Origin of the sequence: Leifsonia aquatica H1aii, assembly GCF_000633535.1 — a bacterium.
GTDB lineage: Bacteria > Actinomycetota > Actinomycetes > Actinomycetales > Microbacteriaceae > Leifsonia > Leifsonia aquatica_A.
The window spans coordinates 1-44,583 of the sequence record NZ_AYMR01000026.1; the positions used below are offsets into that span (position 1 = coordinate 1).

Consider the following 44,583-nt stretch of genomic DNA (forward strand, 5'->3'; position numbering starts at 1 on the left):
ACATTCGGTCCGAATCGTCAGAGGGCCGGGGTGCGGGGCGGCGGCGTCCGGCGCGGATGGGCCGCCTCGAAGGCGGCGCCCAGGGCGAGCAGCGCCGTGTCGTCCCAGGCGCGGCCCGCGAACGTCAGCCCCACGGGCATCCCGATGTCGGACATCGTGCCCATCGGGACGGTGACGGTCGGGATGCCGAGGTGCCGCGGCACGAGGTTGCCGTTGGCGACCCAGACCCCGTTGCGCCACCCGAGGTCGGCGGAGGCGGGATTCACGTCCATGTCGGCCGGCCCGACATCCGCGACCGCGGGGAAGACGATGGCGTCGAGGCCGAGTCCGTCCATCCACTCCTCGAGATCGACCCGACGGGTCTCCTCGAGACCGCGCACGCCGTCGGCCAGGTGCGGGATGCTCGCGAGTCTCGCGCCGGGGTGGGCGCGCACCCAGTCGGGGTACTCGGCGATGTCGTCGTCGAAGCCGTCGTAGCGGTCGGGCAGTGCTCCGGGCGGCTGCGGGAAGATCGTGGCGCCGTCGACATCGGCCAGAGTGCTCAGGGCCGGGTCGCCGTTGGCCTGGAGGAAGTCCTCCCACCCCCACGCCGACAGATCCACGATCTCGCTGTGCAGGTATTCGGGGGTGACGAGCCCGCGGGTGAAGACGGTCGGCGCCCCGGCGCGGTCGCCCTCGTAGTTCGAGACGACCGGGAAGTCGACCTCGACCACCTCGGCCCCGGTGGCCTCCAGCGCCCGGCGGGCCTCATCCCACAGGGCGAGCACGGAGCCGCGGGTCTCGATGCGCTGACCCGTGGAGCCGCCGATGCCGCCGCGGCCCGACGGGCCGCCCGTCCCGGTGCCGGCGTCGGGGTCGGCGCCGATGTACATCCGCGGGACGCCGAGGCGCTTGCCGGCGAGGGAGGCCTCCGCGGCGAGGGCGGAATACGACGCGGGACGCAGGTCCGACGCCCGCGGGATCGCCACCCACGGCTGCACACGCCAGAAGTCACCCCGGGTCTCGGCGTCGTCGGCGACGATCACCTCCAGGACCTCCAGCAGGTCGGCCATGGTGCGGGTGTGCGGCACGACGACGTCCATCGTGGGCACGAGGGGCCAGTTGCCACGGGTGGAGATCACGCCGCGCGACGGGGTGTACGCGCAGAGGGCGTTGTTGGAGGCGGGAGCGCGGCCCGACGACCAGGTCTCCTCGCCCAGGCCGAACGCGGCGAAGCTCGCGGCGGTCGCCGCTCCCGACCCGTTGGACGAGCCGGAGCCGAACGCCGCGGGAAGGAAGTCCGCGTTGTAGGGACTCTCGGCCCGGCCGTAGACGCCCCGCTGCATGCCGCCGTTCGCCATCGGCGGCATGTTGGTGAGCCCGAGCAGGACGGCCCCTCCCGCGCGCAGCCGCTCGATCGTGAACGCGTCCCGCTGGGCGACCAGCCGCTCGAACGCGGGTGAGCCGGCGGCCGCGGTCAGACCGCGCGCCAGGTAGCTGTCCTTGGCGGTGTACGGGATGCCGTCCAGTGGTCCGAGCGTCTCGCCGCGGGCGCGGCGGTCGTCCGAGGCGCGCGCGGCCGCGAGGGCCGCGGGGTCGCGGACGACGACCGCGTTGAGGCGCGGGCCGGTCGTGTCGTAGGCGTCCATCCGGGCGAGGTACGCCTCCACCAGCTCGACCGCGGTGGTCTCCCCGGTCTGCAGTGCCTCCCGGAGCCGGGCGATGTCGGCCTCGACGACGTCGAACCTCGCCGCGTCGCCGCTCATCGTGCCGCCGCCGCGGATGCGCCGGGCAGGGCGGGCTGCTGCTGGGTGATGCAGTGGATGCCGCCGCCGCGCTCGAAGATCGGACGCGAGTCGACCATGCTCACGCGACGACCCGGGTAGGCCGCCTGCAGGATCTCGGTCGCCTCCGCATCCGCGCGCTCCTCCCCGAAACCGCACGCGACGACGCCGCCGTTGACCACGAGGTGGTTCACATAGCTCCAGTCGACGAAGCCCTCGGCGTCGCGCAGCGTCGCGGGGGCCGGCAGCTCCACGATCTCCCACGGGCGTCCGGCGGCGTCGGTCGTGTCGGCGAGCACGGCGCGCAGCTCGCGCGAGACGGCGAAGTCGGGGTGCTCCTGGTCGCGCTGGGTGTGCAGCAGGAGGCGTCCGGGCGACGGGATGGTCGCCACGATGTCCACGTGCCCGTTCGTGCCGAAGTCGTCGTAGTCGCGGGTGAGCCCACGAGGCAGCCAGACCACGTGGGTCGCGCCGATCGTGCGGGCGAGTTCGGCCTCCACGCGGGCCTTGTCGGCATAGCGGTTGCGGCGCGGGTCGAGCTGCACGGTCTCCGTGACGAGCACGGTGCCGTCGCCGTCGACGTGGATGCCACCGCCCTCGTTGACCAGCAGCGAGCTGACCAGCTCGGCGCCGGTCCGCTCGGCGACGAAGCGTGCGATCCCGGCGGACTTCTCCCACTCCGACCAGGCCGGGTCGCCCCAGCCGTTGAAGACCCAGTCGACCGCGCCGAGCACGCCGGGTCGCTCGTCGTCGAGGACGAACGTCGGGCCGAAGTCGCGCATCCAGAACTCGTCGAGCGGCGCCTCCACCTGCTCGATGTGCGAGCCGAGCATGCGGGCCGCGCGCTCGCGCTCGGTCGGGTCGACCACCATGGTGACGGGCTCGAACTCGGCCGTCGCGTGCGCGACGGCCGTCCAGGCGGCATACGCCTCCTCCGCCGACGCGGCATCCTCGCCGAGGGTGATGCCGGCGCGCGGGAAGGCCATCCACGTGCGCTCGTGCGGGGCGGTCTCTGCGGGCATGCGCCAGCTCATGCGAACCTCCATGGGTCGTCGTGACGAAGCTTGTTGATCAAACGATCAATAGTTGTCCTCGACGGTACCTATACTGAACCCACCATGTCAAGAGCGCCCCGCAGACCGCCCGCCGAACGCCGCGCCGAGATCGCCGACGCGGCCCGCGACCTGGCGCTCGCCGACGGCCTCGCCGCCGTGACGCTGCGCGGGGTCGCCTCCCGGGTCGGAGTCACACCGGCGCTGGTGGCCCACTACCACCCGGCGATGGACGAGCTGGTCGCGGCGACGTTCGCGGCCGCGGTCTCGCCCGAGATCGCCGAAGTGGGCGACCTGCTGGCGGCCGAGGACGAGCCGGTCGAGCGCGTCGCGACCCTGCTGCGCACACTCCTCGACGGCACGCGCGACGACGTCACCACGGTGTGGGTGGAGGCGTTCGCCCTCGGCCGGCGCAGCGACCGCCTGGCAGAGGCGGTGCGCGAGCAGATGGACACCTGGCAGCGGCTCATCCAGGAGGTCGTCGAAGACGGCGTCGGCACCGGTGCGTTCGCCGTCGCCGACCCCGCGGCGGTCGCGTGGCAGCTGCTGGGCACGATCGACGGGTTGAACGCCCAGGGCCTCGTGCGCTGGGGAGCGGGCGGCGACCGCTACCCCCTGCTCGCGCACGCGGTCGAGGGCATGCTCGGCCTCGCCCGCGGTCAGCTGGCCGAGCGGCGCGTCCTCGAGACGTGAGTCGTTGCGGGTGACAGGCTCCTCGGACCCGCAACGACTCACGTCTCGCGGGGTGGTCAGCCCAGGTGCGCGAGCAGCTCGGCGAGGAACGCCTCCGGCTTCTCCAGGTGCGGGGAGTGTCCGCAGCCGTCGAAGACGACCTCGCGGGAGGTTCCTCCCGCCGCGGCGTAGCGGTCGAGCACGGCGCGGGTCTGGGCGAGCATCGACTGCGGCGGCGCCACCGCGTCGCCCGGCCAGCCGGGGATGATCCCCGCCGCCCCGAGCTGGTTGAGGTCGAAGAAGGAGGCGTCGCCGACGATCGCGTCGAGGGCGCCGTGGATCCACAGCACCGGCGGTTTCGCGGCCAGGTCGACGATCCCCGAGGTGTCGAAGTACGTGGGCGCCATCGTGTTGAGCACCCCGCGGCCGCCGGGTGCGAACCCGGGCCAGTTCTCGGAGCCGGATGCGTCGCCGGGATAGTTGTCCTCGCCGGTCGCGGTGCTGAGCATGGACTCCACCCAGAGGTCCTCGAGGTCGGAGACGAACCCGGGCGCCACGTACGACGAGCGGTAGACGGCCCGGGGCGAGGTCGGGGAGTCCTCGCCCGTGTCGCCGGCGGCGAGTCGGGCGACGAAGTCCGGGTTGGCGCCGCCGCCGCCCGTGCCGGACGCGTCGGCGTTCAGCAGGCTCCCGTCGGTGCCCGTGCCGCCGAACCCGTAGGGGGAGACCGTGGAGACGAGGGTCAGCGATCGCACGAGGTCGGGGCGGTCGAGCAGCAGCTGCATGGCGACACCGCCGCCCATACTCCAACCCACCAGGTGGACCGGCCCGAGTGCCAACGCGTCCGCCACCGCGGCGACGTCGTCCGAGAAGTCGCGGACGCCGCGCGTGGCATCCACCGGCAGGGTCTCCGAATCGCCGAAGCCGCGCAGATCGACCGCGAGCGCCCGCACGGTGTGCGGCAGGGCGAGCATCAGCGGCTGCCAGAAGAGCGAGGAGGAGACGTTGCCGTGCATGAAGAGCACGGTCGCTGCGGCGGCGCCCGACGACGGACGTTCGAGCACGTTCGCGGCGAGACGGTCGGTGGGGACGCGGCGGGCGGCGATGCCCGCGAGCAGGGTTCCGGTCATGGGGTCTCCTCGGGTCGAGTGGGCGGATCGGGGTGGACGGAGCGGTTCGGGCGGAGAGGGCGGTCGGGCGGTTCAGCCGGCCGGCGCGAGCAGGGGAAGCACCTGGCGCACGCCGTCCTCGGTCATCACGATCGTGTAATGGTTGACGTCGACGGCCTCGTGCGTCCGCAGCTGCGGGAGCCGGCCGGCCCAGTCCGCGACGACGGCGGGGTCGTAGAGCGGGTCGGCGTCGAGCAGGCCGCGCGGCGCGCGGAGGAACGAGATCGGGAGGGTGAGCACGGCCAGGGCGTCGGCGTATCCGGCGCTGCCGTCAAGCTCCAGGGCGTTGACCGCGACCGCGTCCTCGCTCGCGCTCGAGCGCAGCTCGGGAGGGACGCCGACCAGGTCGTAGTCGACGTACCGTTCGATCGCGTCGTTCCACCACGGTCCGATCGCGGGATGCGCGCGCCAGAAGGCCCGGTAGTCGTCCGCGGTGGCGAACCGCATCCGCAGCCGCTGCAGCGCGGGACCGAGCACGACGGCGGGGAGGTCCTCCGGCGGGATGCCCGCGGGAGGGGCGAGGGGGAGGCCGCCGTCGATCAGGACGAGCCGCTCGACCCGGTCGGGGTGCCGTTCGGCGAGCCGCACCGCCACGAACGCTCCCATCGAATGGCCGGCCACCGGCGCACGGTCGATGCCGAGCGCATCCATCGTCCGGGCGAGGTCGTCGGCATGGGCGGTGAGGCCGTATGGTCCGGGCAGCGCGGAGCTGCGGCCGCGCCCCCGCAGGTCGGGCGCGACCACCCGGGTGCCCGGCAGGGCCGCGGCGACCAGCTCCCACGCGAGGTGGCTGGCCGTGATCCCGTGGACGGCGACGAGCGTCGGACCGTCGGCGGGGAGGTCGGGGTTCCAGATGCCGCCGGCGAGCTCGCCGCCGGGCACGGGTACGTCGAACGCGCGGTACCCGCTCATCGCGCGCTCCACCCGCCGTCCATCGTGTAGCTCGCCCCGGTGACCATCCGTGAGTCCGGGCCGGCCAGCCAGAGGGCGAGACTCGCCACCTCGGTGGGCTCGACCAGCTCCTTGATCGCGGACTCCGTGAGCATGACCTTCTCCACCACCTCGGCCTCTGGGATGCCATGGAGCCGCGCCTGGTCGGCGATCTGCTTCTCCACCAGGGGTGTGCGGACGTAGCCGGGGTTGATGCAGTTCGAGGTGACGCCGTGCGGTCCGCCCTCCAGCGCCGTCACCTTCGACAGTCCCTCGAGGCCGTGCTTGGCGGCGACGTAGGCCGACTTGTACTCGGAGGCGCGCAATCCGTGCACGCTCGAGATGTTGACGATGCGGCCGAAGCCGCGTTCGTACATTCCGGGCAGCGCCGCACGCACGAGGAGGAACGGCGCCTCCAGCATGATCGTCAGCAGCAGCCGGAACCGCTCCGGTTCGAACTCCTCGATCGGGCGCACATGCTGGATGCCCGCGTTGTTGACCAGGATGTCGACGTCGAGGCGCAGATCGCCGAGCGGACCCGTCTGCGCGAGGTCGACCTCCCACGCCTCGCCGCCGATGCGATCGGCGACCGCGCGGGCGGCGTCGCCGTTCAGATCGGCGATGGTGACGTGCGCGCCGGCCGCGGCGAACGCCTCCGCGCAGGCCAGGCCGATGCCGCTGGCACCGCCGGTGACGAGGGCCCTTCGGCCCGAGAGATCGGTCACGACGGTGCTCCTCCCGGCGGGCGCGCACGGCCCTGGCCGCACTCTAACGCCGCGGGCGGCGCGAACGGAAGGGCGCGTGCGCGCGGCGATGCGGTCGCACGTCGCGTCGTCCGTCGGCGACGAGTCGAAGAGCCGATCCGCGCCTACGGAATTCGGGGTCTGGACTACGGGATTGATCTCCGAGACCGCGGAGACCCGAAATGCATGCATTCATTCTTGAAGTCCTGCCTGTGTCCCGTCACGGCAGCAGGACCCCATCCGTCGCCCGTCCGAACCCGACTTGGACCCGTCATGACCCGAATGCTCCCCCGTGCCGTTCTCCGGACCGTCGTCGTCGGCGCCGCTGTCGCCGTGGGCGTCGCGCTCGCCGTCCCGACCCCTGCGCTCGCCGCCCCTCGCGGCGAATCGACGCTGACCCTCATCAGCCCGACGAGCGGATCCACGATCGGTCCCGGCACGCACTTCGTCGGCGGTGACCTCGACGTGCTCCTTCCTGAGGGGACCGAGGTCCAGATCACGGCGCTCCTCCTCCCCGACGCGGACGACGAGCACCCGTGCGCGGGAACGGTCGTCGGGAGCGGCGCGCTCGACCCCGACAACATGTTCCACGTGGAGCTGGACGCACCGCTCCCGGACGGTACGTACGTCTTCGGTGTCTGCGCGGGCCCGCTGGCCACCACCGCCGTCGTGACCATGGACAACCCGTTCGAACTGGTCGCTCCGGCGGCGGGCAGCACCCTCGCCCCGGGAGAGGCGATCTCCTCCGGTGTCGGCAGCCCCGGTTCGACGGTCGACGCGCGCGACGCGTCCGGATCGGTGCTCGGCTCGAGCACGGTCGACGCGGACGGGGCGTGGACGATGCCGCTCACCGGTCTCGTCGCCGGTCCGCTGACGGTCGTGTTCACGCAGGATGCCAAGGTCGTCACCGCCGACTTCGTCGTCCGCGCTCCCGCGGGCGGTGACGGGGGAGAGGCCGTTCCCGAGGATGGCGGCGAGTCGAAGCCCGGACCCGGCGCGGAGGCTCCCATCGGCACGGAGCCGGAGATCGCAGCGCCGGACATCGCAGCGCCGGAAGGTGCAGCGTCGGAGGTCGCAGCGCCGGCCGCGCCCGTTCCCGCGTCGCGCGCCGCCGGCCCCTTCGTACGGCCGGATGCCCTGGCCGCCACGGGCAGCGACGCAGGAACGGGGGTCGCCGCCGCCGCGCTCCTCCTGTTGGCCGGCCTCGCGGCGATCGTCACCGTCGCGATGCGCCGTCAGCCGCATCCATTGGTCGCGACACGCCGCGCCGCGCGGCGCGGAGACGGCGTGTCGTGACCAATGGATCGACAGCGCGCGGGGTTACGGGTAGCGCAGGCCGATGCGCTCCCGGATGTCGTCCATGCTGCCCATGATCGCGACCGACTGCGACAGCGGCAGACGCGGATCCTCGCCGCCGCCCGCCGCGATCAGCCGCTCGATCGCCTGCGCCTGGTACTGCATCCCGCGCCCCGTGATCGTCGCCTCGAACCGCTCGATGAGCACGCTCTCCGAATCGAGCACGCGGAACGCGCCGGGGGCGAAGAAGAATTCGTCGAACTCGATGCGGCCGTCCGTGCCGATGACGGTCGCGGTGTTGCTGCCGCGCGCGTCCAGCTCGGTGGTGAGGACGGCCTGGGATCCGCTCTCGTACGAGAACAGGATCGCCGTCTGCCGGTCGACGCCGGTCGTGGTCGGTGTCGAGATGGCCTGCACGCCCGAGGGGGCGCCGAGGACGTCCCAGGCGAACGAGACCGGGTAGATCCCCAGGTCGAGCAGGGCGCCGCCGCCGAGGGCCGGGTTCAGCATGCGGCCGACCGGGTCGGCGTCGGCCTTCTGCGAGTGGTGGGCGATGACGGAGCGCACCTCGCCGATCGTGCCGTCCGCGATGACCTCGTGCATGCGCTCCATGTGCGGGAGCCAGCGGGTCCACATGGCCTCGAGCGCGACGAGGCCACGGGTGCGGGCGGCGTCGGCGATCGCCTCCGCCTCGGCGCGGTCCATCGTGAACGGCTTCTCGACGAGCACGTGCTTGCCCGCCTCGAGCGCGAGCAGCGCGTTCGGCGCGTGCTGCGGGTGCGGGGTGGCGACGTAGACGACGTCGACCTGGGGATCGGCGACCAGCTCCTCGTAGCTGCCGTGCGAGCGCGGGATGCCGTGCGCCGCGGCGAAGCGTGCCGCCGACGCGGACGTGCGCGACCCGACCGCGACCACTTCGTGGCCGTGCAGCTTCAGATCGGACGTCATGGCGGCGGCGATACCGCCGGTGCCGAGGATTCCCCAGGTCGTCATCGTGTTCCTCTCGCGGTTCTCAGGTCTGCGCCGTCATCGTATCGGCGCTGCCTAAACTCGTGCCGGGGCCGTGTCGATCCGCTGGCCCGCCGTTCGACCTCGGTGTGGAAGGCGCGAAGAGGTCTTCCCCGACACAAGGAGCACACGATGGCCAAGTACATGCTGATCATGCGATCGACCGACGAGGCGTTCGCCGCGTTCGCGAACCTGGAGTTCGCCGACATCCTGGACGCGATGGGCCGGTTCAACGACGAGCTCATCCGCGCGGGCGTGCTGCTCGCCGCGGAGGGCCTCGATCCCGCGCCCGGGATCGTCGTCGACTTCACCGGAGAGGAGCCGGTCGTCACCGACGGCCCCTACGGCGAGACCAAGGAGCTGTTCAACGGCTACTACATCCTCGACGTCGCCTCGGCCGAGGAGGCCGCCGAATGGGCGAAGCGCATGCCGTACATGACCGGCTCGAAGGCCGAGATCCGCCGGGTGACCACGATCGACGAGTTCCCGCAGGACAACGAGTGGGTCGCCAAGGAGCGCGCCTGGCGCGAGTCCACCGGGCAGCTCTGAGCCCGGGGACCCGTCGGTGACCGAGGCGAGGCGTGCCGTCGAGGCGGTGTGGCGGATGGAGTCCGCCCGCATCGTCGGCGCCCTCGCGCGGTACACCGGCGACTTCGCGCTGGCCGAGGACGTGGCGCAGGAGGCCCTGGCCGAGGCGCTCGTGGGGTGGGAGACCGGCGGGGTGCCGCACCAGCCGGTGAACTGGCTGCTGGCCGTCGGCCGCCGGCGCGCGATCGACGCGTTCCGCCGCCGGTCCGGTCGCGACGAGCGCTACGCGCTCCTCGCCCGGGAGCTGGACGAGGAGACGCCCGGCGCCGACGCCCTGTTCGATCCCGACGCCATCGACGACGACGTGCTCGCGCTGATGTTCACCGCGTGCCACCCCGTCGTGTCGAAGGAGGCGCGCGTCGCGCTCACCCTGCGGGTGGTCGGCGGCCTCACGACCGACGAGATCGCGAAGGCGTTCTTCGTGCCGGTCGCCACGGTGCAGGCGCGCATCACCCGCGCCAAGAAGACCATCGCGGCCGCGCACATCCCGTTCGCGGTGCCCGAGGTGCAGGAGCGCGGCGAACGCCTCGGCTCCGTGCTGAGCGTGATCTACCTGATCTTCACCGAGGGGTCGTCGGCGACCGGGGGCGACTCGTGGATGCGCACGGACCTCGCGGCCGAGGCGCTCCGCCTGGCCCGCGTGCTCACCCGGCTCGCGCCCGAACCGGAGGTCTACGGCCTCCTGGCGCTGCTGGAGCTGACGTCCGCGCGGTTCCCCGCCCGGGTCGACGCCGCAGGCCGGCCCGTCCTTCTGGAGGATCAGGATCGGCGCCGCTGGGATCACTCCGCGATCCGGCGCGGGCGGGCGGCGCTGGCGATGGCGGCGGCCGCCGGCCGGGGACTGGGCTCCTACGGGCTGCAGGCCGCGATCGCCGAATGCCACGCGGTGGCGCCGTCCGTGCCGGAGACGGACTGGGAGCGCATCGTCCTGCTGTACGAGGCGCTCGGCCGGCTGGCGCCGTCGCCGGTCGTCGACCTGAACCGGGCCGTCGCCGTCGCGATGGCGACGGGGCCCGCCGACGGGCTCGTCGCCGTCGACGAGCTCGTCGCCCGCGGTGAGCTGCCCGGCTCCCACCTGGTGCCGGCCGTGCGCGCCGAGCTGCTCGCCCGGATGGGGCGACCGAGCGAGGCCGCCGCGGAGTACCTCCGTGCCGCCTCCCTCTGCGCCAACGCCGCCGAGCGCGCCGTCCTCGAGGCGAAGGCCACCGCCCTCTCGTGACCGCCGAGAGGGCGGATGGTTCGCCGTCTCGCGTGATTCGCGTGCACGTCTCGCCGTGTCGCGACGTGACGTGGGGCTGGTGGAGGAGGCCTGCGGGTCACTAGCGTCGTGCCGGGAGGCGACGATGTTCGAGACCGACACCGACGGGATCCACCAGGAGGCGGCCACGGGCGCGCTTCCCGGCTGGGACCGCGTGGAGCAGCTGGTGCAGGCCGCGCACGACCGCTATCGCGGTACCGACGACGGGACGGTGGCCGACTACATCCCGGCGCTTGCCGAGGCGGACCCGGACTGGTTCGGGATCTGCGTCGCCGACGTCGCCGGCGGCCTGCATGAGGTCGGCGACTCCGCCGTGCCGTTCTCGATCCAGTCGATCTCGAAGGCCTTCGTCTACGCGCTGGTGTGCGAGGAGTTCGGGCACGAGCGGATCGGAGAGCTCGTCGGCGTCGACAACACCGGGCTGCCCTTCAACTCGGTGATCGCCCTCGAGCTGAACGGCGGCCACCCGATGAACCCGATGGTCAATGCCGGCGCGATCGCCTCGACCGCGCTGCTGGCCGGGGCGACGGCGGACGAGAAGTGGCGGTCGGTGCACGACGGCCTCTCGCGGTTCGCCGGGCGGGATCTCGTCGTGGACGAGCGCGTCTACACCTCCGAAGCGGAGACGAACTCGCGCAACCAGGCCATCGCGCGGCTGCTGCAGAGCTACGGACGGCTCGACGCCGATCCGGGCGAGACCGTCGACGTCTACACCCGCCAGTGCTCGCTGCTCGTCACCGCCCGCGACATCGCGGTCATGGGCGCCACCCTGGCCGACGGGGGCGTCAACCCGGTGACCGGTGAACGCGTCGTTTCCGCCGAGGTGAGCCGCGACACCCTCGCCGTCCTCGCCGCGAACGGGCTCTACGAACGATCCGGGGAATGGCTGTTCCAGATCGGGCTGCCGGGCAAGTCCGGTGTCTCCGGCGGCATCGTCTCCATCGCGCCCGGCAAGGGGGCGATCGGAACGTTCGCGCCTCCCCTCGACGCGGCCGGCAACAGCGTGCGCGGGGAGCGGTCGACGGCGTACCTGTCGAAGACGCTCGGGCTCAACCTGTTCGCGTCCGCCGAGCCGGCTCCGGCCGCCCGGGCCTCCACCTCCACCGCCCTCGACTCCAGGAGTGCACGATGACCGCGACCACCGGTGAGCAGACCGCAGCCAAAGCCTCCTGGGCGCCGATGGTGGGGCTGTTCCTCGCCCAGGTGCTGATGTCGTTCAACGTCGCAGCGCTGCCCGTCTCGCTGGGCGGGATGGTGCAGGACTTCGGTGTGCCCCCGACGTCGGTCAGCACGGCCATCGTGACCTACGGGCTCTCGGTGGCCGCCCTCGTCATGGTCGGCGCGAAGCTGGGCCAGCGCGTCGGGTGGGTGCTGATCTTCCGCATCGTCGTGGGGATCTTCGCCGTCTCGGCCCTCATGATGATCCTGTCCCCGACGGTCGGCTGGGCGATCGCGGCTCAGGCGCTCGCCGGGGCGTCCGCCGCGATCATCGTCCCCTCCCTCGTCGCCCTGATCGCGGAGAACTACCACGGTGCCCAGCAGGCGACGGCGGTCGGGTCGCTCGGCTCGGCGCGCGCCCTCTCCGGCGTCAGCGCCTTCCTCATCGGCGGCGCGCTCGGGACCTTCGTCGGGTGGCGCCCGGTCTTCGGCATCGTGCTGGTGCTCGCCGTGCTGGTGCTGATCTTCAGCGTGCGGCTGCGCAGCGACGGCGCCGACCGCAGCGTGAAGATCGACATCGTCGCCGCCCTCTTCATCGGCGCCGCGATCGTGCTGCTGACGCTCGGCTTCAACAACCTCAACGCCTGGGGCGTCCTGGTCGCCCGGGAGAGCGCACCGTTCGACATCCTGGGGCTGTCCCCGGCGCCGGTCTTCATCGTGGTCGGGCTCATCCTCGGCCAGGCGTTCTTCTTCTGGACCAGACGGCGCACCCGGCTCGGGCGCGTGCCGCTCGTCAGCCTCAGCGTGCTCGGCTCGTCGCGCGAGCGCGCCGCGGTCTACGCGATGTTCATCGTGGTGGCGCTGGAGGCCGCGCTGAACTTCTCCGTGCCGCTGTACATCCAGATCGTCCAGGGCCGCACCCCGTTCGACACGTCGCTCGCGATGATGCCGTTCAACCTCACCGTCTTCGTGGTCGCCACCCTCATCGTGCGGTTCTACGGCCGGTTCGCCCCGCGCACGATCGGCGTCTTCGGGTTCCTGCTCACCACGGTCGCTCTCGCCTGGCTGGCGTTCGTCGTGACCAACAACTGGGAGACACTGCCGACCATCCTGGGCCTGATCGTCTTCGGCGTCGGACAGGGCGCCCTCGTCACGCTGGTGTTCAACGTGCTCGTCACCGCGGCGCCGAAGAAGCTGGCGGGTGACGTCGGCTCGGTGCGCGGCACCACCCAGAACCTCGCCTCCGCCGTCGGGACGGCGCTCGCCGGGGCGATGCTGGTCACCATCCTCGGACTCAACGTCGGGCAGGCGGTCACCGATCATCCCGAGCTGCCGCCCTCGCTGGTGGCCCAGGTCGACCTCGACAACGTCAACTTCACCAACAACGACGATCTGCGCGAGGCGCTGTCGCGCACCGACGCGACCCCCGCCCAGGTGGATGCGGCCGTCGCGGTCAACGAGGAGGCCCGCCTGAGCGCGCTCAAGCTCGGCCTGCTCATCCTGGCCGGCATCTCCGCGCTCGCGATCGTCCCCGCGTCGCGACTGCCGAAGTACCGCCCCGGAGAGATCCCCGAACCCGACAACGTGAAGCACTCCTGACCTCCCGCTCCGGCGTCGAGCGGTCGAACGGTCCGCCCTCTCGACGGATCCGCGTGCACTGTGCGCCGCCTCGGCGATGGCCGAGGATGGAGGGGTGACCCTCTCCGCGACCGAACGCATCGTCCCCGTGACCGTGAACCGCGTCGAACTGGTGGCGGAGGCGCCGTTCGCCGCACTGCGCTCGGAGCTGGAGCGCGCGGTCCCGGCGCTCGACGAAGCCCGGCTGGCCGAGCTGCTCCGCTTGGGCGCATCCTGGGCGCAGCTCACGCGCGAGGTGTCGGGAGGCGGCGGCCTCGTCCGGTTCTGGACGTCCGACCCCACCCCGGTGATGCGCGTCGGCGGCGCCGACCTGCCCGCGGCCGGCTACCTCCTCGGCGACTATGTCACGGCGGCCCGGATGTTCCGGCACGACCCGGGCACGGCGCTGTACACGCCGGTGCGGCTGGAACTCCATGGTCGCGGCGCGGCCACCGTCCTCGCGTTCGACCAGCCCAGCTCCGCCCTGACGGCCTTCGGCAACAACAAGATCACCCAGGCCGCGTTCGAGCTCGACCGGCTGCTGGGCGACCTGCTCGAGGACCTCGGGCTTCCGCGGCCGTCGGTGCTGCGCCGCTGACCGGCGGTCGCCGACGGCGGTCGCCTCCGGCGGGCCGAGGCGAATTGCGACGCCGAGGTCGGCGGCCTCACGCCGGAAGAGCGCGCGGCCCCGCGATCAGCCGCACCGTCATGGCCACCGCGAAGACGAGCGAGAGCAGGATCGCCACCGTGGCGCCGAGCCAGGCGGCGCCGGCGAGGCGGAGGAACAGCAGCTCGCCCGGGCCGGCCTCCACGCTGGCGAAGTGCTGCCCCATCGCGAGGGCGCCGGCGATGCCGAACCACAGCGCGGTGGTCAGAGCGATCCACACCCGGCGGGGGAGGGCGCCCGAGCCGATGCGGCGGGTCGCCACGCGCGCCAGCAGGTGCAGGGCGATCGGAGCCGCTGCTCCGGCCGCGAGGAAGGCCACCGACGCGACGGTGCTGCCGCTGTTCACGGCGGCGAGTCCCGCGAGGGCGAGCAGAGGCACGGCGAGTGCGACGATGCGGACGACCTGACCGGCGGTGATGGCTGACTTCATGGTCCCAGTCCATCGCGTCGGCGGTGTCCGGCGCATCGACCGGCAGGACGAAACCCGGGCGCGGGAGGTCAGCCCAGGGGATGACACGGCCCGACCCGTGTCGCCCGATTTGGGGGACAAACTCGTGTCCTCCAAACAGCCCACAGACCTGTCCGTCTAGCTATGCTCGGTCTGGCGCGAGCGGCACCGGACCCGAAACCCGGATCGAGCGCGGCGCCACCACGCGGACCCGAACCGCGTGCACCGCATCCTGCACCACGCACACCCGCACCACCCCGACCCGATAGCAGTCACGTCTACCCGAAGGACACACTGTGAACATGCACGCCTACGACCGCGCCCACGACGCCGCCCAGCGTCTCAACCGTCGCCACGAGCGCGACCTCCACTGGGCGAAGGAGCGTCGCCGGCAGCAGGAGCGCGACATCGCCGAGGCGGTGGCGCTGCTGGAGACGAGCCGGTTCGCGCTCGTCCGCCGGACGGTCGTCGTGGACGTCGTGCTGCTCGTCGCGATCGGCGTCGGCCTCTGGGCCGCGGCGGCCGCGGCGCTGACCGAGCCGTGGTCGCTCGTCGTCGGGATCGCAGCGGGGATCGCGGCGGCCGGTGTCCTCACCGGCGCCGCGATCTCCCTCGCGCGCCTGCGCGCCCGGCGGGTCGCCGCCCGCGCGCTGCTCGACTCGCGGGAGGCGCGCCTCGCGCACACGCAGTTCCACATCCACGAGAGCGTGCACTCCTACATCGACTCGTACACCGACGTGGTCAACACGCGCCTCGCTTCCGCCTGAGCCGCGGCGCCGCAGTCGGCACCCGCACGGGGGATGCAACAGGACGGTTAGGGGATGGCAGGGTTGCCCGTGACGGCGTCTATGTTTCGTTGGACACCCAAGGGGGGTTTCGTGAGCTTTAACGCAACAAGACTGACTTGTTTTGCGCTGATTTCGTCGTTTGAAGGCGACTGCCGAGAACTGGTTTCCGAACTTGATTCAGACGCAAAGTGGCCCGGTGCGGTAACAGATGCCGCAACGGCGCGCCTGAAGCGCGCGCGTAGCAAGGCTGCACCCACGAGAGAGCTACTTGTTGAGTATCTCGACTTTGCTGACAGCTATCAGATCCTTCTAGCGAACAAACAACATCTTGACGCGAGCGCTCTCACGTCCTTGAGCGACGTTTCGCCGTATCTAGGAAAGCTGACCGCCGTGAGAAATCGCGTGGCTCACTCTCGGCCGATGGAAATTGACGATTTGGCGACGGTCCACGACATCGCGCGCAATCTGTCGCACTCGAATCCAGCCGGGTGGCCGACCCTCCAAACCACGTTGGACCATCTCGAAAACGACCCTGCGTTCGTCCTTGGCCTAACTGTCCAACTTCCAAGTGATCCGCTTGACACGCCGCTACATAACTTGCCCGTTCCGGATTTTGATGAAACGGGCTTCTTTGGCCGTTCTAAGGAACTCCGTGCGATCAAGCGCGCGCTGCTTGGGCCTTGGCCGGTTGTGTCGATCCTAGGTGACGGAGGAATCGGCAAAACGGCGATCGCGGTAAAGGCGGCATACGAGTTACTCGACGACAAGTCCGCAAACTTCGACGCCGTCGTTTGGGTGTCAGCCAAGGCGACGACGCTGACTTCCGGAGAGATCAAGAACATCGGAGGCGCGATTCAGGATTCTCTAGGAATGTTTGAGGCTGCAGCCGCAGGGTTGGGCGCGGACCTGGACGCAAACGACGTTGCCACGGAAGTGTTGTCCTACCTGGGCGCTTTTCGAATTCTCCTCATTCTGGACAACCTTGAGACCGTCACCGACCAGCGCCTTAGGAATTTCCTTCTTGATCTGCCGAATGGCAGCAAGGTCTTGGTCACCAGTCGGATCGGGCTTGGAATCGAGAATCCGATCAAACTTGAGCCTCTCAGCACGGAAGAATCTCGAGGCTTGTTGCGGTCCTTGTCCTCGATACGAAATGTGCAGGAGATAAAGTCCCTTGACGAGCGTAACCTCGATCGATTGGTCTCGAAGCTCAAGGGGCATCCGCTCTACATCAAGTGGCTTGTCGCCGGCGTACAGACAGGGCGACGACCATTTGAGCTCATCAATGACAACAGTCTTCTCCTGGATTTCTGCATGTCCAATGTTTACGACAAGCTCGGAGAAGGAGCGCGCCGGGTGCTGCAATCCATGCAGGTTGTACGCGGACCACGCGGACAGGGTGAACTTGCCTATCTAAACGACATGACGGCACAGCAAATCCAGGCATCGTTGCTTGAACTGATGACCACCAACTTCGTATCGATGCGACACTCGGGGGATGAGTCGCTCGACGGGAGTTATGAGACGGGCGATTTCGCAAGCCAGTACCTCGCACGTCATCAGCCGGTTAGCGCCAAGTTCCGCTCGACAGTATCCGCCAGGGCACAATCACTGACTGAGCTCGGCCAGCAACTCAGATCGCACGGGCGCTCGGACCGATTTGACTCCGCGTCAATCGACATCCGTGGGCCGCATGACGTTCCCGCGGCCCGACTATTGTTCGATGCTCAAAAACGCGCGAGTGATGGGCGATTTGACGACGCAGTCAACTTGTGCCACGAGGCGCAGACGTTGTCTCCGACATACTATGAGGCTTGGCGCATCGAGGCCTTTGTCCAAGACCAGCGCCAGGATCGATTTGCAACCATCTCTGCATTTGAGCGGGCATATGAGCTTGCAGAAGAATCGCCGATCGCTGGGTATCATTTCGGCGTTTATCTGACCGAAGTCGTCGGCGATCATGAGCGCGCTTTGGCTGTCCTACAGAAGGCGGCGCGTGACGAGCCCGCAACCCCGCCTATTATCATGCAGATTTCACGCACACACTTTTATCGGGAGGCATACCTAGAGTCGGTCGATTCGTGCAGAGCACTTGCCTCCCTTCAGCAGAACGCCTCATCTCACGCGGAGAACGTCGAGTTGGCGCTCCGCGCAGCGGTCTTTGGTGTCGAAAGGGCGCTTTGGGACGGCGAGCTTGCACATTCTGCCGACCTACTCGAATCGAGCTTGCAGGTATTGAGCGAGACGCGGATTGAGTACGTTCGGGCGGGCCTATGCGATTGGATTCTTCGCCTCGCGCATCTCGCCAGCACGATAGCGGCAGAGTCAGAAGGCGACCCCTTCATCGCCTCGAAGGTCGCGGCCTTTGCGCCCGCGTTTAGGGACAAGGTGAGGGTAATCGAGCCAGAGCTCCTGGACCGCAGGACCGGGCTGGTGGTTAGATTCGACAGCGAGAAGATGTATGCCTTCGTTCAATCCGGCGGTCTTGACTTCTTCTTTCACCGGAACGAGTTGGTCTACCGAAGCCATTGGCAATACGTGGACTCCAACGTCCTGGTTGGCTTCGAGCCGGACGACACCAATGCAAAAGGACCGCGAGCGCACCGCGTCCGACTACTCGTTTAGCGTATGCGTGGTTGTTTCCGTCCATTTTCGGAAACAGTCATGTGGCCTTCGCGTTGCATGTGACTGAAATGGACAGGTCGCTTTCGGCCTGAGCCAACCCGCTAGTGCTGCCCCAACGTGACCGTGGCGCCGTACGTTTGCGCCCGCGCGAACCGCCGCGGCCGTCTCGCGCCGGCGCGGTCGCGTCACTCCTCGTCGGCCAGCACCACCTGCACGCCGGCGGCGCGCAGCTTCTCGAGCTCGACGGGGTCGGCGGACCTGTCGGTGATGAGCATCTCGACCTGCTCGATCTCGGCCATCTGCGCCAGGGCGACGCCGCCGATCTTCGACCCGTCGGCCACGACCACCGTGCGCTGGGCCTTGGCGACCATGGCGCGGTTCGTGCGCGCCTCGGTCTCGTCGTGGGTGGTCACGCCGCTGGTCGCGCTGATGCCGTCGGCGCCGAGGATGGCGGTGCCGACGTTGACGGCGTTGAAGGTGCTCTCGGCGAGCGCGCCGACGAGCTCGAGCGACTGCGGGCGGAGGAATCCGCCGGTCATCACGACGCGGACGCCGGGGTAGCCGGAGAGCAGCCCGGCGATGCTGAGCGAATTGGTCACCACGGCGATGTCGCGGTGGTTCGCGAGCGCCCGCGCGACGCCCGCCGTCGTGGTGCCGCCGCTCAGGGCGACCACGTGCCGCTCGGCGGGCAGCCTCCGGACCATGGCCTTCGCGATGGCGCGTTTCGCATCCTGGAACCGCGTGTCGCGCAGAGCGACGGGGATCTCGCGCCCGCGCTCGAGAGCGGAGGCGCCGCCGTGGGTGCGCAGGATGAGGTTCTGATCGGCGAGGTCGGACAGGTCGCGGCGTGCGGTGGCCGCCGAGATGTCGAGCGTCTCGGAGAGCTCGGCGAGACTGATGCTCCCGCGCTCCGAGATCAGCTCGAGGATCGCGACCATCCGCTGGGCACGACGCCCCGAGGTGACGCGGGCGATCAGGGATTCGGCGGCGGGAGCGACCATGGGCCCATCCTTTCGAGGGGTCTGCGCTGCGTGTCGGTGAGACGGCGCGCACCGGCGAGCCGAACCAATCGATCACTCAATATGATCACTTTAGCTGCGAATCGCTCATTCTGTTGCGCGGAGAAGACACACTACCGCAGGATCGCAGCATGCCTCAGATTGTTTTCCTCGGAGCCGGGAGCGTGGTCTTCACCCGTCAGCTCCTCGCCGACCTGTTCCGTTTCGACGACCTGCCCCCGCTGCGCATCGTGCTGCACGACATCGACGCCGAGCGCCTCCACGTCGCGCAGGGGACGGCGGAGCAGGTGGCCGCGCGCTTCGGCCGCACGGCGGAGATCGTGGCGACGCTCGACCGCCGGGAGGCGCTGACCGGCGCCGACTTCGTGATCAACATGATCCAGGTCGGCGGCATCGACGCCACCCGGGTCGACCTGGAGGTGCCCGCCGCGGCCGGCCTGCTGCAGACGATCGGCGACACGACCGGTGTCGGCGGCGTGTTCCGCGCCCTCCGAACCTTTCCCGTGCTCTCCGGCATCGCCGCCGACATGCTCGACCTCTGCCCCGACGCCTGGTTCTTGAACTACACGAACCCGATGGCGATGAACGTGTGGTGGATGTCGGTCGTGGCGCCCTCCATCAAGACCGTCGGCCTCTGCCACAGCGTCTACTGGACGGTGCACGACCTCTGCGCGCTGATCGGCGTGCCGATGGAGGGGACGCACTACCGCGCCGCGGGTGTGAACCACCAGGCCTGGCTGGTGGAGTGGTCGCACGACGGGGAGGACCTCTACCCGAAGCTGCGGGAGGCGATCGAGCGCGACCCCGAGCTGCGCCGCCGTGTTCGGGTCGAGATCTTCCGCCGCATCGGCTTCTACCCGACCGAGACCAGCGAGCACTCGTCCGAATACCTGGACTGGTTCCTCCGCTCGCCCGAGCAGATCGAGCGCTTCCGCCTGAACCCGCTCGAGTACATCGGCATCTCGGAGGAGAACGTCGCCGAGTTCGAGCACGCACGGGCAGCCCTGGCGGCCGGCGAACCCCTCGAGCTGGAGGAGGGGGCCGCCGAGTACGCGCCCCAGGTCATCCACTCGGTGCTGACCGGAACGGAGCGGATCATCCACGCCAACGTGGTCAACCGCGGACTGATCGACAACCTGCCCGAGGGCGCCGTGGTGGAGGTGCCGAGCCGCGTCGACGCGGACGGCGTCCACCCGCTGCCCTTCGGGGCGATCCCGGTGCAGGGCGCCGCGCTCAACCGCACCTACCTCTCGGTCGCCGAGCTGACCATCGAGGCCGCCCGGACGGGTGACCCCGAGCTGGTGCGGCGAGCCGTGCTGACCGACCCGAACGCCTCGTCGTCGCTGACCCCGGAGCAGATCTGGGCGCTGTGCGACGAGCTGACCGCCCGCCACGCCCCGCTGCTGCCGGTCGCCCTGGGCGGCACTCTGGAGACGACCCCGTGAGTCTCGCACCGACCCGGGAGCTCGTCGACGCGGCGGTCGCGGCCGGGGGCGCGGTGCCCGCGTTCAACGTCCTCTCGCTCGACCACGTCGAGGCGGTGGCCGCGGGGGCGGCCGAGGCCGGCACACCCGCGCTGCTGCAGCTCAGCGAGAACGCGATCGCCTTCCGTGGAGCGCCCGAGCCGTTGCTCGCCGCGTGCCGCGAGGCCGCGGAGCTGGCGGAGGTGCCGCTCGGCGTCCACCTCGACCACATCGAGGACGTGTCGCTCGTCGCCCGCGTGCTCGCCCGGGCGCAGGACTTCGGCATCGGCTCGATCATGTTCGACGCCTCCACCCTCCCGTACGCCGACAACCTCGCAGCGACCCGGGAGGTCGTCGCCCGCGCGCACGACGTCGGCGTCTGGGTGGAGGCGGAGCTCGGCGAGATCGGCGGGAAGGACGGCGCGCACGCCCCCGGCGTCCGCACGGATCCGGAGGAGGCCGCGGCCTTCGTCGCGGCGACCGGCGTCGACGGCCTGGCCGTCGCGGTCGGCAGCTCGCACGCCATGCGCGACCGCTCGGCGCAGCTCGATCTCGAGCTGATCGCGCGGCTCACCGCCGCCGTCCCGGTGCCGCTGGTGCTGCACGGGTCGTCCGGCGTCGCCGACGCGGTCATCGCCGACGCGGTCGCCGCCGGGATCCGCAAGGTCAACGTGGGCACGGCGCTCAATCTCGCCTTCACCGCGTCGCTGCGGGAGGCGCTGGCCGCCCAGCCCGACGCGGTCGACCCGCGGAAGTACACGCGCGACGCGCGAGCCGCCATGGCGGAGCTCGTCGCGCGCTTCTGCCGCGTCGTCGACGCGCGCCTCCCCACCCCCTGACCTCACCCCGCCGATTTGGACCAAATGTCGCGAAAGCGCACCGCTTTCGCGACATTTGGTCCAAATCGGCCAGGCCGTAGGGATGAGGGCGCGGGCTAGAGGGCGAGGATGCGGCGGGCGTTGCCGCGGTACACGGCCTCCAGGAGGGCCGGGTCGAGGGCGAGGGCGGAGACGTCCCAGCGACCCTGTCCCGGGACCTCGCTGTCGGGGTCGTAGCCGAAGCCCTCGTCGGCGGTCTCGAAGAACCGGTAGTGCAGGCGGTACTGGTCCGCCGTGACGGGGTAGATGTCGGTGCCGAAGAGCACGCGGTCGGGATGCTCGGCGACGAGCCGGGCGAACCTCCGCGGCTGGCGACCGAGCTCGGCCATCCGTCCGGCGGTGTCGATCGTGTAGTTCGGCGCCGCGTCCAGCAGCCGCTCGACCCGGTCGAGGTCCTCTGCGGCGCATCCGGCGTGTGCGCCGATGAAGGTCGTCCCCGGGCAGGAGAGCACGAGCGTTTCGTGCGCCGAGAGCAGGCGGTCGAAGGTCGGGTGCTTCTCCCGGTCGCCGAACCACCAGTCGGGAACGCCCGCGAGCTCGTCCAGCCGTTCGTTGTGGCGGTCGAGCGGTTCGAAGAAGGCGATCGGGTCGGCGGTGTGGATGAGCACGGGCAGGCCGAGAGCGCCCGCGTGCGCGAGCACCTCCACCACCCGCGCGTCGTCGGGCAGGATGAGCGCTCCGTCGGCATCGCGCACGGTGAGACCGAGGCTCTTCCAGACTTTGACGCCGCGCGCGCCGCGGGCCGCGCTGTCGTCGAGCGACGCGATCAGCCGGGCGACGCCGTCCGGCTGCGCCAGCAGCTCCCACTCCAGTTGGCAGAACGTGACGAACCGGCCGGGATGCGCGGCGTCGTAGCGCTCGACGTTGGCCGTCACCTCCGCGCCCCACAGGCCGTCGAGATTGACGATCGTCTCCACACCGCACTCGTCCATCAGGGCGAGCAGCGCGGGGACGTCGTCGATCATCCACCCGCCGTCGGTCAGCCAGCGGCCGAGGTGGTTGTGCACGTCGATCACGGGGTGTGCCGGCCGGGGCACGGCGGTCGTGCGCGCGCGCAGCTGGCTGCGCGGTGCCCAGTCCGCGAGGCGCAGCTCGGTGAGGGGGAGCCGGCCCTCCGGAGTCGTGTCGGTCAGGGGCATGCGAAACCTCTCTGTAACAAACAATCAGGCAGAGTGAGCGATCTGCACAGTTTCGTTGTCAAACGCTCAATGTCCGCCAATGATAAGTCCAACGCGCAACGGAGTGCGCAGCACCGCCACCGACCCACAGGAGCACCTCGTGACACTCACCTCCAGCGAAATCGCCAGCCAGCCGGACATCTGGCGCGACGCGCTCGCGACCCACGCCGACCAGGCGACCTCGCTCCTCGCCCGCCCGGGCGAGAGCATGCTCGTGCTCGGTTGCGGCACCTCGGCGTTCGTCGCCGAATCGTTCGCGTACCTGCGCGAGGGAGCCGGCCTGGGCGTCACCGACGCGGCCTACGCCTCGGAGCCGTGGACGTGGCGCGACTACGACGCCGTGCTCCTGCTGAGCCGCTCGGGCACCACCACCGAGGTGCTCGACGCACTGGACGTCATCCCGGACGGCGTCCGCACCATCGCCGTCACCGGCGTCGCCGACTCGCCGGTCGCCCAGCGCGCCGACGACGTGCTGCTGCTCGACTTCGCCGACGAGCAGTCGGTCGTGCAGACCCGCTTCCCGACCACCTTCCTCCTGCTCGCCCGGCACGCCGTCGGCCAGGACGTGAGCACCCTCCCCGCCGAGGCCGCCGCGGTACTCGGCCGCCCGCTCGACGTCGACCTCGACGGCCGCAGCCACTTCGTCTACCTCGGCAGCGGCTGGACCTACGGTCTCGCCCAGGAGGCCGCCCTCAAGATCCGCGAGGCCGCGCAGGCCTGGGCCGAGTCGTACCCGGCGCTGGACTACCGCCACGGCCCGCTCGCGGTCGCCGACGCCCGCTCGCTGGTCTGGATCATCGGGCCCTCCGAGCAGAGCCTGGTCGAGGACATCGAGCGCACCGGCGCGACCGTGCGCACCAGCACGTCCGACCCGCTGATCGAGCTCGCCCAGGCGCAGCGTCTCGCCGTCGCCGTCGCCGAGCGCGCCGGCCTGAACCCGGACGCCCCGCGTCACCTGACCCGCTCCATCGTGCTGGGCTGACCCCGCAGCCCGCTCCGTCGTGCCCGGCCGTCCCGCAGTCGGGCACGACAGAATCCACACAGCAGAACCCACAAGGGAGAACCGAAGATGTTGACTCCATTCCGCAGGCGGGCGCTCCGCGCCACCGCCGTCCTGGCCGCGACGGCCGGGATCGTCGCCCTCGCCGGCTGCAGCGGCTCGCAGGGTGCGACCACGCTGGACACCAAGGCGAAGGTGCAGATCGAAGTCTGGTCCGGACAGGCCGACGCGGCGCAGAAGGTGATCGAGGGCCTCGCGAAGGAGTTCGAGCAGGCCCACCCGAACGTGTCGATCAACCTCTCTCCCGGTGCCTCCTCGACCGATCAGCTGCTGCAGAAGCTCTCCGCCGGATTCGCGGGAGACCAGTACCCGGACATGTCGTACGCGTTCGGCTCGTGGGCCGGCCAGCTGGAGGCCTCGGGACGCACCCTCGACATCTCGGACGAGGTGAAGAAGCCCGAGGTGAAGTGGGACGAGTTCACCGCCGCCGCCCGCGGGACCGCCCAGCCCACCGGCTCCAAGGTGATCGGCTTCCCGGCCGTCGTCGACAACATCGGACTGCTCTACAACAAGACCCTTTTCGACAAGGCCGGCCTGGCCTACCCGACCCCGGACTGGACGTGGGACGACTTCCGGGAGGCGGCGAAGAAGCTGACCGACCCGGCCAACCACATCTACGGCTACGGCTACTCGGTGTCCGGCAGCGAGGAGACCACCTGGCAGTTCTGGCCGCACCTGTGGCAGGCCGGCGGCGCCATCCTGAACGACGACGCGACCAAGGCGGAGTTCGCCTCGAAGGCCGGCGACGACGCCCTCTCGTTCCTGCGGTCGATGGCCGTGGACGACAAGAGCGTCTACCTCGACCAGACGGATGTGAAGTTCGGCCAGCTGTTCGTCAACGACCGCATCGGGATGATCACCTCCGGTCCGTGGCAGCTGTCGGACCTGAAGACCGGCGGCACGAAGTACGGCGTCGTGCAGCTCCCGGGCACGGACGGGGATCACCAGACGGTGTCCGGCCCCGACATCTGGGCGCTCTTCGACCACCACGACAAGAACCGCGCCTACTGGGCCACCCAGTTCGCGCAGTGGCTGACGTCCGCCGAGCAGGACGAGCGGTTCAATGTGGCGATCGGCAACCTCCCGCTGCGCTCGTCGGAGGCGTCGTCCGACGCCGTGGCCAAGGAGGCGGCCGAGTACCCCGGCTACGAGGTGTTCGTCGCGAACTCCGCGAACGTGAAGCAGACGCGCCCGACCACCAAGGGCTACGCCGCCCTGTCGGTCGCCGTCGGCAAGTCGATCTCGCAGGTCCTCCAGGGCGACGGCGAGCCGAAGGCGGCGCTGGAGCAGGCCGCCGCGACCGCCGACGCCGCCCTGGCCAAGGACAAGAAGTAGGAGCGGCGAGGACACCCGAATGGCAGACACCACCGCCCATGCGCTCCCGCGGCCCGGCGCGTCCTCGGACGCGGCCGGGGCGCGGCGGGCGCGCCGGCGCCGCGGGCTCACCTCGGCGCTGACCGGCTGGGGATTCGTCGCCCCGGCCACCCTGATCATCCTCGGCCTCTCGATCTTCCCCGCGCTGTGGGCGTTCGTGCTGTCGTTCCAGAGCTGGGACGGCTTCAGCGACGCCACCTGGGTCGGGGGCGACAACTACTCCCAGTTGATGAGCGACGCGGAGTTCGGCAACGCCGTGCTCAACACCGTCGGGTTCACGCTGCTGTTCGTGCCGGCGTCGGTGCTCCTCGGGCTCTTCCTCGCCGTCGCGCTCAACCGGCGCATCCGGTGGATGGGCTTCTACCGCACCGCGATCTTCGTCCCCTTCGTCGCGTCGGCGGCCTCCACCGGCATCCTGTCGACCTACCTGTTCAGCCCGCAGTTCGGCCTCGTGAACAACGTGCTCCGGGTGCTGCACCTGCCGCAGCAGGGCTGGCTGGACGACCCGAATCAGGCGATGATCGTGATCGCGATCATGTCGCTCTGGGGCTCGGCCGCGTTCACGACCGTGATCTACCTGGCCGCGCTGCAGGATGTGCCCGGCGACCTCATCGAGGCGGCGCGCATCGACGGCGCCAACCCCTGGCAGACGTTCTGGCGGATCGTGTGGCCCCAGCTCGCGCCGGTCACCGCGTTCGTCGCGATCTGGCAGACGATCCAGGCCATCCAGCTGTTCGACCTCGTCTACACGACCACGCGCGGCGGCCCGCTCGACGCGACGAAGACGATCGTCTACTTCCTGTACGACAAGGCGTTCCACGCGCTGGAGTTCGGCTACGGTTCCGCCGCCGCCTACGTGCTCTTCGCCGTGACGCTGCTCATCACCATCGGCGTCGTCGTCATCCAGCGTCGCCGCGGTTCGGAGGCGTTCTGATGACAGCCCTTCTCTCCGAGGTCTCGGACGCCGCCCGCACGGTCGCCGCCGAGCCGCAGCAGCGTTCCCGCAAGCGGCGCCTGAGCGGGTGGCACTTCGTGCTCTTCCCGATCGCGATCCTCTTCCTGGTCCCGTTCGCGCAGATGGCGCTGGCGTCGTTCTCGCCGGCGAAGGAGCTGGTGGCCTTCCCGCCGCCGTTCATCCCCTCGCACTTCACCCTCGACGGCTACGTCAAACTGTTCGGCCAGACCGACATCCTGCTCTGGCTCGGCAACACGGTCATCGTGTCGGCCACCGCGATCGTCTCGAACATCGTGCTCTGCTCGCTGGCCGGATACGGCTTCGCGCGGCTGAAGTTCGCCGGTCGCGACTTCGGGTTCCTGATGATCCTCGCGACCATCATGATCCCGACGCAGCTGCTGATGATCCCGACCTACATCCTGTTCGCCAAGCTCGGCCTGCTGAACGGGCTCGGCGCGGCCATTGTCCCGTGGCTCGCGACGGCCTTCGGCATCTTCCTGATGCGCCAGTTCTTCCTGTCGCTGCCTGCGGAGCTGGAGGAGGCCGGCGCGATCGACGGCTGCAACCGCTGGCAGGTCTTCTTCCGGATCGTGCTGCCGCTCGCCCGCCCGGCCCTCGCCACCCTGGCGATCTTCACCCTGCTGGGTGCATGGAACGACCTGGTCTGGCCCCTGATCGCGATCAACAGCCAGTCGGCGTTCACGCTCCAGCTGGGCATCGCGAACTTCCAGGGCGCGCACCAGACCGATTGGAGCCTGATCATGGCGGGCAACGTGATCGCCACGCTTCCCCTCATCCTGTTCTTCCTCTTCGCGCAGCGGCAGTTCATCGCCACTATGACGTTCTCGGGGCTCAAGGGATGAGCGGCGTGGACGTCCTGGTCGTCGGCGACGCCAACCCCGACCTCCTGCTCACCGGCGACACCGTCCCCCGGTTCGGCCAGGCGGAGCAGCTGCTCGACTCGGCGGAGCTGCTGCTGGGCGGAAGCGCGGCGATCGTCGCCTGCGGCCTGGCCCGGCTCGGCCTGCGCACCGCCCTCGCGGCCGTGGTCGGGGCCGACCAGTTCGGCGCCGTCGTGCTCGACCGGCTGCGCGACGGGGGCGTGGACGACTCCGCGATCGAGATCGACGCCGCGCGGCCGACGGGGCTCTCGGTGGTGCTCTCCGAGCCCGGGGACCGCGCCATCCTCACGCTGCCCGGCACCATCCCCGCACTGACCCCGGATGCCGTGCGCGCGGCGGTCGCGCGGCTGCGGCCGCGGCACGTGCACGTCGCCTCCTACTTCTTGCTCCCCGGCCTCGCCGCCGAGCTGCCGGTGCTGCTCGACGAGATCGCGGCCACCGGTGCGACCATCAGCCTCGACACCAACTGGGACCCGGCGGAGCGGTGGACCGGACTGGACGCGGTGCTCCCGCGCGTCGACGTCTTCCTGCCGAACCGCGAGGAGGCACTGGCCATCGCCGCGGCGGTGGACGGCCGGGCGCACGACCACCTCGACGATGCGGCGGCGGCGCTCTCCGCGCTCGGTTGCCGCGTCGTCGTCAAGGCCGGCGCGGAGGGCGGACTCGCCTTCGAGGGCGGCCGGCGCACGGCATCCGCCCCCGGCCTGGTGCTCGACGTCGTCGACACGACCGGCGCGGGCGACAGCTTCGATGCCGGTTACCTCGCTGCGCTGCTGGAGGGAGTCGAGGGCGAGGAGGACCGGCTGCGCTGGGCCGCGGTCGCCGGTTCCCTCTCCGTCCGCGGCACCGGCGGGACGGGGGCGCAGGCCACCCGCGACGAGCTCCGGGAGGCGCGGGTATGACCGTCCACACCCTCGGGCTCACCCCGGCCCTCGACGTCGTCTACGTGCTCGACGAGGTGCGGTTGGGCGGCATCCACCGCCCGCCCGTCGTCCTCCGGTCGGCCGGCGGCAAGTCGCTGAACGTCGCGCGCGCACTCGCCCTGCTCGGCGCCCAGACGCGCGCCGTCGTCCCTCTGGGCGGGAGGATCGGCGACCTCGTCGCCGATCTGCTGGCCGGCAGCGATGTCGAGGTCGACCGCATCCCGACCGCCGTCGAGACACGGCTGTGCATCACGGCCTGCGACACCGGCTCCCGCGCCCTGACCGAGTTCTACGAGCCCGTCACCGAGTTCGACGTGCCGCTCGAGGCCGTCGCCGAGCGCCTGCGTTCCGTCGCCCCCGGCGAGTGGCTGACCGTCTCCGGCGCGATGCCGGTCGGGACGGATGCAGCGGAGTTCGCCGCGATCCTGGCGGCCGAAGCCGACCGGGGGGTCCTGCTCGCGATCGACGTGCACGGCCCGGCGCTCGGCGAGATCATCGATCGTGCGCGTCCGCGGCTCGTCAAGGTGAACCGCGGCGAGGCCGCCGACCTGACCGGGGCTCCCGACCGGGAGCTCTCGGCCCGGCGCCTCGTCGAGCGCGGCGCCGGGATCGCGGTCGTGACCGACGGCGAGGCGGGCTCGGTCGCCGCGACCGCGTCCGGCGACCTCATCACGGCACCGCCGGTCGACCGCCCCGGGCTCTTCCCGGTGGGGAGCGGGGACTGCTACCTCGCCGGGCTCGTCGGATCGCTGGACGGGGGTGCCGAGCTCGCCCGTGCGCTGGCTGTGGCGGCCGAGATCGGCGCCGCGAACGCACAGGTGCCCGGCGCGGCGGTCTTCGACGCGCCCCTCCTCTTCGCCTGACCGTCCCACCTCCTCCTCTCCACCCGCTCGAGGTTCACGTCGTCGCGCTCATTCGGGCGGAATGAGCGCAACGACGTGAACCTCGGCGGTCAGCCGGCGGGGCGGGGCCGGGTGAGCATGCCGTCCGCGGCGATCCGTGGCGCCGTCGCGGGGAAGTCGCGGCGGCCGAACGCGTCCACGAGGGCGGCCGCGCGACCATCCGGGTCCGGTACGGGCGCGCCGTCGTCGAAGGCGAAGTGGACGGAGCGCATCCGGCCGCGGGCGAAGCTGCCGTCGGCGTGGAGGCTCACGTCGAGGTAGACGCCGTAGCGCGTGGCCTGCTCGGCGCCGAAGACGCCCCCGCCCCCGAAATTGCCGAGGCTGTAGGCGATGAGGCGCCCGCGATAGAACTCCGCGCCCCGCAATGTGTGCGGTCCGTGGCCGAGGACGAGGTCGGCCCCGGCATCGACGGCGGCGTGCGCGAACGCCACGACGTCGCCGCGATTCTCGCCGTACATCCGCTCCACGCCCGGGGCGACGACGTTCGCGTCGGGACCCTCGGCTCCCAGGTGCGCCTGCACCACCACGACATCCGCGGATGCCGCCGCCGCGGCGACCACCCGCCGGACGTGCCGCAGATCGGTCACCCGGTTGAAGCCCTGGTACGGGGCGAAGCCGATCATCGCCACGGTCGTGTCGCCGATCCGCGTGCACACGATCTCGTCGCGGTCTCCGACGGCGCGGATGCCGTGTGCGGCGAGCCCGGCCCGGGTGTTCGCGTAGCCTTCGTCGCCGAAGTCCTTGCTGTGGTTGTTCGCCAGGTTCAGGAGGTCGAACCCGGTGAAGTACGCGGCGGTCCCCGGTGCGCTGCGGAAGGCGAGGCAATCCGCATCGGCGCCGCACTTGTCGTACCCGGTGTCGTCCGAGATCACCTGCTCCAGGTTCCCCGTCACGATGTCGCCGGTGAGCCACGGGCGCACGGCGTCGAAATGGTGCTCCCCGCCGTCCGCGGGCACCCGGTGGCCGACATCGTGGATGAGCAGGTCGCCGGTGGCGCCGATGCGCACCTCCCCGCTGCGGGACGCGGCCTGCGCGGGCGGTGTGGGTCCGCAGCCGGGGATCGCGGTCGCGCCTGCGGTGACGAGACCGGCGGCGACCAGCACCACGACCGCGATGGAGGTCCGCCAGGGCACGCCGCGTCCGCGGCGAGCGAGCGCGCCCGGCGCCGTCCAGCGCGGCAGATCGAACAGCCAGGACGCCCCGTCGCGCAGCAGCAGGCGGTGGAGCCCCAGGCTGCCGGCGACGAGGGCGGCGGTGAGGATCACCGGCAGCACCACGGCCGCCGCCAGCTGGACGGCGACCCGGGAGCCCGACAGCCAGCCGGCGAGGAGGAAGTCCGCCAAAGCGAGCAGGGGCATGTGGATCAGATAGATCGGCAGGCTGAGCTGCCCGAGCCGGCCCAGTCCCGCACCGACGACGCGGAGCCGCGACAGTGCGGGCGCGATGCCCAGGCCGGCCGACACCCCGATCACCGACACCGCGAACCACACGCCCGGCACCTGTTCGGAGCCGGTGAGCCGCATGGCCGCGAACGCCGCCGCGTAGCCGCCGACGAGCAGGAGTGCGATCGGCAGGCGCACGCGGGCGAGCAGACGACGCAGCTGCGGGGCGAGATGCAGCCCCAGCAGGAAGAAGGTGAGGTTGTAGAGCAGCGACCCGCGATTGCTCACCACCTCCACCCAGCCGGCGGAGACCACGACCGACAGCACCGCCGCCGCCCCGATGAGCGGCCAGGCCGGGAGGCGCGCGAACGCCTTCGCGACCACGAAGTACACCGCCAGCGCGTAGAGGTACCAGGTGTTGGGCGGGCTGATCGTGACCGACTCCACGAATTCCGCGACGCCGCGCGGGACCAGGGTCGGGAAGTCGGGGAAGGCCCACATGGCGGCCATGTGGATGAGCGACCACAGCAGGTAGAGGTAGAGGAACCGTGCGACGCGGGTGCGGGCGACCACCGCCCACGGCCGGGTGAGGGCGTTCGCGGCGAAGTATCCAGAGACCAGCAGGAACAGGGGCATCAGGAACGGCCAGATGACATCGCCGAACAGGCCCCAGATGCCGGGGATCGGCACGCCGAGCTGCCAATCGATGTTCAGGTAGCTCTTCATGACGACGTGCCAGAGCACCACGAGCAGGATGAGCGCGCCCTTGAGCGCGTCACCCCAGCCTTCGCGCGCGGTCGGGGCGGCGGCGTCCGTCATCGAGCCGGCCCGCTGCCGGACGTCGACGCAGTGGTCGCAGGCGTCGCTGTCGTCGCGGCCGTCACCGCGGCGCTCAGCGCCACCTCCAGGAGCTCGGCGACCAGGCTGGCGTAGTCCAGGCCGAGGGCGGCGTACATCCGGGGCACCTGCGACGCCTCGGTGAAGCCCGGAGTGGTGTTCACCTCGTTGAGTAGCACGCCCGCCGGGGTGAGGAAGAAGTCGAAGCGTGCGACTCCCGCGCAGCCGAGGGCGTCGTAGAGGGCGGTGGCCGCCGCCTCGATCTCCGCCTGCTCGCCGGCCGTGATGGGCGCGGGCACGGTGAACGATGCGGTGCCGTCGTACTTCTGGTCGCGGCCGAACACACCGCCGTCGGCCACGCCGATCTCGAGCGCGGCACCGGCCCGCAGCGCGCCACGGCTGTCGCGGAAGACCGCGATGTCGACCTCGCGGCCGACGACGAACGCCTCGACGAGCGCGGTGCTCCCGGCGGAGAGGGCGTGGTCGATCGCCGGACCGAGCTCGGCGGCCTCCCGGACCACGGAGACCCCGTTGCTGGACCCGCCCGTCGTCGGCTTCACGACCACGGGAGGGTCGAGCCGGATCGAGGCGGGATCGGCGCCCGGGCGCACCAGCAGCGCGGGCGCGGTCCGGATGCCCAGGGCCTCCGCCACGAGCTTCGTGACCCATTTGTCCATCCCGATCGCCCCGGCGCGCACCGGGGAGCCGGCGAAGGGGACGCCGGCCAGGCTCAGGAGCCCCGCGATCGAGCCGTCTTCGCCGTTCACACCGTGCAGCACGGGGAAGGCGAGGTCGCAGGAGCCGAGGAGGGCCACCGCCTGCGCGGCGGAGAGGGTCAACCGGCCGGCGACGTGCCAGCCGCCGGAGCGGTCGATCGTCACCGGCACGGCGTCGTGGCCGAGGTCGCGGACGGCCCGCGCGACGGCCGCGGCCGAGGCGAGCGAGACTTCGTGCTCGTCGTTCGCTCCGCCGCCGATGATAGCGACCCGCAGGACGCCCCTCTCCGGAGCCGCGTCCGCTGCGCGCACCGCATCCGCCCTCGGCCGCGTCTCTGCCTCTCGCATCAGGTCTGCCTCTCGGGTCGCTTCCGCCTCTCGCGCGATGTCTGCCTCTCGGGTCGTCTCCGCCTCACGCATCGACCGCCTCCTGACGCTGCGCCTCGCCGGTCGAGGTGCGGTGGACCCGCGCCACCCTGCTGCCGACGCGGGTGACGATCTCGTGCTCGATCGTCCCGGCCCAGCCGGCCCACTCGGCGACGGTGGGTTCGCCGTGCCCACCCGGGCCGAACACGGTGACCTGCTCGCCGGGCGCGACCTCGTCGTCCCCGGTGTCCACGACCACCATGTCCATCGAGAACCGCCCGACGAGGGGACGGCGACGGCCGCGGATGAGCACGGCGGCCCGCTCGGACGCCGCGCGGGGCAGCCCGTCGCCGTACCCGAGCGGGAGCAGGGCGAGGTGCGTGCGCCGCTCCGCGATGTGGTCCAGGCCGTAGCCGATGCCCGTCCCCGTCTCCACCTCCCGGGACGTGACGACGTGCGTGACGAGTGAGAGCGCCGGGCGGAGGGCGTGGGAGGTGCCCGACGGGTCGATGCCGAAGAGCCCCGCCCCGATCCGGTGCAGCCCGAACCCGTCGCCGACCCCGGTGACCGTGGCGGCCGTCGCGGCGAGGTGCGTGACCGCGGGGGCGAGACCCCGGCGGCGTGCGGTGCGCACGGCGTTCGCGAAGACCAGGCGTTCGCGGAGGTTCTGCGGATGGTCCGGCTGGTCGGCGCACGACATGTGACCCATCACCCCGACGACGTGGATGCTGCCGAGATGCTCCAGCTCCCGTGCGATCGTGCACAGCGCCGGCCACGCCGTGATCGGGGATCCGTCCCGCGCCATGCCCACGTCGACGTGCAGGTGGACACGCGCACGGCGCCGGAGCAGCGCTGCCGACCGGGCGACCGCGTGCAACAGCGCCGGACTGGACACGGCGAGGTCGACGTCGGCGAGCACGGCGGCGCCGAAGTCGGCGTCGACCGGGTTGAGCCAGCTCAGGATCGGAGCGCGGACCCCGGCGGCCCGCAGAGCGAGGGCCTCGTCGATGGACGTGACGCCGACGGACCGGGCTCCGGCCTCCAGGACCGCGTGCGCGATCGCCCCGTGCCCGAAGGCGTCGGCTTTGAGCACCGCCATCAGCCGGTCGCCGGTGACCGCCGCGAAGTGCTCCGTATTCGCCCGAATGGCCTCGTCGTGGACGATCAGCTCGGATGTCCAGGCCATCAACGCGCCGGCTCGAGCTCGGCGGACGGCCGCAGTGTCGTGATCCCCATGCGTCCCAGCGTCCCGGGTTCCGGCCGCCGGATCGTCATCCGAACGGTTGACGTGCTTCATCCGCGAGGGCGAGATTCGGATCCGCCGCCACCCGCCGACGCCGCCCGCCGCCGCCCGCCGAGGTTCACGTCGTTGCGCTCATTCGGCCGGAATGAGGGCAACGACGTGAACCTCGGGGTCAGCCGGCCGAGCGGAGCAGCTCCATCGACTCCGCCGGGCTGGGGAAGGCGTCGCGGGCGACGACGGCGCCCTCGAGCACCGCGCGCAGGTGGTTCTCGGCGAGGCTGATGCCGCCCATGGCGACGGCCTCCGAGCCCAGTGTGGAGGCGATGACCGCGGGAGGCAGCGGGACGATCCCGCGCAACGTCCGCTCGAACCGGGGGAGGAAGACGTCGGCGCTCGGGGAGCTGCCGCCGCCGATCACGAGGAGCTCCGGGTCGATGGCGAGCGTGAGCGCGGCGGCGCCGGTGGCGAGGTCGTCGGCGAACTCGTCCACCGCGGCGACGGCGGCGGGGTCCCCTGCTCGTGCGGCCTCGAAGATCTCCTGCCGACTGGGGCGCGGGGTGGCGAGCACCGAGCTGCCGTACTGCTCGTTCAGCTCCTGCCAGCGCAGCTCCGGCATCTCGCCGACGATGCCCGCGGCCCCGTGGACCCCGCGGTGCACCTTCCCGCCGACGATGGAGGCACCGCTGGTCCGGGCCCCGCAGAGGATGTAGACGACGTCGGTGCGGTCGCGCGCCGCACCGATGGCCAGTTCGGCGTGCGCTCCGAGGGCGACGTCGCCCTCCACCAGCACCGCCGCGTCGAACTCGCGCCGGAACCGCTCGCGCAGGTCGAGGCCGATCCAGCCGGGCATGCCGGTGCCGCCGAAGTGGAGCACCTCGCCCGCCGTGCTGATCGCACCGGGCGACCCGATGGCGACCGCCCAGGCCGCGCTCCGATCGAGGCCGAGGCTCGCCAGCAGCTCGTCCGCCACCGCGAGCGCGGAGACGACGCGCTCCTCCGCAGGGACCTCCTCCTCGGTGGGCACGGTGAGATGACCGCACACCTGACCGGTGAGGTCCGTGACGACCGCGTAGATGTGGTTCGCGCCGATGTCGAGCGAGAGGAACCGCCCGAGCCCCGCGGCCATCCGATACGAGGCGGCCGGCCGGCCGAGCCGTCCGGCGGGGGAGCCGTCCCACGGCACGAGCCAGCCGAGCTCGACGAGATCGGTCACGATCGCGTCGACCGCCGTGCGCGACAGCCCGGAGTCCGCGGCGAGGTCGCGCATGGTCTGGGGATGGTCCATCACGGCGCGCAGGATCCCCCAGGAGTTCATCCGGCGCAGCAGGGAACGGCTTCCCACGGACCCCTCGATCGTCTGAACCACGGCCTCACGCGCCATGTCGCTCCTCGCTCTTGCCATTATTAACGCCAAGTTGCATAATTAACTCGCTCACCCCGACTTTACCGCGGATGAGCACCCTGCGGATCGGCGAATCGCTCGCGGATCCGGCGAATTCGACCCTGCGCCGACGGCGAGCAGCTCGTCCCGGTCGCGGAGAGGTACCTATGACAGCCCTCCTCCCGAGAGCCGCGACCCGCGGCCGCTCCCCGCGACTCCCGCGGCGACGGCTGCGGGACGACCGTCGCGTCGCCTGGCTCTTCATCGCACCGGTGCTCATCGGCTTCGCGGTGTTCTACCTGTATCCGACCATCCGCGGGTTCTGGTGGTCGTTCACCGACTACAGCCTCCTGACCGACCCCTCGTTCGTCGGCATCGACAACTACGTCGCCGTGCTGCAGGACAAGGAGTTCTGGAACTCCATGGGCGTCACGCTCTCCTACGTGATCGTCAACGTCACCACGCAGACGGCGCTCGCGCTCCTCCTCGCGGCGCTGATGCACCGGCTGACCCGCTCGGTCATGCTGCGCACCACCCTGCTCCTGCCCTGGCTCGTCCCGAACGTGACGGTGGGCCTGGTCTGGCTGTGGCTGCTCGACACGAACCTCGGCTTCGTGAACCACCTCATCACGTCGATGGGGCTGCCGGCCGTCGGATTCTTCACCAACCCGGCCCTCGCCATCCCCACCATCTCGATCGTGAACACCTGGGCGTTCACGGGCTACACCGCCCTCTTCTACGCGGGGATGCTGCAGATCCCGGGAGACCTCTACGAGAGCGCGTCGCTCGACGGGGCGGGGGAGTGGCGGCTGTTCACCCGCATCACCCTCCCGCTGCTGCGGCCGGTGATGGCCCTGGTGCTCGTGGTCTCGCTGATCGGGTCGTTCCAGATCTTCGACACGGTGGCGGTGACGACCAAGGGCGGACCGGTCAACGCCACGAGGGTCATCTACTACTACATCTACCAACAGGCGTTCACGTTCTTCCACATGGGCTACGCGGCGACGATGGCCATCGTCCTCGTGGTCATCCTCGGCGTGCTGACGGCCGTGCAGCTCCGCCTCCTCCGCGCCTCCGAATCCCAGCTCGCCTAGGACACCGCCATGACGACAACGCAGCCGACCGTGCCGACCCTCGACGCCGCCGCACGGCCTCCCGCCCCGCCGCTCGCCGCCCGCCGCGAACGGCGCCCCTTCTCGATCGGACGCACGCTGGGCTGGATCGTCCTGATCGTCTCGTTGATCCTGACGCTCTTCCCCTTCTACTGGATGCTGAAGACCGCCCTCACGCCCGCCGCGGACGTGATCAGGGACTCCGGCTCGTTCTTCCCCGGCAGCCCGACGCTGATCAACTTCGCCCGGGTGCTCGGCTTCCTGAGTCCCGCCGAGGACCAGGCGGCGGGAGGCTCGGGCGCCTCGATCAACTTCCTGCTGTACCTGTGGAACTCGATCGTGTACTGCGCCCTGATCGGGTTCTTCCAGACGCTGTTCTGCTCCATGGCCGGCTATGCCTTCGCCCGCCTGCGCTTCCCCGGCCGCAACGCACTGTTCGCCATCCTGATCGCCGCCCTGATGGTTCCCGGCATCTTCACGCTGCTGCCGAACTTCGTCCTGGTGCGCGACCTGGGCCTGCTCAACACGATCTGGGGCATGGTCGCCCCCAGCCTGCTGATGACGCCGTTCGCCCTGTTCTTCCTGCGGCAGTTCTTCCTCAACATCCCCACGGACGTCGAGGAGGCCGCCATGCTCGACGGCGCAGGCAAGGCGCGCGTGTTCTGGCGCATCGCCCTGCCGATGAGCCGGGGTCCGCTCATCACGATCGGTCTGATCACCGTGGTCTGGGCGTGGAAGGACTACCTCTGGCCACTCCTGATCGGCCGCGACGAAGGGGTGCGCACCATGACCGTCGCCCTCGGCGTCTACCTCCAGCAGTCGCCGAACACCCAGCCCGACTGGACCGGTCTGATGGCCGGTTCGACCCTCTCGGTCGTCCCGGTGCTCGTACTGCTCATCTTCCTGGGCCGCCGGATCGTCGAATCCCTCAACTTCACCGGCATCAAGTGACCAGGAACCACCCTGGACCTCCCCCATCGCACCATCCAACACAGAGAGAGAAATCAATGACAAAGGTACGTCGCGTCGCCGCCATCGCCGCCGCCGCCGCACTCCTGGTCGGCGTCTCGGCCTGCTCCTCCTCGGGCTCGGGATCCGACGAGAAGGTGACCCTGAACTACTGGATGTGGGACGACACCCAGGTGCCCGCCTACCAGCAGTGCGCCACCGACTTCGAGAAGGCCAACCCGAACATCACGATCAAGATCAGCCAGAGCGCGTGGGGCCAGTACTGGACCAACCTCTCCACGCAGATCGCCGCGGGCAGCGCGCCCGACGTCTGGGTCGACCAGGTGTCGTACTACCCCCAGTTCGTGCAGGACAAGCAGATCGTAGACATCGAGCCCTACGTCAAGAAGGACAAGATCGACCTCTCGCAGTACGTGGACGGCCTCGCCGACCTGTGGAAGGTCGACGATGCGCGCTACGGCCTACCGAAGGACTGGGACACGATGGGCCTGGTCTACAACAAGGCCGATCTCGCCGCGGCGGGCGTCGACGAGAAGTCGCTCTCCGACCTCACCTGGAACGCGAAGGACGGCGGGACCTTCGAGCAGCTGATCGCGAAGCTGACGGTCGACAAGAACGGCCACAACGGACTCGACCCCGCGTTCGACAAGAACAACGTGAAGACCTTCGGCTTCCTCCCCGAGTGGGCGGACGGCTCGCAGGGGCAGAACGGCTGGGGCAACCTGGCGGTCTCCAACGGCTGGTACTACTCCGACAAGAACCCGTTCGGGACGACCTTCAACTACGACCAGTCGAAGCTGACCGACACCGTGCAGTGGCTCGCCGACCTGTCGAAGAAGGGCTATGCGCCCAAGCTCGACGTGCAGTCCACCCTCGCCCGGTCCGAGGTGCTCGACAACGGCGGCGGCGCGCTGACGACCCTCGGCTCGTTCAACCTGGCCTCCTACACGGGCAAGACCGACCAGTTCGGCTTCGCCCCGCTGCCGATCGGCCCGGAGGGGCGCAAGACCGCGATCAACGGCCTGTCCGACGCGATCTACGCCGGCTCCAAGCACAAGGACCAGGCGTGGGAGTGGGTCAAGTACCTCGCCTCCGCCGACTGCCAGAACACCGTCGCCGCGACCGGCGTCGTCTTCCCCGCGATCAAGGAGGCCTCGGAGAAGTCGGCCCAGGTACGCGAGGGCGAGGGCCTGAACGCCCAGGTGTTCCTGGACGAGCAGCAGGCGAAGGACGGCACGTTCATCCTCCCGATCAGCTACCACGGCACCGAGATCAGCCAGATCGTGCAGGACGCCATCCAGAGCGTCGCGCTCGGTCAGAAGGACGCGAAGGCGTCGCTGACCGAGGCGAACAAGCAGGTCAACGCCCTCTTCAAGTAGTGACGATCCGCGCGGGGGCGGCGACCCGCCGCCCCCGCGCACCACACAGAAAGCCCACCATGCTGCACACCTTCGACTTCGGATCCGTGCGGATCCCCGCCAACGTCACCGGATCGCCGACCGCGGTGCCGGGAGGCCACCTGGTTCCCGCCGGGCCCGTCGCCCTCCTGCACCCCTTCGGCGACACCGAGTTCTACCGCCACGGCTGGAACTCGTGGAGCCCGTCCGGCTGGGCGCGCACCGACGGCGAGACCATCGGCATCAAGGACAGCCCGCGGCGCCTGCTCACCGCCGACGATGCGGCGAACGAGACGCCGCAGCTCCACTCGGGAAGCGCGGTCGGTGCGGTCGTCGGCGACACCGGCGACGTGCTGCTGCTCGGTGGCCTCGGACTCGGGACCCCGCGGGTCGGGGCCGACGGCAACGTGCTCTGGGGTCGTGCCGAGGAGAGTTCGGCGGAGTGGTTCGTCGGATACGGACCCGAGATCGAGGTGTTCGCCGCCTACGCCGACCTCGTGGCGGAGCGGCTCGGGAGGCGCTCGCTGCGGGCCGGGGCCGTGTGGAGCAGCTGGTACTCCTTCTTCGAGGACATCGACGAGGACCTCATCCGGCGCACGGTCACCGATCTCGCCGGCTACCCATTCGACGTCTTCCAGCTCGACGACGGCTGGGAGCCCATCGTCGGCGACTGGACCGCGAACGCGAAGTTCCCGTCGGGCATGGCGGCGACGGCAGGGACGATCGCCGACGCCGGGTTCCGCCCCGGTCTCTGGCTCGCGCCGCTGATCGCCCTGCCCGACTCCGACATCGCCCGCACCCGTCCCGATCTGCTGGTGCAGGATGACGACGGCCGCCCGCTGGTCAGCGGGTACAACTGGGACTCCCACTACTACTCCCTCGATACGACGCAGGCCGAGGTGAAGGACCACCTGCGCGAGGTGTTCGAACGCGTCACCGGCTGGGGATTCCGCTACCTGAAGCTCGACTTCATGTACGCGGGTGCCATCGCCGGCACCCGCAGCACCGCAGTCCACCGCGAGACCGCGTACCGGGAGGCCGTGCAGCACATCCGCTCGGTCGTCGGGGACGACGTCTACCTGCTCGGCTGCGGAGTGCCGATGATCCCCTCGGTCGGGGTGTTCGACGGGGCCCGGGTCGGACCGGACGTCGGCGCGTTCTGGGACAACGCGGAGCGGGTGGGCGACCCGTCCGGCGTCGGAGCACGCAATTCGATCGTCTCCTCCATCAACCGCGCCTGGATGAAGCGCCTCTACGAGGTCGACCCTGACGCCGTCTACTTCCGCAGCGTGCGCAGCCTGCTCTCCGACGGCGAGCGTCGGGCGTTGCGCGACACGGCCGCCGTGCTCGAGTTCCGCTCCACCTCCGACCCGCTCGAATGGCTCACGGCGCCGGAGCGCCAGGAACTGCGGGACTACATGCAGGAGACCGCGCCCATCGAGCAGACCGGTCGCTATGCCTTCCGGGTCAGCGGACGGGAGGTCGATCTCACGTCGATCGTGACGGGGGAGACCGCCGCGGAGGCGGCCTCGCTCGTCGGCTGACGCCCCTGCCCCTCCGCTCCCGCCGCCGACGTCTGCCGCCGGCCCCTGCCGACGTTCACGTCGTTGCGCTCATTCCGCTCGAATGAGAGCAACGACGTGAACCTCGGAAGGGCGAGCGGGCGGAGGGCCGGCGGTGCCTACATCCACCGGCTCCGCTTGAAGATCCAGTAGAGCAGAGCGGCGAACGCGACCATCCCGACCACCGCCAGCGGGTAGCCGAACGCCCAGTGGAGTTCCGGCATGTTGTCGAAGTTCATCCCGTACACCGCGGCGATCAAGGTGGGGGCGAACAGGATCGCCGCCCATCCCGAGATCTTCTTCATGTCCTCGTTCTGCCGCTGGGCCACGAGGGTCGAGTTCACCTCGAGGATCTGGGAGAGCGCCGCCCGGTACTCGGCGACCCGGGTGTTCACGCGCGTGAGGTGATCGGAGACGTCGCGCAGATACGCCTGCAGCGCCTCGGGGATGTCGTAGGCGCCGAAACCCCTGGTCAGTGCGTCGAGCACTTCGGCCAGGGCGGAGGTGGCGTGCTGCAGGTCGATGACCTCCTGACTGAGGCGGTAGATGCGCTCGGCCGCGGCGGCGTCGCCGCTGAACACCTGGCGTTCGATCTGCTCCTTGTCGACGGCGATCCCGGTGAGCACCGGCACGTAGCCGTCCACGATGGCGTCGAGGAGCCGGTAGACGACGGCCTCGGGGCCGAGGCGCAGGAGCCGCTCGTCCGCCAGGAGGGTGCGCTCCGGGCGGTCGGACCGCAGGATCTCGTCCTCGTCGAAGTCCGCGCCGTCGGTGCCGTCGAGCCAGCGCCCGTCCTGGCAGAGGACGGCCACCGCGCCGGGGCGGACGAGCAGATGGAACTCGGCGAAGTCGACCTCCTCCGTCGCATCGAGGTAGCGGGCCGACCGCACCACGAGGAAGAGCACTTCGCCGTAGCGGTCGAGCTTCGGCCGCTGGTGCGCGTGGATCAGATCCTCCACGAGCAGGGGATGCAGGCCCCAGGCGGCCTCCAGGTCGTGGATGTCGGCCGGTGTCGGCGTCGGGTACAGGAACATGGCCATGCGATCAGGAGCGGCCTCGGCGAAGCGCAGCCCGTCGGCCACCGTGGCGTCGACGGGAGCGTTCTCGGCGCGGCCGTCGCTCACGTATCGGGTGAGGTGCGGTGTCGGCGTCGGTCGTGGGGCCGCCTCGGTCGCCGACGGCCGGCGGAGGATGCCCATCCGGCGCGGGGGAGTCGCGTCTCGGCGTCGCTCGCTCACTCGGTCCTCCTTCGACGGCAGTGGATGCTTCTGTCAGCGTACGGGGCGGTGGCCGCCAGGCGGAGTTGCGCGGCATTCGTCAGGTTGATAGTTTGTCCTATCAAAGATGCCATATCTCAGATGTCCGAGTGTGTAGCTCAAAGGTGAGATACGAAAGGTCCGAGCATGTCCCACATCCCCAGCACGGAGACGGTCTCGTCCCGCGCCCTCCCTCCCCTCGGTGGTCCGAGCAGATACAACCGGCGCGTCGGCACCGTCGCGGTGATCGCGACCTTCGGCGGACTGCTCTTCGGTTATGACACCGGGGTGCTCAACGGGGCGCTCGGTTTCATCGTCGACTACTTCGGGCTGAACCCGGTCGAAGAGGGGCTGATCACCTTCAGCCTGCTGATCGGCGCCGCCATCGGGGCACTGGTCGGCGGTCGCGTCGCCGACCGCTTCGGCCGCCGCCGGACGATCGTGGTGCTGGCCGTCGTCTTCTTCATCGGAGCGGTCGCGAGCGCGGTCTCGCCGACGTACGGTGTGTTCCTCGCGTCGCGGTTCGTCCTCGGGCTCGCGGTCGGCGGCGCCTCCGTGACGGTGCCCGTCTACCTCGGCGAGATCGCGCCCTTCGAGAAGCGCGGCGGCGTCGTCAGTCGCAACGAGCTGATGATCGTCAGCGGTCAGTTCCTCGCGTTCCTCTTCAACGCGATCATCGGGAACATCTGGAGTGCTCACGCCGACGTCTGGCGCTACATGCTCACGATCGCCGCGGTCCCGGCCATCGTGCTCTTCATCGGGATGCTGCGGCTGCCCGAGAGCCCGCGCTGGCTCCTCCTGAAGGGGCGCTCCGACGAGGCCCTGGCGGTGCTCCGGAGCGTGCGCTCGCCTGAGCGCGCGGAGGCCGAGCACGCCGAGGTCGCTGCGCTCATCGAGGAGGAGCGGGAGCTCACGGCGGGCTACAGCGCGTGGGCGGAGATCCGCTCCCAGCCGTGGATCAGGCGGCTCATCCTCATCGGCATGGGCATCGCCGCCTTCCAGCAGCTCACCGGCATCAACTCGATGCAGTACTACGGGACCCAGGTGCTCGAGCAGGCCGGATTCGAGCGGGACTCGGCGCTCACCTTCAACGTCCTCATCGGCGTGATCTCGATCGTCGCCATGCTCATCGCCCTCCCCCTGCTCAACCGCTTCAGCCGGCGCGGGATGATGCTGTTCGGCTTCACGGGCATCCTCGTGTCGCATGTGCTGGTCGGATACTTCGGACTCGCGCTCCCCGAGGGCGACCCGGCACGGGCGTGGGTGCTGCTGGTGTGCATCCTGCTCTTCGTCGGGCTGATGCAGGGCACCCTCGGGCCGCTGGCCTGATTGATGCTCTCCGAGATCTTCCCGCTGCGCCTGCGGGGGCTCGCGATGGGACTCGCCGTCCTCGTGCTCTGGGTCACCAACGCGATCATCTCGCTGTCCTTCCCCTCGCTCGTCGCCTCGCTCGGCTTCGGCACCTTCCTGCTCTTCGCGTTCGTCGCGGCCCTCGCGCTGCTGTTCATCGCCGTCGCGGTGCCCGAGACGCGGGGCCGCACCCTGGAGGAGCTGGAGGAGCAGTTCGTGAAGCGCTACAACACCGCCTGACCGATGCCCGCCCCCACCCGACGAGGCACCCATCGACCGGGGGCGCCCGCACCCCGATGACCGCCCGCACCCCGATGACCGCCCGCACCCCGATGACAGGGAGACGACCATGACCGACACCGCCCTCGCCCGCACCGACACCGCCGGCACCGGATTGCGCATCGGGACGGCTCCCGACTCCTGGGGGGTCTGGTTCGCCGACCACCCGCGCCAGATCCCGTGGCAGCGGTTCCTCGACGAGGTGCAGGCTGCCGGCTACCACTGGATCGAGCTCGGCCCCTACGGCTATTTGCCGACCGATCCCGGGCGACTGCTCGACGAGCTCGCCGCGCGCGACCTGCGGATCAGCGGGGGCACCGTGTTCACGGGCTTCCACCGCAGGGCGGCGAACGAGGAGGCGGCGCTCGAGCAGGTCCATCGGGTGGCGGAGCTCACGCGGGCGGTCGGCGGTCGGCACATCATCGTCATCCCGGACCTCTGGCGCTCTGAGACCTCCGGTGCGCCGCTGGAGGAGCGCAGCCTCACCGCCGACCAGTGGGGGCGGCTCGCCACCGGCCACGATCGGCTGGGCCGGCTGCTTCTGGAGGAGTACGGCCTGAAGCAGCAGTTCCATTCGCACGCCGACTCGCATGTCGGCACCCACCGGGAGGTCGAGCGACTGCTGGAGCTGACGGACCCGCACCTGCTCAACCTGTGCCTCGACACCGGGCACTTCGCGTACTACGGCGGGGACAGCGTGGCGTTGATCCGGGAGCATCCCGACCGGATCGGATACCTGCATCTCAAGCAGATCGACCCCGGACTGCGATTCGAGGTGCTCAAGAACGACGTGCCGTTCGCCGACGCCGCCATCGAGGTGATGGTCGAACCGCCGGCCGGCATCCCGGAGTTCGCGCCCGTCATCGAGGCCGTGGCCGCCATCGATCCGGACATCTTCGCGATCGTCGAACAGGACATGCCCGGCATCGACATCGACGTTCCGCTCGGAGTCGCCCGCCGGACCCGGGAGCACATCCTCGGCTGCACCCCGCTCGCCCGGGCGCGCTGAGCGTCCCGCCGGCCGCGCCGCCGGCCGTGGCGGATTCGGGATTCCCCGCGGCGGCCTGCCAGGATGCCTAGGTGGGGACCCTTCTACTCGCCGGCAGTCTCGCGCTCGTCTTCTCGCTCGCGCTCACCCCGGCCTTCATCCGACTGTTCACGAAGCTGGAGCTGGGCCAGTACATCCGAGAGGACGGCCCCCAGTCGCATCACACCAAGCGCGGCACGCCGACGATGGGCGGGATCGTCTTCATCCTGGCGACGCTCTTCGGCTTCTTCACCGCCGCTCTCGTCAACGGCGGCGAGGGCATCACCCCGTCTGCGCTGCTGGTGCTGCTGATGCTGGTCGGGATGGCCGCCGTCGGCTTCGTCGACGACTTCCTCAAGGTGCGCAACCAGCGCAGCCTCGGGCTCGGCGGATGGTCGAAGGTGCTCGGCCAGGTGGTGGTCGGAACCGTCTACGCGATCCTCGCGATCTCCCTGCCGGGCTCCGACGGGGTCACCCCCGCTTCGACCGCGATCTCCGCCATCCGCGACATCCCCGCACTCGACTTCGCCCGGATCGCCACGGCGGTCCCGATCGTCGGGATCGTCCTCTACATCCTGTGGGTCAACGTCCTCGCGGCGGCGACGACCAACGGCGTGAACCTCGCCGACGGGCTGGACGGGCTCGCGACGGGCGCATCGATCCTCTCCATCGGGGCCTACGTCTTCATCGGCTTCTGGCAGTTCAGCCAGTCCTGCACCAATCCGACGCTCCACCCCGACAACGTGAGCGTGTGCTACACCACGTCGGATCCGCTCTCCCTCGCCATCGTCGCGGCCGCGATCTGCGGCGGGCTCATCGGCTTCCTCTGGTGGAACACCAATCCCGCCAAGATCATCATGGGCGACACCGGCGCGCTCGGGCTGGGCGGTGCGCTCTGCGCCCTCGCCATCGAGACCCGCACCGAGCTCCTGCTGATCGTGATCGGCGGCCTCTTCGTGATCGAGGCCGGCTCCGTGATCATCCAGCGGGCGTACTTCAAGGCGACGCGGGGCAAGCGGCTGTTCCTGATGACACCCATCCATCACACGTTCGAGCTGATGAACTGGCACGAGGTGACCATCGTCGTGCGGCTGTGGATCGTCGCCGGCATCCTCGTCGCGGTCGGCGTCGGCGCCTTCTACCTGGAGTGGCTCGGCTAGCGCCCGCTCCCGCTCGCGCCGCCTCGCATCCCGCTCGCGCCGCCTCGCATCCCGCTCGCGCCGCCTCACGCCCCCTCGCAGCCCGTCGAAGTTCACGTCGTTGCCCCCAT

Annotated in this window: 37 protein-coding genes and 1 pseudogene; 24 read left to right on the plus strand and 14 right to left on the minus strand. The window is 70.5% G+C overall.

All coding sequences use genetic code 11. The features are described from left to right. Positions 1-17: 17 nt before the first annotated feature. Positions 18-1,745, minus strand: coding sequence for an amidase (locus U870_RS0119205; protein ID WP_025158997.1), 1,728 nt, complete (start codon positions 1,743-1,745; stop codon positions 18-20). Then, positions 1,742-2,797 (minus strand): agmatine deiminase family protein, encoded by a 1,056-nt coding sequence (locus U870_RS0119210; protein ID WP_025158998.1) that lies wholly within the window; start codon positions 2,795-2,797, stop codon positions 1,742-1,744. The genes U870_RS0119205 and U870_RS0119210 overlap by 4 nt, the downstream gene beginning before the upstream one ends. Positions 2,798-2,881: 84 nt before the next feature. On the opposite strand from U870_RS0119210, the gene U870_RS0119215 reads away from it, so the two are divergent. Then, on the plus strand, positions 2,882-3,508 hold the full coding sequence (locus U870_RS0119215) for a TetR/AcrR family transcriptional regulator (RefSeq protein WP_025158999.1): 627 nt from the start codon (positions 2,882-2,884) through the stop codon (positions 3,506-3,508). 56 nt (positions 3,509-3,564) lie between these two features. Here U870_RS0119215 and U870_RS0119220 read toward each other — a convergent pair whose 3' ends face one another. From U870_RS0119220 to U870_RS0119230, 3 genes are all read right to left on the minus strand, one after another. Next, complete coding sequence (locus U870_RS0119220; protein WP_025159000.1) at positions 3,565-4,617, minus strand: alpha/beta fold hydrolase; 1,053 nt, start codon at positions 4,615-4,617, stop codon at positions 3,565-3,567. Between the two features lie 72 nt (positions 4,618-4,689). Next, on the minus strand, positions 4,690-5,568 hold the full coding sequence (locus U870_RS0119225; protein WP_043710490.1) for an alpha/beta hydrolase: 879 nt from the start codon (positions 5,566-5,568) through the stop codon (positions 4,690-4,692). Then, entirely contained in the window at positions 5,565-6,311 is a 747-nt protein-coding gene (locus tag U870_RS0119230) for a 3-hydroxybutyrate dehydrogenase (RefSeq protein WP_025159002.1), read from the minus strand. Before U870_RS0119230 ends, U870_RS0119225 begins: the two co-directional genes overlap by 4 nt. A 291-nt stretch (positions 6,312-6,602) precedes the next feature. Between U870_RS0119230 and U870_RS0119235 the strand changes: the two genes are divergently transcribed. Beyond that, entirely contained in the window at positions 6,603-7,625 is a 1,023-nt protein-coding gene (locus tag U870_RS0119235) for an Ig-like domain-containing protein (protein ID WP_162819196.1), read from the plus strand. Between the two features lie 24 nt (positions 7,626-7,649). On the opposite strand, the gene U870_RS0119240 is transcribed toward U870_RS0119235, so the two are convergent. Continuing rightward, complete coding sequence (locus U870_RS0119240; RefSeq protein ID WP_025159004.1) at positions 7,650-8,618, minus strand: Gfo/Idh/MocA family protein; 969 nt, start codon at positions 8,616-8,618, stop codon at positions 7,650-7,652. A 147-nt stretch (positions 8,619-8,765) separates the two neighbouring features. Between U870_RS0119240 and U870_RS0119245 the strand changes: the two genes are divergently transcribed. The 5 genes from U870_RS0119245 (at position 8,766) to U870_RS0119265 (ending at position 13,852) form a co-directional block, all read left to right on the plus strand. Beyond that, on the plus strand, positions 8,766-9,182 hold the full coding sequence (locus tag U870_RS0119245) for a YciI family protein (protein ID WP_025159005.1): 417 nt from the start codon (positions 8,766-8,768) through the stop codon (positions 9,180-9,182). Between the two features lie 55 nt (positions 9,183-9,237). Then, on the plus strand, positions 9,238-10,440 hold the full coding sequence (locus U870_RS0119250; protein WP_052357840.1) for an RNA polymerase sigma factor: 1,203 nt from the start codon (positions 9,238-9,240) through the stop codon (positions 10,438-10,440). A gap of 124 nt (positions 10,441-10,564) precedes the next feature. Continuing rightward, a complete protein-coding gene (gene glsA / locus U870_RS0119255; protein ID WP_025159007.1) occupies positions 10,565-11,611 on the plus strand; it encodes a glutaminase A in 1,047 nt (348 codons plus the stop codon). Further along, a complete protein-coding gene (locus U870_RS0119260) occupies positions 11,608-13,236 on the plus strand; it encodes an MFS transporter (RefSeq protein WP_025159008.1) in 1,629 nt (542 codons plus the stop codon). The genes glsA and U870_RS0119260 overlap by 4 nt, the downstream gene beginning before the upstream one ends. A gap of 94 nt (positions 13,237-13,330) precedes the next feature. Continuing rightward, complete coding sequence (locus U870_RS0119265; protein WP_025159009.1) at positions 13,331-13,852, plus strand: hypothetical protein; 522 nt, start codon at positions 13,331-13,333, stop codon at positions 13,850-13,852. Positions 13,853-13,919: 67 nt separating this feature from the next. On the opposite strand, the gene U870_RS0119270 is transcribed toward U870_RS0119265, so the two are convergent. Continuing rightward, a complete protein-coding gene (locus tag U870_RS0119270; RefSeq protein ID WP_025159010.1) occupies positions 13,920-14,351 on the minus strand; it encodes a hypothetical protein in 432 nt (143 codons plus the stop codon). A gap of 320 nt (positions 14,352-14,671) precedes the next feature. Between U870_RS0119270 and U870_RS0119275 the strand changes: the two genes are divergently transcribed. Beyond that, the gene (locus U870_RS0119275) at positions 14,672-15,136 is read left to right on the plus strand and encodes a hypothetical protein (RefSeq protein WP_025159011.1); all 465 of its coding nucleotides are present in this window, start codon (positions 14,672-14,674) and stop codon (positions 15,134-15,136) included. Between the two features lie 111 nt (positions 15,137-15,247). After that, the gene (locus U870_RS0119280; protein ID WP_029947878.1) at positions 15,248-17,782 is read left to right on the plus strand and encodes an NB-ARC domain-containing protein; all 2,535 of its coding nucleotides are present in this window, start codon (positions 15,248-15,250) and stop codon (positions 17,780-17,782) included. 185 nt (positions 17,783-17,967) lie between these two features. On the opposite strand, the gene U870_RS0119285 is transcribed toward U870_RS0119280, so the two are convergent. Next, positions 17,968-18,783 (minus strand): DeoR/GlpR family DNA-binding transcription regulator, encoded by an 816-nt coding sequence (locus tag U870_RS0119285; protein WP_025159013.1) that lies wholly within the window; start codon positions 18,781-18,783, stop codon positions 17,968-17,970. 149 nt (positions 18,784-18,932) lie between these two features. Between U870_RS0119285 and melA the strand changes: the two genes are divergently transcribed. Next, on the plus strand, positions 18,933-20,246 hold the full coding sequence (gene melA / locus U870_RS0119290) for an alpha-galactosidase (protein WP_025159014.1): 1,314 nt from the start codon (positions 18,933-18,935) through the stop codon (positions 20,244-20,246). Further along, positions 20,243-21,103: a class II fructose-bisphosphate aldolase gene (locus U870_RS0119295; RefSeq protein WP_025159015.1), complete on the plus strand. Its 861-nt coding sequence runs from the start codon at positions 20,243-20,245 to the stop codon at positions 21,101-21,103. The genes melA and U870_RS0119295 overlap by 4 nt, the downstream gene beginning before the upstream one ends. Positions 21,104-21,198: 95 nt before the next feature. Here the strand turns inward: U870_RS0119295 and U870_RS0119300 are convergent, their stop codons facing one another. Beyond that, the gene (locus U870_RS0119300; RefSeq protein ID WP_025159016.1) at positions 21,199-22,281 is read right to left on the minus strand and encodes an amidohydrolase family protein; all 1,083 of its coding nucleotides are present in this window, start codon (positions 22,279-22,281) and stop codon (positions 21,199-21,201) included. 139 nt (positions 22,282-22,420) lie between these two features. Here U870_RS0119300 and U870_RS0119305 point away from each other — a divergent pair, with 139 nt between their 5' ends. From U870_RS0119305 to U870_RS0119330, 6 genes are all read left to right on the plus strand, one after another. Then, positions 22,421-23,302 (plus strand): SIS domain-containing protein, encoded by an 882-nt coding sequence (locus tag U870_RS0119305; protein WP_025159017.1) that lies wholly within the window; start codon positions 22,421-22,423, stop codon positions 23,300-23,302. 87 nt (positions 23,303-23,389) lie between these two features. Continuing rightward, positions 23,390-24,715 (plus strand): ABC transporter substrate-binding protein, encoded by a 1,326-nt coding sequence (locus U870_RS0119310; RefSeq protein WP_025159018.1) that lies wholly within the window; start codon positions 23,390-23,392, stop codon positions 24,713-24,715. 19 nt (positions 24,716-24,734) lie between these two features. Beyond that, a complete protein-coding gene (locus tag U870_RS0119315; protein ID WP_025159019.1) occupies positions 24,735-25,688 on the plus strand; it encodes a carbohydrate ABC transporter permease in 954 nt (317 codons plus the stop codon). Further along, complete coding sequence (locus U870_RS0119320) at positions 25,688-26,572, plus strand: carbohydrate ABC transporter permease (protein ID WP_025159020.1); 885 nt, start codon at positions 25,688-25,690, stop codon at positions 26,570-26,572. The genes U870_RS0119315 and U870_RS0119320 overlap by 1 nt, the downstream gene beginning before the upstream one ends. After that, on the plus strand, positions 26,569-27,513 hold the full coding sequence (locus U870_RS0119325) for a carbohydrate kinase family protein (protein WP_025159021.1): 945 nt from the start codon (positions 26,569-26,571) through the stop codon (positions 27,511-27,513). Before U870_RS0119320 ends, U870_RS0119325 begins: the two co-directional genes overlap by 4 nt. Continuing rightward, entirely contained in the window at positions 27,510-28,397 is an 888-nt protein-coding gene (locus tag U870_RS0119330) for a 1-phosphofructokinase family hexose kinase (RefSeq protein ID WP_025159022.1), read from the plus strand. The genes U870_RS0119325 and U870_RS0119330 overlap by 4 nt, the downstream gene beginning before the upstream one ends. Before the next feature lie 89 nt (positions 28,398-28,486). Here U870_RS0119330 and U870_RS23330 read toward each other — a convergent pair whose 3' ends face one another. The 4 genes from U870_RS23330 to U870_RS0119355 form a co-directional block, all read right to left on the minus strand. Further along, entirely contained in the window at positions 28,487-30,637 is a 2,151-nt protein-coding gene (locus tag U870_RS23330) for a CapA family protein (RefSeq protein WP_052357845.1), read from the minus strand. After that, positions 30,634-31,719: a D-alanine--D-alanine ligase family protein gene (locus U870_RS0119345; RefSeq protein ID WP_081815370.1), complete on the minus strand. Its 1,086-nt coding sequence runs from the start codon at positions 31,717-31,719 to the stop codon at positions 30,634-30,636. Before U870_RS0119345 ends, U870_RS23330 begins: the two co-directional genes overlap by 4 nt. A gap of 64 nt (positions 31,720-31,783) precedes the next feature. Beyond that, entirely contained in the window at positions 31,784-32,923 is a 1,140-nt protein-coding gene (alr, locus tag U870_RS0119350; RefSeq protein WP_025159024.1) for an alanine racemase, read from the minus strand. Between the two features lie 229 nt (positions 32,924-33,152). Further along, complete coding sequence (locus tag U870_RS0119355) at positions 33,153-34,361, minus strand: ROK family transcriptional regulator (protein WP_240183760.1); 1,209 nt, start codon at positions 34,359-34,361, stop codon at positions 33,153-33,155. 167 nt (positions 34,362-34,528) lie between these two features. On the opposite strand from U870_RS0119355, the gene U870_RS0119360 reads away from it, so the two are divergent. Genes U870_RS0119360 through U870_RS0119375 form a run of 4 tightly spaced genes read left to right on the plus strand, consistent with a single transcriptional unit; the run spans position 34,529 to position 39,383 of the window. Continuing rightward, positions 34,529-35,455 (plus strand): carbohydrate ABC transporter permease, encoded by a 927-nt coding sequence (locus U870_RS0119360; RefSeq protein ID WP_025159026.1) that lies wholly within the window; start codon positions 34,529-34,531, stop codon positions 35,453-35,455. Positions 35,456-35,464: 9 nt separating this feature from the next. Then, the gene (locus tag U870_RS0119365; RefSeq protein ID WP_025159027.1) at positions 35,465-36,424 is read left to right on the plus strand and encodes a carbohydrate ABC transporter permease; all 960 of its coding nucleotides are present in this window, start codon (positions 35,465-35,467) and stop codon (positions 36,422-36,424) included. Positions 36,425-36,480: 56 nt separating this feature from the next. Next, positions 36,481-37,821, plus strand: coding sequence for an ABC transporter substrate-binding protein (locus tag U870_RS0119370; protein ID WP_025159028.1), 1,341 nt, complete (start codon positions 36,481-36,483; stop codon positions 37,819-37,821). Positions 37,822-37,880: 59 nt separating this feature from the next. Next, a complete protein-coding gene (locus tag U870_RS0119375; protein WP_025159029.1) occupies positions 37,881-39,383 on the plus strand; it encodes a glycoside hydrolase family 36 protein in 1,503 nt (500 codons plus the stop codon). Between the two features lie 137 nt (positions 39,384-39,520). Here U870_RS0119375 and U870_RS0119380 read toward each other — a convergent pair whose 3' ends face one another. Further along, entirely contained in the window at positions 39,521-40,639 is a 1,119-nt protein-coding gene (locus U870_RS0119380; RefSeq protein ID WP_025159030.1) for a magnesium and cobalt transport protein CorA, read from the minus strand. Positions 40,640-40,804: 165 nt separating this feature from the next. Here U870_RS0119380 and U870_RS22820 point away from each other — a divergent pair. From U870_RS22820 to mraY, 3 genes and pseudogenes are all read left to right on the plus strand, one after another. Continuing rightward, positions 40,805-42,247, plus strand: a pseudogene (locus U870_RS22820) (sugar porter family MFS transporter). A gap of 109 nt (positions 42,248-42,356) precedes the next feature. Then, entirely contained in the window at positions 42,357-43,295 is a 939-nt protein-coding gene (locus U870_RS0119390) for a sugar phosphate isomerase/epimerase family protein (RefSeq protein ID WP_025159031.1), read from the plus strand. Between the two features lie 71 nt (positions 43,296-43,366). Further along, the gene (mraY, locus tag U870_RS0119395; RefSeq protein ID WP_025159032.1) at positions 43,367-44,473 is read left to right on the plus strand and encodes a phospho-N-acetylmuramoyl-pentapeptide-transferase; all 1,107 of its coding nucleotides are present in this window, start codon (positions 43,367-43,369) and stop codon (positions 44,471-44,473) included. Positions 44,474-44,583: the final 110 nt, after the last annotated feature.

What these genes read in the sequence shown, in the direction of transcription:
- U870_RS0119205 (WP_025158997.1), bottom strand. Translation starts at nt 1,745, where the DNA reads ATGAGCGGCGACGCGGCGAGGTTCGACGTCGTCGAGGCCGACATCGCC.
- U870_RS0119210 (WP_025158998.1), bottom strand. Translation starts at nt 2,797, where the DNA reads ATGAGCTGGCGCATGCCCGCAGAGACCGCCCCGCACGAGCGCACGTGG.
- U870_RS0119215 (WP_025158999.1), top strand. Translation starts at nt 2,882, where the DNA reads ATGTCAAGAGCGCCCCGCAGACCGCCCGCCGAACGCCGCGCCGAGATC.
- U870_RS0119220 (WP_025159000.1), bottom strand. Translation starts at nt 4,617, where the DNA reads ATGACCGGAACCCTGCTCGCGGGCATCGCCGCCCGCCGCGTCCCCACC.
- U870_RS0119225 (WP_043710490.1), bottom strand. Translation starts at nt 5,568, where the DNA reads ATGAGCGGGTACCGCGCGTTCGACGTACCCGTGCCCGGCGGCGAGCTC.
- U870_RS0119235 (WP_162819196.1), top strand. Translation starts at nt 6,603, where the DNA reads ATGACCCGAATGCTCCCCCGTGCCGTTCTCCGGACCGTCGTCGTCGGC.
- U870_RS0119240 (WP_025159004.1), bottom strand. Translation starts at nt 8,618, where the DNA reads ATGACGACCTGGGGAATCCTCGGCACCGGCGGTATCGCCGCCGCCATG.
- U870_RS0119245 (WP_025159005.1), top strand. Translation starts at nt 8,766, where the DNA reads ATGGCCAAGTACATGCTGATCATGCGATCGACCGACGAGGCGTTCGCC.
- U870_RS0119250 (WP_052357840.1), top strand. Translation starts at nt 9,238, where the DNA reads ATGGAGTCCGCCCGCATCGTCGGCGCCCTCGCGCGGTACACCGGCGAC.
- glsA (WP_025159007.1), top strand. Translation starts at nt 10,565, where the DNA reads ATGTTCGAGACCGACACCGACGGGATCCACCAGGAGGCGGCCACGGGC.
- U870_RS0119260 (WP_025159008.1), top strand. Translation starts at nt 11,608, where the DNA reads ATGACCGCGACCACCGGTGAGCAGACCGCAGCCAAAGCCTCCTGGGCG.
- U870_RS0119270 (WP_025159010.1), bottom strand. Translation starts at nt 14,351, where the DNA reads ATGAAGTCAGCCATCACCGCCGGTCAGGTCGTCCGCATCGTCGCACTC.
- U870_RS0119275 (WP_025159011.1), top strand. Translation starts at nt 14,672, where the DNA reads ATGCACGCCTACGACCGCGCCCACGACGCCGCCCAGCGTCTCAACCGT.
- U870_RS0119285 (WP_025159013.1), bottom strand. Translation starts at nt 18,783, where the DNA reads ATGGTCGCTCCCGCCGCCGAATCCCTGATCGCCCGCGTCACCTCGGGG.
- melA (WP_025159014.1), top strand. Translation starts at nt 18,933, where the DNA reads ATGCCTCAGATTGTTTTCCTCGGAGCCGGGAGCGTGGTCTTCACCCGT.
- U870_RS0119300 (WP_025159016.1), bottom strand. Translation starts at nt 22,281, where the DNA reads ATGCCCCTGACCGACACGACTCCGGAGGGCCGGCTCCCCCTCACCGAG.
- U870_RS0119310 (WP_025159018.1), top strand. Translation starts at nt 23,390, where the DNA reads ATGTTGACTCCATTCCGCAGGCGGGCGCTCCGCGCCACCGCCGTCCTG.
- U870_RS0119315 (WP_025159019.1), top strand. Translation starts at nt 24,735, where the DNA reads ATGGCAGACACCACCGCCCATGCGCTCCCGCGGCCCGGCGCGTCCTCG.
- U870_RS0119320 (WP_025159020.1), top strand. Translation starts at nt 25,688, where the DNA reads ATGACAGCCCTTCTCTCCGAGGTCTCGGACGCCGCCCGCACGGTCGCC.
- U870_RS0119325 (WP_025159021.1), top strand. Translation starts at nt 26,569, where the DNA reads ATGAGCGGCGTGGACGTCCTGGTCGTCGGCGACGCCAACCCCGACCTC.
- U870_RS0119330 (WP_025159022.1), top strand. Translation starts at nt 27,510, where the DNA reads ATGACCGTCCACACCCTCGGGCTCACCCCGGCCCTCGACGTCGTCTAC.
- U870_RS23330 (WP_052357845.1), bottom strand. Translation starts at nt 30,637, where the DNA reads ATGACGGACGCCGCCGCCCCGACCGCGCGCGAAGGCTGGGGTGACGCG.
- U870_RS0119345 (WP_081815370.1), bottom strand. Translation starts at nt 31,719, where the DNA reads ATGCGAGAGGCAGAGACGCGGCCGAGGGCGGATGCGGTGCGCGCAGCG.
- alr (WP_025159024.1), bottom strand. Translation starts at nt 32,923, where the DNA reads ATGGCCTGGACATCCGAGCTGATCGTCCACGACGAGGCCATTCGGGCG.
- U870_RS0119355 (WP_240183760.1), bottom strand. Translation starts at nt 34,361, where the DNA reads ATGGCGCGTGAGGCCGTGGTTCAGACGATCGAGGGGTCCGTGGGAAGC.
- U870_RS0119360 (WP_025159026.1), top strand. Translation starts at nt 34,529, where the DNA reads ATGACAGCCCTCCTCCCGAGAGCCGCGACCCGCGGCCGCTCCCCGCGA.
- U870_RS0119365 (WP_025159027.1), top strand. Translation starts at nt 35,465, where the DNA reads ATGACGACAACGCAGCCGACCGTGCCGACCCTCGACGCCGCCGCACGG.
- U870_RS0119370 (WP_025159028.1), top strand. Translation starts at nt 36,481, where the DNA reads ATGACAAAGGTACGTCGCGTCGCCGCCATCGCCGCCGCCGCCGCACTC.
- U870_RS0119375 (WP_025159029.1), top strand. Translation starts at nt 37,881, where the DNA reads ATGCTGCACACCTTCGACTTCGGATCCGTGCGGATCCCCGCCAACGTC.
- U870_RS0119390 (WP_025159031.1), top strand. Translation starts at nt 42,357, where the DNA reads ATGACCGACACCGCCCTCGCCCGCACCGACACCGCCGGCACCGGATTG.